Origin of the sequence: Vogesella urethralis (genome assembly GCF_007644045.2) — a bacterium.
Taxonomy (GTDB): domain Bacteria; phylum Pseudomonadota; class Gammaproteobacteria; order Burkholderiales; family Chromobacteriaceae; genus Vogesella; species Vogesella urethralis.
Genome location: NZ_VMDW02000089.1, coordinates 1 through 57,268 on the forward strand (window position 1 = coordinate 1; position 57,268 = coordinate 57,268).

Below are 57,268 nucleotides of genomic sequence, written 5' to 3' on the forward strand. Positions count from 1 at the left end.
GCGTCGCGAAGGTGGCTTCCAGCGCGAAGAGCGCAGCTTCGACAAGCCGCGCTTCGGCGGCGACAAACCGCGCGAGGGTAACTTTGCCCCGCGCGGCGAGCGTCGCGAAGGTGGCTTCCAGCGCGAAGAGCGCAGCTTCGACAAGCCGCGCTTCGGCGGCGACAAACCGCGCGACGGCAACTTCGCCCCGCGTGGCGAACGTCGTGAAGGTGGCTTCCAGCGCGAAGAACGCAGCTTCGACAAACCGCGCTTTGGCGGCGACAAACCGCGCGACGGCAATTTCGCCCCGCGTGGCGAGCGTCGTGAAGGCGGCTTCCAGCGCGAAGAGCGCAGCTTCGACAAGCCGCGCTTTGGCAGCGACAAGAGTCGTGATGGCAATTTCGCCCCGCGTGGTGAAAGCCAGGGCGACAACCACATGCAGCGTAGCGAGGGCCACGCCCCGCGCGGCGATCATGGCCTGGATAAACCGCGTACCCTGTTTGGCGGTAAATCGTTTGCCCCGGCAGCGGATACCGCGGCCCCTGCTCCGGCCGAACGTCCGCAAAAAACCTACACCCGAGACCGCGTTGCCGGTCGTGGTGGCAAAGCGCACCCGGACTACGTGGCCCCGCCAAGCCAGGAAACGCCGGATACCCCTGCCCAACCCGCTTCTAGCCAGGCACCGCGTACCGGCTTTCTGAAGCGCGTTGGTGATACCCCCACTGCACCGCAAGCCGAGCGCCAAGAAGGCGGCTTCCAGCGCGAAGAGCGCAGCTTCGACAAACCGCGCTTCGGCGGCGAACGTCGCGAAGGCGGCTTCCAGCGCGAAGAACGCAGTTTCGACAAACCGCGCTTCGGCGGCGAGCGTCGCGAAGGCGGCTTCCAGCGTGAAGAACGCAGCTTCGACAAACCGCGCTTCGGCGGCGAACGTCGCGAAGGCGGCTTCCAGCGCGAAGAACGCAGCTTCGACAAACCGCGCTTCGGCGGCGAGCGTCGCGAGGGCGGCTTCCAGCGCGAAGAACGCAGCTTCGACAAACCACGCTTCGGCGGTGAACAGCGCGAAGCGCGCGGCGAGCATCCGCGTCAACACGGCGGGGACAAGGTTGGCCGCACGCCATTCGTGAAAGCGCAACCGCGCAGCCTGAAAGCTGGCGAGTTTGCGCTGTTTGCCAGCTGCCCGCGTGGCCTGGAAAAGATTCTGGCCGACGAGATTACCCAGCAAGGCGGCACCGAGCTGCAGCTCACCGATGGTGGCGTGGCCTTCACCGGCAACCGCGAAGTGATGATGCGCGTGAACCTGCACTCGCGCACCGCTAGCCGCTTGCTGATGCAGCTGGCGATGGGTAGCTACCGCGACGAACGCGACATCTACAACCTGGCCCGTGGCATCGACTGGCCGGCGCTGTTCGACGTTGGCTGCACCATCAAGGTAAAAACCGACGGCCATGCCCGCCTGAAGAGCATCGATTACGTGTCGCTGGTGGTAAAAGACGCCATCTGCGACCGCTTCCGCGAGCTGGGCGGCGAGCGCCCTAGCGTCGATACCCGCACCCCGGACATGCGCATCCGCGTGTTCCTGTCCGGCTTTGATATCCAGATTTATCTGGATACCAGCGGCGAAGCGCTGTTCAAGCGCGGCTGGCGCGAAGAAACCGGCGAGGCCCCGCTGCGTGAAAACCTGGCGGCCGGCATCCTGCTGCTGGCCGGCTACAACGGCACCCAGCCGCTGCTGGACCCGATGTGCGGTAGCGGCACCTTCCTGGTGGAAGCTGCCGACATCGCGCTAAACCGCGCCCCGGGCCGCGATCGCCGCTTTGCCTTCGAGCTGCTGAAAGACCACAACGACCTGCTGTGGCACAGCATCAAGAACGATGCCGAGCTGGCGAGCCGCCAACTCGACACCCTGCCGCTGTTCGGTAACGACCGCTCGGCGCAGATGGTAGACATCGCCCGCCGCAACCTGGAACGCGTTGGTATCGACCATCTGGTTACCCTCAGCGCCGGCGACGCCACCGCGCTCACCGCCCCGGCGGCCAGCGGCCTGATCGTGTGTAACCCGCCTTACGGTGTCCGCCTGGACGAACAGGAAAGCCTGGCCGAACTGTACCCCCTGCTGGCCACTTGGCTGAAGCGCAAGTTTGCAGGCTGGACCGCGCACCTGATGACCGCCGATAGCCGCCTGCCGGGCCTGATGCGCCTGGCAGCAGATACCCGCCCGATGCTGTACAACGGCGCACTGGAATGCCGCGTTTATGGCTTTACCCTGGTAGAAGGTTCCAACCGTAAGGATAAAAACGACACAAGCGGTCAGTAATCCGACACCTGGTCTTGGCAAACGGCGGCGGCGTGACATAATCACGCCCTACCGCCAACTGCCCTCTGTACCGGGCACCCGCATAGACAAAAGGCCTTACGCTCCGCGCAAGGCCTTTATTGCTGCCTGCGGCCAACCTTGGCCAGCCTGACCGTCCGGACTAAGGTTGGCCGCAACAGCAGTTGTTTTTTATCGAACATCGCGTAGTGTAAAACTTATGGATACCTCTTTCCTGTCCGCCACCATCCTGCTGATCCTGATTACCGATCCGCTGGGCAACATCCCCCTGTTCATCTCGGCACTGAAACAGGTGAAGCCGGAACGCCGCCGCAAGGTCGTATTCCGCGAGTGCTTCATCGCGTTCTCGGTACTGCTAACCTTCATGTTCTTTGGCAAAGGCTTTCTGGAGCTGATGCACCTGACCGACGAAAGCCTGCGCGTAGCCGGCGGTGTCATCCTGTTCCTGATTGCCATCAAAATGATTTTCCCCGGTGAAGGCAGCATGTTTGGCGGCGACAAAATGCACGGCGAGCCCTTCATCGTACCCATTGCCGTCCCGCTGATCGCTGGCCCCTCCGCGATGGCTACCGTGCTGCTGATGTCCACCCGTGAACCTGACCGCATGCTGGAATGGATTGGCGCCCTGACGCTGACCATGCTGGTAACGCTGCTGGTCTTCCTGTTCTCCGGCAAGATCCACCGCGCGCTGGGCGAACAAGCCATCACCGCGCTGGAACGCCTGATGGGCCTGGTACTGACCGCCATTTCCATCGAAATGCTGCTTGGCGGCGTGGCTGCCTACATCAAAAAACTGGCGTAAAAAAATCGCCCAGAGGGGTAATGCCAGTCAGAAAAAACTGACTGGCATTCGCAATGCTGGCGGTTTTTCTCAAAAATGCGAAATATATTAATCAGCGAGAATACGGTTAATTCGCTCTACCATAGGCATCAGGCGCTGATGCCATGAATGGTACTCTTCTACATATTTCAAACCTGCCTGCGCCAGTGAACCTCGCAGAGTATCATCTTGCCACAACCGCAAAAGGGCCGCCGCATACTCCTCAGGCCGGTCAGCTACTAAGAGATCACGCTCCGGCATAGCCTGCAATCCTTCCAGAGCAACGGTAGAGGTAACTACAGGCAAACCGAGTGCCATATACTCAAGAACCTTGTTCTGGACGCCAGCCCCCAATCTTACCGGTGCAACCCCCACCCGCGCATCAGCCAATGCGTCAGCAATACTGTGCACATTGCTCGCAACTTCTACAGAATCGAACATTTCTAGCCGCTTTGCGTCGCCAGGTTTAATTCGTCCCACTACCCGGAACCGGCAATCCAAGCGCTGACGTATCACAGGCAAAACCTCTTCTGCAAAATAAAAACATGCATCAAGATTTTGCACAGAAGTCATGTTGCCAATAAAAGCAGCAACGGGAGCACTTACTTCTCGCGACTTAAAGGGTAGTGCGCTCAAATCAACCCCATTTGAACATACAAGCAAGTTATCCAACACTCTACCATTCAATAGAAAATCACGATCAAAATCAGACACTAACGTTACAAGCGGAAATTCATCAACAATTTTCTGCTCATAACTTAACAAACGATTTGCTTCAAAATGGAAAACCCATGATTTGAAATTCCTTTTAGAGGAAAGTTTACTGATCCGTTGATAATTCATCGAAATGGCATCAGTCATTTCCAGAACTGAAGGAATGTCACGCCCCCTAAGGTACTCTCCGGCTCGAATGAGGTGTGCAAAAAACATATCATGCTCAGGCACTAACGCATCCAGTTTTCTTGCAAATTCATTTGAGCGATAATACGCAATCTGTAGCGGTGTAGAAGTCGGTATGGCTAATGCAACATTCAACAACGATTGCCACTTTGGCAAATAAACGCGCTCAATACGCTTGAAAACACCATCATCAGGCAATGCCGAATGCAATTCATCTTGAGTCTCGCACAAGCTCAAGAGCGACAAGTCGTGATACTTGGCAAGCTCCTTGCAAATTTCATAAATGCGCAGCCTGTCACCACCTATTACCGGATAAGGATATCTCGGTGTCAGAATCAGAATCTGTTTGCGTTGCATCATTTTTCCCAAAAATTCTCAATCGCAGCATTGACCACCTTTCGATGATACTTCTGTGCTTGCTTCAGCCCTCTCTCAGCACACTGAGCCCTTGCACAACTGTCGCGCCAAGCATCCAATAGCACACCCGCCATATGTTCAATACTATACGGATCAAAAAGCCATCCGGCATCACCCACCACCTCTGGTAGTGACGTGGTATTGCTACACACAACTGCAGTACCACTTGCCATGGCTTCCAAAACCGGAATGCCAAAACCTTCGAACAACGATGGCATTACAAATAGCTCGGCGTTACGATACAGACTTCGCAAGGTAATCTCGTCGACAAAGCGTTCAAATACAACTGAAGAGCCAATGCCTAACTGCTCTGCGCGTTTTATGAAATGTGCCTGGTGTGCTTGCTTGATACCAACAATACGCAACTGAAGCTCTACAACATCCCGACCGCCACGCTTCTTTAACAAAGAAAATGCATGTAGCAAAGCAGACAAGTTCTTACTGGGTGCCTCACCCGAAACAGCAAGAACATAGGGCGCATGGCTTTCCACTGCCTCTTCGTTTTGCTCATACCAAGAAGCATCCAAGCTATTTGGTATGACCAAAACCGACTCATCCTTCAGATTGAAACGCTTCAGTATCTCGCCTTTTGTATACTCTGAGACAGTAACAATCTTGTCTGCACGGGCAATAACACCAGGGACCACATAGCGTCTGTAAACCCTACCTAACGTCTGATATGGAGAAACAGATGGTGGTAAAGAACGCCATGACTCAAGAAAAATCAGATCATGAACAACAAGAATAAGCTCAGTGGCACTTCGCAAGCGCAGAGGACCAGTGTTGTATGGACATAAAAGGCGTTCAACCTTGTATTTACCACACATTGCAGGTAAAACCTGCTGCTCCCACCATGGAAAAAAACCATTACCCTCACAATATGCACGCAAATCACCAGCAGGGCTTGATTCTGGCAAGAAAGCGCTTACCGAATCTTGCACTGGTTCAATGAAACTACGTGCATATCGCCCCATGCCACGATATTCACCCACCATCCAGCGAGCATCCACTGCCAACATCATCGATTCCTGTGCTCAAAAGTAGAAACTGCACGGTTATAAATCTCAACGGTCTCATCTACCATGCGGTCAAGGCGCCAATTCTTCTCGTAATCCTCGCGAGCATTTTGTCTAAGTTTACCAAGTAAAGAACGGTTTTGTGCCAAAGTACGCAACTTGTCTGCAATCGACTCGGCCGAAATAGCCGCAATCAATCCATTTACGCCATCATTAATCACATCTCGCACACCTGGGATATCATGCCCCAACAATGCACAGTGGGCTGACAGGGCTTCCAGCAGGCTTAAAGGTAAACCTTCATGCAGGGAAGGTAATGCACAGACGTGAGCGCGTTGAAACACATCGGCGGGAGACTCAACGTAGCCCAAGAATTCAACCGCCTCAAGAAGGTGGTTAGACGCCACAAACTCACGTGCAGTCTGCTCCAGCGGCCCGCCGCCCGCCAGCAATACTTTCACGGAAACCTGCTGCTGACGAAGCAAGGCCACTGCTGCCAACAGTCTCATCATGCCTTTGTGCTCGACAAACCGGCCGACAAAACAAACTGTCAACTCAGCCTCATTAGGCAACACAGCAAGCGCCCCCCCCATATCGGAAACCCCATTCAGCACCACCGAAGAGCGGCGCTGAACATCAAGAGGCAACTCGACTAACGTTTTTTCCGAGATACTGATGAGCCTGTCCAGATTGTGGAAAACTACGTGACTACCCAGCCTGGCTAGCCATGATCTAACGGTCACCTGTTCCAAAGACGAGTATGGTAAATGTTTTGTGCCGACAAACGGCTTGCTATGTTTCAGGATGGCAGCCAAGTAAATTGCCCTGATACCATTGAAATGCACAACATCATAACTTGGCAACATGTCTTCAATCAGACGTTTATTACCGACAAAGTCTTTATAACCAATCGAAACTGGCAAAAAACGCACACCATCAACTGCATGACGTTCATGCATGGAAACACTGGTAACACACCAGCCACGTTCAACCAAGACCTGTGCAATACTGCGGCTGTAGATTTCCTGGCCACCCCAAACAGCACCAAAGTCAATTAGCAATAGTTTTTTCATTTGAGCCTTGAAAGTTACACACTCCTGCTACTGCAGCAAAGTATAAATATGCAATTGGGAAATAATGAGCAACCAAGAAAAAATTTGAGGCCAACAACCCAAAAAAACTTACTAAGACATAAAACTGCTTTCTTCTTAGCAAGCCAAAGAAAATGGTGACCAAAAAGGTAAGATAAGTAGCAAAACCTATAATGCCACTCTCCGCTGCCACAGTCACATATGTATTGTGTGCATAAACTTCCCTCGGAAAAAAAGTCATGTAATCAGCAATTCTTAGCTGGAAATTACCAAAACCAACACCAAGCAGAATGTTATCCAAAAACATGGAAACTCCGGATATTAACAAATCCAAGCGCTCGGCTGATGAGTTATCCAGTTCCTCACCATTATCAAAAAAAACAGGCACAAGAGTAACAAGACGCTCTTGCACATCAAATAGATTGAACACCACAAGAAAAAAAACAAGCGCAGACAAAGAGAAAAACAACCGAAAGAAAACCTTAAAGAAATTATCAGAACGTAAAAAATTTAAAAAAATAACCTGCAGGAAAAATATAAGTAAAGTCGCTCGTGAAAATGTAGCAACTATAGCCAAAAACAAAACACCAACAATAAAGTTCCTTAAAAATTTATTTTCCTTAAAAACATAAAACACCAGTGGCCAGGCCATTGTAAGCAAGTAACCAAAATAGTTCGGATCGTCAAACAAGCCGTTTGCACGAAAACTATCACCAGTTGTCATTGAGCGAGATTCTGTCCCTGGAACAAAAAAGCGTCCCAATCCGAACTGTAAAAATCCAAAAAAAGAAGAAACCAAAGCAGAGAAAATAAGTGATAAAAAGAAAAAATTTACCCTTCTGGGAGAGTAGACCATCACACTTCTTGCCAAGAAATACAATACAAGGCAACTTATCATTGAAGTGTAATGGGAGAATGCAATAACAATATTGCCAGCCCACAATACACTCAAGCCCGAGTAAAAAAAGAAGCCCAAAAGAGAAGCATCAACCCAACATAGCGGTATTTTTTCATTAACCCTAGCAAATCTAAAAACCAAAAAACCAACAAAAAAAATTGCAAAACCTATTTTTGTTAAAGTAAATGGCCCAGCAATATAGAAACTAGATGCCACAAAGGTAGTAACAACAAGCCACCAAAAGAGGCCCAAGTAAAAATTAACGCCATAAAAATTAGTGGCAAAATTACTGGATTGGCTCAATTCATCCTCCCTGTAACTCTTCTTAAAAATCTCCAAAAAATCACACTCGATTTGCCACCAATAAGATAAACAACCTCTTTCGCAGAAATAATTCTAAAAAATCTGACCAAACCATAAAATCTCGCAAGAAAACCAACTCGATCAATAGAGGCCATCATCAGATAGAAACTGGACTTAATTGAAAGTGAATAAATAGAATCAGCATGCTTTACAGGATCAATACATTCCAAAACGGAGACCCAACACTTCATATGGTTATGACGAACCAGCATGTCCTTTTTGAAACGTGCAAAATATTCGTCAATACTGGTATTCCTGTGTAACCAAGCACTGGCTGAATTATCATGAACACGATACTTAAACGTCTTGATTGAGGACCTGACAATGCCACCCGAGGCCAAGCCTCTGAAGGTTGTCTGATCATCTTCATTAGGTAAATCAGGTGGTAATGCACCAAAGTCCAAAAAAATGCTACGACGCATAGCATGGCCGATAGGCATGATTAGCGGATTACCACGCTTGATCGCCAAGGCCACATTATCCAGCAAATCATCAGGATAATTGATTTCTTTACGAATAATGCCATGCTCGTTAATTACGTAGCCACTGGTAGAAATCATCAGCTTGCCAGGGTTGCTGGCAAAGAGCAATTCAGTCACAGCTGCGCGATTGGGTAGTGACACATCATCACCAGCAACGGCAATGATAATATCAGCACTGCTGGCTTCGATGCCACACTGCAGGTTGGTATTGATCCCTCTATTGATCGGCGAGAGCAGCAACTTCCACTGTTCACTCAGTGAATGTCTGGCAACATAATCGAGGATGATATCCTGAGTACCATCGGTGGAGCCATCATCTGCAATCACCACCTCATCTGGTGTTCTCTCTTGAGTTCGTATACCTTCCAACGCTTCTTCGATAAACTGGCGCTGGTTATAGGATATAAGAACAAAAGCAATAGTAGCGCAGCTTTCACTTTGCATTCACTTGGCCTTATCAATTGCACTGAACAATGTCTTGGTCATTACCAGTAGGGTTAACAAATAAATAACATTGGTTACCGCATAAGCAACCGACGCGCCAATCATTCCAAGCTCTGCAATGAAAGTGATAGACAATAAAACCAGAAGGAAGGTAGCGGTTACTTCAGCGATCAGGAACTTGGCACTGGCTGCCTTACTGAGTAGAAGGTATGAAAACAGCCAAGCCACCATACGTATGACATCACCTGCCAACTGCCATGCAAATAATTCAAGCATGGGAGCAAAGTCTTTAGTGAAAAGTAGCGAAACAATCAAATCCCTGAAGACAAAAATACCAGCAGCAGTAACAAGGGTCACCGGCAAAAGGAACATAAAAACCTTTATTAGTTCATCTTTCAGCTCTTGCACTTTGGAAAGCATGGCCATTCTGGGGAGATAGTAAACAGAAAGTGGCATAGTAATCACCATAAGGTAGAGATTGCTAATCCGCGTCATGGCCTCCCAGTAGCCAGTGGCCAACATGCCTGCGTCGACCGCCAGTACGTTCCTTATAAAAATCTGAGCAATGGGCCCCAAAACCGATGTAGCCGCAGCCATTAATACAAAATGCGAAAGGCGCTGAATACTCTCTTTATCTGGCACACCAAAGAAATGGACAAGTCTGAACCAAGGCCTTCTCCAGACAAAAAGCAAAGTAACAAAAAAGACGATCGACTGGTTAATGGTGAGTGCAATGAGAGCACCTTCTAGCCCCCACAGCCAAGCCAAAAATCCAGTAATAAAAAGTGCGAGCAAGCTATTGGCAATATTGGCAACTACAAAAAGTCTTATCTCCCCCAAACCATTTAGAATAGCCAATAGTATGGTATTGAGGACATAAAAAATCAGTGCTGCGGATAGAAAAACAATAACAAACTGGTACTGTGCGCCACCAAAAAAATATACAGACCAAAAGTTACTCCCTGACAGCAAGGCAATTGCAAGTAACACTGTAATAGCAATGCCGGAAAAGGTGGCGGTACGCCAGATCCGGCGTTGATCATCAGACTTGCCGGTATACTCAGCAGTATATTTTGTTATCCCAGTACTGGTCCCAGCACTGGCAACGGTTGTTACAGTGGTGATGACGTTCTGCAGCTGCCCTACTAAACCATAAGCAGTTGGCCCGATATGGATAGCAAGAATCTTGTTTAAGATCAGCATGCTAACCAATCGGATACCAACTGCTATGGCATTCAGGGCGCTAGTTTTGAATAAAGTCATAGTTACGGCACAAAACTATTAATAACTTCAGCTACTTTGTGAGCATCATCAATTGCGAGCTGCGGCCCGATAGGAAGACTAAGGACCTGCTGTGCCAAGGCCTCGGCAATAGGTAAATCTAGCTCCAGACCGTATGCCTCTTGTTTATGAGGTGGTATTGGATAGTGAATCAGTGTTGCTATGCCGTGAGCCGCCAAATGGGCCTGAAGTGCAGTACGATATGCAGTTTTAACAACAAAAAGATGCCAAACCGGCTCTGCAAAATCCGGTACCTTGGGTAAGGTGACGTACGGATTATCAATACCATCCAGGTATACTTGGGCGATATTTTTTCTGCGACCATTCCATTCATCTAGATGCATCAACTTTACATTCAAGATAGCAGCCTGAATGGTATCCAGCCGGCTGTTATAGCCACGAGAGGTATGCACGTACTTTTCTTTTGAACCATAATTTCTAAGTTCGCGCAGCTTTTCTGCAAGCTCGTCATTATTCGTTGTAACCGCCCCACCATCACCCATGGCTCCAAGATTCTTGCCTGGGTAGAAACTCCAAGCTACTGCATCACCATGCCCACCGATACGCTGCCCTTTATAACGTGCACCATGTGCTTGTGCAGCATCTTCAAGTATCCACAGGTCATGTTTATCAGCAAGCTGTAAAATGGGATCGAGGTCTGCAGGCTGACCATAAAGGTGCACAGGAATGATGGCTTTGGTACGTGGCGTAATAGCCTGTTCCACTTTGTATGGGTCAAGGTTATGTGTTGCCGGGTCAGGCTCTACTGCAACAGGAATCGCACCACACTCACTTACAGCAAGCCATGTAGCAATAAATGTATTAGAAGGCACAATGACCTCATCACCAGCGCCAATGCCCATTGCTCTTAGTGCAAGATGAAGACCATCCAGACCATCAGCAACACCAATGGCATGCTTAGCACTTGAGTAGGTGGCAAAGTTTTGTTCGAACTCTTCAACGACAGGACCCAACACATACCAGCCGCTATTTAGTACTGCTGATACTGCACTATCAATCTCATCCTTCAGTTCACTGTAGGCAGCATGTAGACTCAAAAAGGGAATAGCATTTTTCATTTAACGTCACCAATAAATTCTTGATAATCCCGATAATAATCAGACTCTGTATAAAAATCGGATGCCAATACCATGCAAACGGAGCCGGATGAAAAATTATCTAACTCTCGCCACATCATAGGCTTAACCAACAAACCTTGGTATGGCCGATTGAGATGAAAGCGTCTTTTATCAAAACCATCATCTAGAATAACATCAAAACTTCCAGAAGTTGCGATAATCAGCTGAGTTAATTCCTTGTGGGCATGCCCGCCACGCTCCGCTCCACCAGGCACATCATAGAGATAATAAATACGCTTAATATCAAATGGTATGTGATTGCCATTTTCTACAAAGGTAAGATTACCTCGTGGGTCAGCTATTTTAGGCAGCTCAATGAGCTTGCAGTCTGATAACGGCATGAAAACCTCTCAATACAAGTATCGGCCTGAAGCAGCATGCACTGCCTCAAAGTGATTGACAATTTGGATTAATCTTCCATCGGTTGGCACAATACCTTCGAGCACATAGCGCTCGATTTGATCTTGCACTTCTTCAAAACCGTACTTCTTGATTGCGTATGTATTAACGGAAATCGGCTTTCCCGGTACTAGCTTGGCAAAAGGACGTAAATTTTTTGTAAGAGCTGCTCCCATTCCTACAATGGAGTATTGGCCGATAACGGAATACTGGTGCACAGAGCATCCTACAGCCAAGTTAGCACCTTCCAGTACGTGAACGATCCCGCCCATCACAACCATGGGGGTCACAACTACTCCGTCTTCCAGCACCGCATCATGGGGAACATGCACACTCTGCATCAAAAAAACGTTATTGCCTATACTTGTTACATCCCGATAGCAAGGCTTCTGAATGGCTGTGTACTCTCGGATAATGTTATTATTGCCAATTTCGATACGTGATTGTGAAGAATCATAGCGAGGATTTCTAGTATCCTGCCCGGGTGTGCCAATAGTCACATGGGGGCCGATATAATTATTATCACCAATTTTCAATGGTCCATACAATACACTATATGGACCGACTTCATTTCCAATCCCGAACTCAACGTCACCTTCAATAATTGCCGTTGGGTGAATCTTATTCATATACAGCACCCCAGATTAACGCATACAGACATGCAATAAAATACTAACCAACCCTACCATAGGTATCTGAGTAACGAACTATGTCATCCTCACCCAAATAACTGCCAGATTGTACTTCAATGATTTCCAAAGGAATCGATCCGGGGTTACTTAGGCGATGCACCTCACCCAACGGAATATAAGTCGATTGGTTTTCAGTCAGAGTAATTACTCTGTCGCCATTAGTGATTTCGGCTGTTCCCTTTACAACTATCCAATGCTCTGCGCGATGGTAGTGCTTCTGCAGACTCAGGCTGGCTTTGGGTTTAACCTGGATACGTTTTACTTTAAAGCGCCCGCCTTCATCAATACTGTCATACCAGCCCCAAGGACGATGAACTTTCCGATGAAGCGCGTGCTCTTCACGTTTTTGGCTGCCAAGAGCGAGAACAATGTTCTTGACGTCTTGGCAGCAGGATTTGCTAGCAACCAGTACTGCATCGGGTGTCTCAACAACAACAATGTCATCTACGCCCACCAAGCTCACCAAACGGCTTGTGGCGTGCACCAACGTATTCCGACTATCAGCCATCAGCACATCGCCAATATGAGCATTGCCAGACTCATCTTTAGGTAATACTTTCCATACGGCATCCCATGCACCAAGATCACTCCATCCTGCATCCAGTGGCACCATACTGATAGCAAAGTTACTAGTTGGGCAATGCTCCATCACTGCATAGTCAATTGATTCGGAAGGAATTTTGGCAAACGCTTGCTTATCAGGCCGAATAAACAGTGAGTCTATCGCCTTTTGTTGCCAAGCCTCACATGTAGCATCAAGGATATCCGGTCTGAACTGACCTAGTGCTTTCAGCCAAACCGACGCTTTAAGCACAAACATGCCGGCGTTCCAGTAATAGCTGCCTTCCGACAGATAGCTTTGCGCAGTAACATGATCTGGCTTTTCAACAAAGCTTTTTACTACATGGGCACCACTTTCATCGACTGTCTTATCAGTCTGGATGTATCCATACCCGGTTTCTGGTGAGTCGGGGGCAACCCCAAGAATGACAATATTGCCTGTGTCCGCTTTGGTAATAGCGACCTGAATTGCCTTGGTATATGCGTCTGTATCCGCCACAGTTTGGTCTGCAGGCATCACAACAAGCACGGGATCCTCACCGTTGGCGCTTGCAGCCAAGGCCGCCAGCGTCAATGCCGGTGCGGTGTTACGCCCTACGGGCTCCAGAAGTGCTGAACCTAGATCAATGCCAATTTCCCTGAGTTGCTCAGCGGCGAGGAAACGATGCTCTTCGCCAGTAACCACAAGCGGGGCAGCAATATGCACATCAGATGCCCCTAGGGCAGACAAACGCATTGCGGCCTGTTGAAACAGGCTGGTGGCGCCCGTCAGACACAGGAATTGCTTGGGAAAACCGGTTCTAGACAATGGCCACAAGCGGGTACCAGAGCCCCCACACAAGATGACGGGTGTGACATTAATCATATTTAGCGAATCCTTTTTCATCAGACATATCATGCTCGACCCGGAGTGTCATCAATAACAATCCAAATGCACAATTAGTTGAGGCTTTGCACTACTAAAGACCTTGGCTGATTTCTGCTTTTCAGCCCATAGTGAATGACGATCACAAAACATCATCGGATTTGTTTTCGTGCTGGCTAAATTCTTCATGCTTACCAAACTTTGCCGCTTTAACATTCTCAATGCAACGATGACCGAACGTCCCTGACAACCCGGTTCTCAGTAGGCTCGAGCTGCCAAGACCGACTTTGTTGCAAGATGTTCGTCACGCAAACGTTTGTGCCATCCTGCCTCTTGACTTGGCGGCTGGTTACTTGCGATGCGTCATTGACAGACACATGCCTGGCAACACTCTGCGGATAGATTTGGCATTATACCGTAGCCTCTAGGGAAGGTCTGAACAAGTCTGCATTTTGCTGAGCAGTGACCTCCTCCCAACTAACCGAGGGGTCTGACTTAGAGATCCCGGGCTTCAAGGCGGGCTAGCCGGAACTCGCTGGGAGTCCGGTCGCCTAGCGAGCTATGCGGCCTAAACTCATTGCAATCCTGTCGCCAACGTTCGATCTTGTCACGGGCGTTATCCAGTGACAGAAACCAATGTACGTTCAGGCACTCATCCCGCAAGCTACCATTAAACGACTCGATAAAGGGATTATCCCTGGGTTTTCTTGGTCGCGAGAAGTCCAGCATCACACTTTGTTCATAGGCCCATTGATCCAGCGCCAGAGAAATAAATTCACTGCCGTTGTCCACCTGAATCCGCTGAGGCGTACCGCGTAAAGCTTGCACATGCCGCATCGTCGTCACGACATCCTCGGCCTTCAGGGCGAAATCTACCGTGATCGCCAAGCTTTCCCGACTAAAATTATCTACCACAGTCAAGGCTCGGATTCGCTGGCCATTAAACAGCTGATCGGCGACGAAATCCATGCTCCAGCACGCGTTCAAACTAGAGACAGTCGGCCGAGCCACGCGATGGGCTGCGGCCACGTGCCGCCTTGGGCGCTTGCGTCACAAGTTCAGCCCTTCCTCGCAATAGATCCGGTAGGTCTTCTTGTGGGTGATCAGCCAGACTTCACTGTAATGACCCACTAAAAACCTGCACAGGTCATAGTTCACACAGGAGCATGTGATGAGTATGACCATGGAAGACGACATCAAACGCTGGACCGCCAAGCGCAAAGCCGCGCTGGTGATGGAGATCATTCAAGGCAAGAGCACGGTGGCCGAAGCCTCCCGCGCCTTCGACCTGGCCCCCTCCGAGATCGAAACCTGGGTCGATGAGGCCAAGCGCGGCATGGAAACGCCCTGCGTGCCAAGCCGATGGATATCCGCGAGCAGTACGAAAAACAGCTCAAAGAATTGCAGGAAGCCTATGGCGAAGCCATGCTGGAGCTGCGCGCCCGAAAAAAGCTGCAGTCTCTGCTGGGCGAGGACGACAAGTAGTCCACCTCGTCAGGCAGGGACTGGCAGACGACGGCATCCAAGTGCCCATCAGCAAGCTGTGCCGCTGGTTCGGCGTGCCACGTCGCACGCTGTACTACCGCCCGCAAAAGGCCTCGCCCAAGCTGCAGCCGCAGCTGGTCGAGCCCATTAAAGAGATGATTGAGGAGAACCCTTCATTCAGCTACCGCACCGTAGCAGGCCTGCTGGGTATGAACAAAAACACCGTGCAGCGCATCTTCCAGCTCAAAGGCTGGCAGGTGAAGAAGCGGCCAGTCGGCTTCCGCCCGCATGTGCAAGCCCTGCCATCGGTGGCAGCCGAGCCCAACCAACGCTGGGCCACCGACCTGTGCCGCATCTGGGCGGGGAAGGATGGCTGGTGCCATTTGGCCTTGGTGATTGACTGCTGCACCCGCGAGCTACTGGGCTGGCATCTGTCGCGCAGTGGCAAGTCCAAAACGGCGGAATCGGCGCTGGAACACGCGCTGATCAACCGCTTTGGCTGCCTGGGCCGGGTGCCACAACGCTTCCTGCTGCGCAGCGACAACGGCTTGGTGTTCACCAGCCGCAGCTACACCGCGCTGGTGAAAAGCTACGGTTTGCGGCAGGAGTTCATCACGCCGTACACGCCGGAGCAGAACGGCATGGTGGAACGGGTGATCCGCACCTTGAAAGAGCAGTGTGCGCACCGACACCGCTTTGAAAGCCTGGCGCACGCCAGCCGGGTAATTGCAGACTGGATCGGGTTCTACAACCACCGGCGCCCGCACCAGGCTTTGGGGATGAAAACGCCGGCGATGGCGTATCAATTAGCAGCCTGACTTGTGCAGAAAGGGCTGGGTCATTACATATCGTCTTTAACGATCAACCATTTGCAGGTGCTTGGCACTGTAAGGCCCCAAGGGGAATTGATGACACGCTCCAGGGCGGAATGAAAAAGCCCCAGCCAATAATAGCTGGGGCCCTATATTTGGTGGCCAATCGCGGAATCGAACCACGGACACACGGATTTTCAATCCGTTGCTCTACCAACTGAGCTAATTGGCCTTCTTGCTCAACGCTGTCGCGCTGCATCAGAGACACGCATTAAAGCAGATGCAGCCAAAGGCGTCAAGGCATTTATGGAAAAATGCGTAAAAATCTGCATTTTCCGTAGCTGCAAGCCTGCTAACGGCGGCGTGCCCGACCATGTTGGCACACACCAGCGTGGGGTAGCACTGTGGCGCTTACGCACAACCGCACCTGGTTCATGTGGAGCGGGTTGGCCACAGAGACGGATTCGGTGTGCATGCAGCTTGCCGCCATCGCCCTAACAACCCTGGCCGGAACGTCTGTTGCGCGCGGTGTCTGCCGATGCTGGCAGCTACGCCAGTACGGCGGCCTGATGCACAGTGACAGACGCCCCTGCCCTGCTTTGTGCATGATCGCTTGGTCATCTGCACTACTCCACAGTACTTGCAGCAACGCCACCCATAGAACCAGCCACAGCAGGCAAGCACAAACCGGCTTGCAGTCGCAATGCAGCTGCCTTGGCGATGCCGTGCAAGAGACATTGAATGATGCCCCAGATATGCCCAAGTGACGCTAGCCGTCACAGCGTCAACCACTTGGCGTCCGCGACGCGCCGTGTCTGGCAGCCGGCACATGTTACCGGAGTAGCCATGCCCCGCCCTGACTCGTGCCGTGGCGGTGTCGTCGCAGGACGGTACAAGTAGAAGGCTGATCGTGCAGATTGTCGATATGGCTGCAAGCCTGCAATGGCAAGTTCAGCACCCCATGCGGCTGCAATGGCAACCCACCTGCAATAGATCATGCCCGTCTCACAAGTAAAAGCCCTGCCATCTTGCGAAGGCAGGGCGGTGGCGTTGTAGGTCGCAGGCGGCTCAGAACGCGTCCGGCTGTCGGGACGGGTGGGCATCGGCAAACGCCGGCACCTCGGCCAGCGCGTCGGCAATGGCGGCCAACCTCGGGTACGGCGCCATGTCTACGTTGAAGCGCTGGGCATTGAACACCTGCGGCAGCAAGCACACATCGGCCAGCGTGATGTTGTCGCCAAAACAAAACGGGCCCGACTGGGCGGCCAACAGGCTTTCCAGCGCGGCAAAGCCTTCGCTTACCCAGTGGCGGTACCAGCTGTTCCGCCCAGCTTCGTCCTGCCCCAATTCGTCTTTCAGGTAATTGAGAATGCGCAGGTTGTTCACCGGGTGGATGTCGCAAGCAATGGCCTGCGCCACGGCACGTACGCGGGCGCGCAGCACTGGCTCGGCAGGCAGCAGCGGGGCAGTGTGCGGGTAGGCGTCGTCCAGGTACTCGCAAATGGCCAGTGACTGGGTCAGCAGCACATCGCCATCTTGCAGTGCCGGCACCAGGCCCTGCGGGTTCAGCGCCAGAAACTCGGCGCTGCGCTGCTCGGCCTTCACCAGGCTCACCGGCGCCTGCCGGTACGCCAAGCCCTTCAGGTTCAGGGCAATACGCACGCGGTAGGCGGCCGAAGAGCGAAAGTAGCCGTACAGCACGCGGCCAACGTTGGCCGCCTCAGCCATGCTGCACCACGGTTTGCTCGATGGCACCGAAGATGCTGGCGCCGCTGGCATCCTGCATGTCGATACGCACGCTGTCGCCCACTTTCATGAACGGGGTGATGGCGGCGCCGCTATCGATGATCTCGATCATGCGCTGTTCGGCCAGGCAGCAGCTGCCTACACTGCGGTCGCGGTTGGAGATGGTGCCGGAGCCGACGATGGAGCCGGCCACCAGCTCGCGGGTTTTCGAAACGTGCGCCACCAGCTGCGGGAAGTTGAACTGCATCTCCACCCCGGCGTTCGGCTTGCCATAGAAGGCGCCGTTGTAGTCCACCAGCAGCGGCAGGTGCACTTTGCCGTCTTGCCAGGCGTCGCCCAGTTCGTCGGGGGTGACCGCTACCGGCGAGAAGGCGGTAGCCGGCTTGCTCTGGAAGAAGCCGAAGCCCTTGGCCAGCTCGTTGGGGATCAGGTTGCGCAGCGTCACATCGTTGACCAGCATCAGCAGGCGGATGTGCTTGGCGCACTCGGCAGCATCGGCGCCCAGCGGTACATCGCCGGTAATGACGGCCACTTCGCCTTCAAAGTCCAGCCCCCAGCTGGCGTCGCGCAGCGGAATGCCGGCTCGCGGCGGCAGGAAGGCGTCGGAGCCGCCCTGGTACATCAGCGGGTCGGTGTAAAAGCTTTCCGGCACCTCGGCACCACGCGCCTTGCGCACCAGCTCTACGTGGTTCAGGTAGGCAGAGCCATCGGCCCACTGGTAGGCACGCGGCAGCGGGCTGTGGCAGCGCGCCTGGTCGAAGGCGAATTCGCCAGCCTCCTCGCCCTGGTTGAGCGCGGCGTACACTTCCTGCAGCTTGGGCTCGGCCTGCGCCCAGTTATCCAGCGCAGCTTGCAGGTTGGCCGCAATGTGCGGCACGGCCACGGCACGGCTAAGGTCGCGGCTGACTACCAGCAGCTGGCCGTCACGGGTCTGGTTCTGATAGGTAGCGAGTTTCATGTGTGTGTCTCGTCTTGCAGTGTCGATATGCGTTGGCCGCAGCATGGGCTGCGGCCAACCTTATATATAGCCGTTTACCGTACCGCGGCGCCCAGCGTCCAACCCTTTGCAGCAGTACGGTAGCGCAGGCTTAGTCGGCCTTCAGCACGCCGCGGCGGATCTGGTCTTCTTCGATGGATTCGAACAGCGCGCGGAAGTTGCCTTCGCCAAAGCCTTCGTTGCCTTTGCGCTGGATTATCTCGAAGAAGATCGGGCCAATAACGGTTTCGGTAAAGATCTGCAGCAGGATGCCTTCTACCGGTGCGCCGTCGATCAGGATGCTGTTTTTCTGCAGACGGGCCAGGTCTTCGCCATGGTTAGGCACGCGCTGGTCCACCTTGGCGTAGTAGGTGTCCGGCGTATCCAGGAAGCGGGTGCCACGCGCCTTCAGCGTTTCCACGGTTTCGTAGATGTTATCGGTGGTCAGCGCAATGTGCTGGATGCCTTCGCCGTTGTACTGTTTCAGGAATTCCTCGATCTGGCTCTTGTCGTCGGACGATTCGTTGATCGGGATGCGGATTTTGCCACACGGGCTGGTCATGGCCTTGGACACCAGACCGGTAAGCTTGCCTTCGATATCGAAGTAGCGGATTTCCTTGAAGTTGGCGATGTTCTCGTAGAAGCCGCCCCACTTTTCCATATTGCCGCGCACCACGTTGTGGGTGAGGTGGTCGATCACTTTCAGGCCCACGCCAGCCGGGTATTGCTCTACGCCTTCCAGCGGCACGAAGTCGATGTCGTAGATGTTTTTGTCCTGGCCGTAACGGTCCACAAAGTACAGCGCGGAACCGCCAATACCTTCCACGGCCGGGATGTTCAGCTCCATGGCACCAACCGGGCGGTTGTACGGGGTGGCGCCGTGTGCCAGCGCATACTCGTACGCCTTGGCGGCGTCTTTCACACGCCAGGCCATGGCGCAGGCAGACGGGCCATGGGCGGAGGCGAATTCGGCTGCCGGCTGGCTGCGCTCGGCGTTCAGGATGAAGTTGATGTCACCCTGACGGAACAGGCTGACGTTCTTGCTGCGATGGCGGGCAACTTCAACAAAGCCCAGCGACAGGAACAGCTGTTTGAGCTTCTCGACGCCCTCGGCGTCGGGTGCGGTGTACTCGACAAATTCAAAACCGTCGGTCGCCAGCGGGTTCATCAGCTGATGTTCCATTTTCATCTCTCTCTCCTCTTGCGGCTTGTGGCCTGCTTCTCTGTAGGTATTGCGGGTTATGCCAGCCAGGCAGCAAAACGGACCGCTCGGGAGATGAAAATACAACACCAACAGCAATAGATTGCCGCCCTGCCAGGGCGGCGCCAACGCTGTGATGGCATGCATACAGCCACATGGCATGGCAGTATGCGTCTCCTCTTATCAAGTCAGTCTGCGGTGATCTGCTGCCACCGTGTAAAATGTCTGGCTTAGGCGCTTTATTCTAAGTAAACTTAGTGGCAATTTTCTTGCCAAATCGTGCCGAGAAAATAAAAAACATAAAACAAAATTCCAGAGCAAACCCAAAATCAGGAGATAACATGCTTACGGCAAACCTGGACAAGACCGACATCAAAATGTTGGCGGCCCTGCAAGCCAATGGACGTCTGACCAACGTCGAACTGGCAGAAAAAGTTGCCCTCTCCCCGTCCCCGTGCCTGCGCCGGCTGAAACAGCTGGAAGAATCCGGCGTGATCCGCCAATACGTTGCCCTGCTCGACCCGGCCAAACTCGGCCTGGGCCTCCAGGCGTTCGTGCGCGTATCGCTGGAAAAGCGCGGCGGCAGTACCCACCTGAACGGCTTCATGGAAGCGGTGCAGCGTTGGCCCGAGGTGGTGAACTGCTACGCCATGACAGGCGAGATGGACTACCTGCTGCAGGTGTACTTTGAAGACCTGCAGCACTTCTCGCGCTTCGTGATGGACGAACTGCTGCAACAGCCGGGGGTGGAAGACGTCAAATCCAGCTTCGTGCTGAAAGAGTTCAAACAGACAACCGCATTACCCATCTACCACCTGGGGCAGTAAGCCTCAACGGCAGACACAGGCAGCCTAGGCTGCCTTTTTCATTGCAGCTGACTGTGCAAGCGCTAGCGTTCTACCTAATATTGCAAGATATCCTTCCGGAATAAGCACCGTGAAACTGGCCAAACCGCTGGCCCTGCAATGGCTGCTGCGCATGCTGGCGTGCATGGCCGGCTATATTGCCGTCTTGCTCGGGCTACACCTCTACCTAGGTAACGTGCAGCAGCAGCAACAGCTGGCTGCCATTCCCTTGCGCATCGAGCAGCAATTCATGCCTTTGCTGGCCCAAAGCGTATGGGATGTTGATACCGCCACCACCCGACAATTGCTGCAGGGCCTGCTAACCATCGACGGCGTGGCAGAAGTCACGCTGCTCAACCCCAAGGGCACAGTTCTGCTGCAACTGGGCAACCCTAGCCCGGTTAGCCACCAGATCGAACTACCGGTGCTGAGCGGGCAGCACGAACAAGGTCATGCGCTGGCTGCCTTGCGTCTGGGCTTGTCCTGGCAGCGTCTGGAAGAGCAACAGTGGCAGCGGCTACTGATCGCATTCGGAGAGCTGGTCCTGGGGCTGGTACTCATCAGCATGGCTGGCTATCGCTTTCTGCAACGACAAATCAGTACGCCATTACTGACACAAGCCGCACACTGGCACGACAGTACGTCCAGCCTGCCGTCCGCACAGGACGAAATTGCCCTGTTACAACAAAGCTTCGCGCATCATCGGCAACTGCAAGCCCATCAGGCCCAGCAATGGCTGCGTGAAAGAACCGAGCTCGGGCAACAGCGCGACCACCTCTCCAGCCTGCTCGCCATGCGCACCGCAGAGCTGGAACAACTATCGCGCTTTCATCAGCTGATTGCCGAACTCTCCGGGCGACTGGTTCAACAGAACCCACAGAGTCTGGCCGGAGAAATCGCCATTGCACTGGCGCGCATCGGTTCGCTGCTGGATGTCGACCGCTGCTATCTGTTCCGTGTCAGCCCTGCCATGCGCATCCACCATACGCAGGAATGGTGCCGCAGCGGCATCCCCAGCACCGCCCACCTGTATGAAAGCTACCCGCTGCACGACTCGGCCTGGTTTGTACCGCAATTGCTTAAGCAACATCTGGTGGCCCTGAGCCAGCTGGATGACATGCCACCAGAAGGGCTTAGCGAACGCGAGCGTTTCAGCAAGCACGGCATCCAGAGCATCGCCGTCGTCACACTGGCGTACCAGGGGCAGATACTGGGTTTCTTCGGCTGCGATACCGTGCTGCAAAAGCGCGACTGGCAAGACAAGGAGCTGACGCTGATGCGCCTGTTCAGCGACATGCTCAGCACAGCCTTGTTGCAACAGCAGTCGCTGGCACAGCTGGCACACACCCGACAGCAGCTGTCAGACGCACAAGCCAGATTGGACGGCATGGCCAATATCGACGGCCTGACCGGGCTGGGCAACAACAAACACCTGCAACAGCAGTTGCAACAGGCATTCCGCCAGGCTCAGGCCACAGGCAAGGCCCTGTCCTTGCTACAGATAGACGTGGACTTGTTGCGGGATTACAACCACCGCTTTGGTCATGCAGAAGGCGACCAGTGCCTGATCCGGCTCGCCGCCTTGCTGCAACAGCACTTCCCCGCCAAGAACGGTTTGGTGGCGCGCGCAGGCGGCGACCGCTTTACCGTGCTGCTGCCAGGCGTCGACCAGCAGACCAGCCTGGCCCTGGCCGACAATCTGCGGCTGGCAGTGTGGCAGCTGGCCATTCCCCACCCCGCATCGCCGGTGTCCACCTGCATCACGGTCAGTATCGGCGCCTGCAGCTACGACGCCGCGCAACACCCGGTACTGGAAGACCTGCTGCAAGACAGCGAACAGTGCCTGCAACGTGCCAAGCAGCAGGGGCGTAACCGCGTTGCCGGCCATGCGGCCAACCCTGGTGCATCGGCGTGACGCCGCCAGCCAGGCGGGTTGCCCGCGGCGGACCACACGGCACACAAGGCCAAGCCACGCCTCACCACCCAGGCTGTACCATTCACACCGCCCGCTGAAAGCAAAAACCCTGTTTGCACTGCAAACAGGGTTTGTCGTTCGTCACATGCTGCGCGAAGGCAGGGCGGGCTTACAGGCCCAGGCGCTGCCAGATGGTGGACACGGTACCGGCCTGGTTCAGTGTGTAGAAGTGCAGGCCCGGCGCGCCCCCGGCCAGCAGGCGGTCACACAGCTCGGTCACGACGTCCAGGCCCAGCGCGCGGATGGATGCGCTGTCATCCATATAAGCTTGCATGCGCAGGCGCAGCCAGCGCGGCACTTCGGCACCACACATGTCCGAAAAACGGCACAGCTGGCCGAAGTTGGCGATCGGCATGATGCCCGGCACGATGGGGATATCCACGCCACGCGCCTGCGCCTCGTCCACAAAACGGAAGTAGGCGTCGGCGTTGAAGAAGTACTGCGTCATGGCCGAGTTGGCGCCGGCTTTCACCTTGCGCACAAAATTGTTGATGTCGTCTTCCGCCGACTTGGCCTGCGGGTGGAACTCCGGGTAGGCCGCCACTTCGATATGGAAGTGATCGCCGTGTTCTTCACGGATGAAAGCCACCAGCTCGTTGGCGTAGCGGAATTCGCCCGCCTCCACCATGCCGGACGGCATGTCGCCGCGCAGGGCCACGATGTGACGGATGCCGTGGTTGCGGTATTCGTTAAGAATGGCGCGGATGTTGTCGCGGGTAGAGCCGATACAAGACAGGTGCGGTGCGGCCGCGTAGCCTTCGTTGCGGATCTCCAGCACGGTGGACAGCGTGCCATCACGCGTGGTGCCGCCGGCGCCAAAGGTAACGGAGAAAAATTCGGGATTGAACTGCGCCAGTTGCTGGCGCGTGGTACGCAGCTTGGCCACGCCTTCCGGGGTGCGCGGCGGGAAAAACTCGAAACTGAAGGTACGGTTACGTTCTGTCATGGCGAACTCTAGCGATTAGTCTGTGATGATCCCTGGCTACCCGTGCCGGTCTTCGCCGCTGACGGGGTGCGGCCAACGTTGGCCGCAAAAACGGGCAGGTCATTCTACTGCCCTGCCCGTTTCACGCTGACATCAAATATCAATAACGATAGTGTGCCGGCTTATATGGGCCTTCTTTGGCCACGCTGATGTAGGCCGCTTGCTGGTCGGTCAGCTCGGTCAGGCGCGCGCCGATGCGCTCCAGGTGCAGGCGGGCCACCATCTCGTCCAGGTGTTTCGGCAGCACGTACACTTTGCTCTCATACTTGCCCGGGTTGGCGAAGATCTCGATCTGGGCCAGCACCTGGTTGGTGAAGGAGTTGGACATCACGAAGCTCGGGTGGCCGGTGGCGCAACCCAGGTTCACCAGACGGCCTTCGGCCAGCAGGATGATGCGCTTGCCGTCCGGGAAGATGATGTGGTCGACTTGCGGCTTGATGTTGTCCCACTGGTACTGGCGCAGGCTGGCGACTTCGATTTCGCTGTCGAAGTGGCCGATGTTGCACACGATGGCGTTATTGCGCATGCGGGCCATGTGGTCGTGGGTGATCACGCCGACGTTACCGGTGGTGGTCACGAAGATGTCGGCCTGGTCGGCCACTTCGTCCATGCGTACCACGCGGTAGCCTTCCATCGCCGCCTGCAGCGCGCAGATCGGGTCGATTTCGGTGACCCATACGGTGGCGCCCAGGCCACGCAGGCTCTGCGCACAACCCTTGCCCACGTCGCCGTAACCCAGCACCACGGCCACTTTACCGGCGATCATCACGTCGGTAGCGCGCTTGATGCCGTCTACCAGCGACTCGCGGCAGCCGTACAGGTTGTCGAACTTGGACTTGGTAACGGAATCGTTCACGTTGAAGGCCGGGAACGGCAGCGCGCCGTCTTTTTCCAGCTGGTACAGGCGGTGTACGCCGGTGGTGGTTTCTTCGGTCACGCCCTGGATGTGCTGCAGGCGTTTGGAGTACCACTGCGGGTCGATGGCCAGGTAGCGCTTGATGGCGGCGTACAGCGCGGTTTCTTCGTCGTTGGTGGGGTTGGCCACCACGCTGATGTCCTTCTCGGCCTTGCTGCCCAGCATCAGCAGCAGGGTGGCGTCACCGCCGTCGTCCAGGATCATGTTGGCGGGCTGGTTGTCCGGCCATTCGAAGATCTTGTGGCTGAACTCCCAGTACTCGTCCAGGCTTTCACCCTTGAAGGCGAATACCGGAATGTTGGCTGCAGCGATGGCAGCGGCAGCGTGATCTTGGGTAGAGAAGATGTTGCACGAGGCCCAGCGCACTTCGGCGCCCAGCGCGGTCAGGGTTTCGATCAGTACCGCCGTTTGTACGGTCATGTGCAGGCTGCCGGCAATGCGCGCGCCACGCAGCGGCTGGGCATCCTTGAACTTGTCGCGGATGGCCATCAGGCCCGGCATTTCGGTTTCGGCGATGTTCAGCTCTTTGCGGCCCCAAGCGGCCAGATTGATATCGGCAACAACGTAGTCGTTGAAGTCAGCCATCGTGCAAATCCTTTATCACGAAGGCCGGGAGGGATGGCTCACCCGCGCATCCCGTGCCCGGCACGGGTTATTCCGGCTACCCGGTAGGGTGGCCGATGAACAAGCAGGTGAGCGCCGTTTTGAACTGTTCCGGGCCTGGGGGCTAGCCTCGCAGCGCTCCCCGGAATCCTGACATTATGGCAGAAGATGGTTAAAAGGTTGGCCGCAATTCACGCAAAAATACAAAGCAGCTGGCCCGTTTGCGCGGAGCCCGAACGTGAAAACGCCCTGCGTGTGGCCAGGCAGGGCGGTGTGGGCAGGCCAGGCCGCAGAATGCGGCCAACCTTGCTGCTTACAGACCGGCAGCAGCGCGCAGCGCTTCTACCTTGTCGGTGCGTTCCCAGGTGAATTCCGGCTCTTCGCGGCCGAAGTGGCCGTAAGCCGCGGTTTTGGCGTAGATCGGACGCAGCAGGTCCAGCATCTGCACGATGCCTTTCGGACGCAGGTCGAAGTGCTGTTTTACCAGCTCGACGATTTTCTCGTTCGGGATCACGTTGGTGCCGAAGGTATCCACCGCGATGGAGGTCGGTTGCGCCACGCCGATGGCGTAGGAAACCTGTACCTGGCACTGGCGGGCCAGACCGGCAGCCACGATGTTCTTGGCCACGTAGCGGCAAGCGTAGGCGGCGGAACGGTCTACCTTGGACGGGTCCTTGCCGGAGAAAGCGCCACCACCGTGCGGTGCAGCACCGCCGTAGGTGTCGACGATGATCTTGCGACCGGTCAGGCCGCAATCGCCTTGCGGGCCGCCAATCACAAAGCGGCCGGTCGGGTTGATCAGGTATTTGGTGTCGGCGGTCAGCATGTCGGCCGGCAGTACCGGCTTGATGATCTGTTCGATCACGGCTTCGCGCAGGGTGTCGTAATCCACGTCCGGGTGATGCTGGGTGGACAGCACCACGGTGTCGATGCGCTTGGGCAGACCGGTGTCGGTGTCGTACACGCAGGTAATCTGGCTCTTGGCATCCGGGCGCAGCCACGGCAGGCGGCCGTCCTTGCGCAGTTCGGCCTGACGCTGTACCAGGCGGTGCGCGTAGTAAATCGGGAACGGCATCAGGGTCGGGGTTTCGTCGCACGCGTAACCGAACATCAGGCCCTGGTCGCCAGCACCTTGTTCCAGGTCCAGGCCCTGGCCTTCGTTCACGCCCTGGGCGATGTCCGGCGACTGCTTGTCGTAGCACACCATCACGGCGCAACCGTTGTAGTCGAAGCCCAGCTCGGAGCTGTCGTAACCGATGCGTTTGATGGTTTCGCGCGCCACCTTGATGTAGTCAACGTTGGCCGTGGTGGTGATTTCGCCAGCCAGTACGGCCAAGCCGGTATTGACCAGGGTTTCGGCCGCAACGCGGGCGTATTTGTCCTGGGTCAGGATGGCGTCCAGAATCGCATCGGAGATCTGGTCCGCTACTTTGTCCGGGTGACCTTCCGAGACCGATTCAGAGGTAAAGAGGTATTCGCTCATTGTCTTCGTTCCAGATAATGGCCAGTGAGTTATAAGGTAAAATAGCGCGTTTCGATAGCGTACAAGCCCAATGACTAGACTCGCACGTTTGATCCTGCAGGCAATCGCCGCGTTGCCGCTGCCGCTACTGCATGCCCTGGGCAGCCTGCTCGGGCGCGTGCTCTATTATGCGTCGCCTCGCGTCCGCGCGCGTCTGCGCGACAACATCGACACGAGTAAAATCGCAGGAAGTTATCAGCTTTCGCAAGCGCTCGTCAAACAGTCTGCCGCAGAAAGCGGCAAGGGCATGCTGGAGCTGGCGATTGCCTGGTGCCGCGAACCGGACTACATGGTGTCGCTGGTAAAGCATTGTTATGGCTGGGAACACGTCGAAGCCGCGCTGGCGGAAGGCAAGGGCCTGATCTTTGTCACCCCGCACCTGGGCAGTTACGATATCGCCGGCCGCTACCTCAGCGCGCGGTTGCCGTTTCCGTTGACGGCGATGTACAAGCCACCCAAGCTGGCCTGGCTGGGCCCGATCATGAACGAGGGCCGGGTGCGCGGTAACGGCAAAACCGCACCGGCCACGCCCGCTGGCGTGCGCATCCTGATGAAGGCGCTGAAGTCCGGCGAAGCCACCATCATCCTGCCCGACCAGGTACCCGGTGGCGGCGAAGGGGTGTGGGCGCCGTTCTTTGGCCGCCCGGCGTTCACCATGAGCCTGCTGCCGCGCCTGGCGCAGATGCAAGGCGTCACCGTGCTATGGTTTGCCGGCGAGCGCCTGCCCGATGGCCAGGGCTTTGCCGTCCACATCCAGCCCCAAACGCAACCGTTTAGCGGCGACAAGGCACAGGATGGCGCCATCCTTAACCAGCAGGTAGAGCAGCTGATTCGCCGCTGGCCGGCGCAGTACCTGTGGAGTTACAACCGTTACAAGCGCCCTGCCGGCGCGCCTGCCCCCGATTCCGAGTGAAAGCTGTCTGATGAAACTTGCCCTGGCCCTGTTGTGGCTGATTCATTTCCTGCCCGTCCGCCTGATCCACGCGCTGGCCTGGCTGCTAGGCCAGCTGGCCTATGTGCTGGCCAAATCGCGCCGCAAAGTCGGCCTGATCAACCTGCGCTTGTGCTTCCCCGACATGAGCCCGGCCAAGCGCCGCCAGCTGATCCGTGCCCATTTCGTTGAAATGATGAAGCTGGTACTGGAATACGGTGTGGTGTGGTGGTCGTCGCCAGAGCGGCTGCGCAGCCTGGTGGACATCCGCGGCCTGGAAAACCTCACCCGCCTGCGCGACGCCGGCGAGGATGTGATCCTGTTCTACCCGCATTTTGTGGCGTTCGAGATGTGCGCCTACCGGTTGAACCTGGAGGTACCGCTGGTCAGCGTGTACTCGCACCAGAAAAACAAGACGCTGGACGAGCAGTTCTACAAGGGCCGTAACCGCTTCGACAACGCCTACATCGTGTCGCGTCAGGAAAGCCTGCGCAGCATCATCAAGGCCATGCGCAAGGACCACACGCCCTTCCTGTACCTGCCGGACCAGGACTTTGGCGCCCGCGACTCGGTGTTCGTGAAATTCTTCGCCACCGATGCTGCCACCATTACCGGCCTGTCGCGCATTGCCGGCCTGGCCCGCGCCAAGGTCGTACCGGCCATCGCCCGCCGTGTGGGCAGCCGCTTTGTGCTGGACCTGTACCCGGCCTGGGACAACTACCCCAGCGAGGATGTGGTGGCCGACACCCGCCGCATGAATGCCTTTCTGGAAGAGCGGGTGCTGGAAATGCCCGAGCAGTACTACTGGCTACACAAACGCTTCAAGAGCCGGCCACAAGGCGAAGCGCGCTTTTACTAAGCGACCTCCGCCACCCCATGCAAAACCGCTGCCCTGGCAGCGGTTTATTTATGGCGTGACGGATGCGGCCAACACGCACGGACCAAACTGCCGCGTACTGCATGCCGCTGCGCCATTGCCATATCACGCTGTTATCTCCTGGCGCGATGGCGACCATCACATCGTATCGATTACTGCGCTGAAACCTGCATGCCACATCGCATTGCGGGGCACGCTGCGGCCAACATAGGGCGTCATCAGGCAGCCAACAAACAAAAAGCCCGGCAGATGCCGGGCTTTGCTTGGGGCGGTCAGGCTTACAGACCGCGCACCTTCCAGAAGTAACGGGCCACGAAACCCGGGAAGGCAAACACCAGAAACAACGAAAAGGTGGTGACGTAGAACTGCCAGTTCTGCGCGTGTACCGGGCTGTAACGCCCTTCCAGCACACGCGACAGCAAGCCCAGCAGCAGGTACAGCGTTACCAGTTCCAGCAAGTGCCAGCCGAAATGCTTGCTGGCCAGTTTCTTGATACCGGCCAAACGCGTGGTGACGAATGGCAGGTTGGCCGCAATAAAGGCCAGTACGAGCAGAGTGATAACGCTGGTTTCCACGAAACGGTTCCTTGGTTACAGGCTGTGAAGCGACAGTTGCAGCGCTTCGACACACAGGGCGACCAGACGTTCCGGCATCACACCCAGTACCAGCAAGGCCACGCCGTTTACCGACAGCACCAGCTTCATGTCTGCCGGCATGGTGATAGCGCTGTTGTCCTGCACATCATCGAAGTACATCAGCTTCACGGCGCGCAGGTAGTAGAAGGCACCGATCAGCGACATGATCACCGCCACCACAGCCAGCCATACCAGATTGATGTTGACGATCGCCTGGATCACCGCGAACTTGGCGTAGAAGCCAGCCAGCGGCGGAATACCAGCCATCGAGAACAGCGCCAGCAGCATCAGCAGTGCGTACCAGCTGTTGCGGCCGTTCAGGCCTTTCAGGTCGTCCAGGGTTTCGCATTCAAAACCGGCGCGCGACAGGCCCAGCAGGATACCGAAGCCCACCAGGGTGGTCAGCACGTAGATCACGGCGTAGAACAGCGACGACGCGTAACCTTCCGGGGTGCCGGCCAGGATACCCAGCAGCAGGAAGCCCATGTGCGAGATGGTGGAGTACGCCAGCATCCGCTTGATGTTGGTTTGCGCGATGGCGGTGATGTTACCGATGGCCATCGACAGCACGGCCAGAATGATCAGCATGCCCTGCCAATCAGCTACCAATGCGCCCATGCCCTGCACCAGGATGCGGATCACGAACACGAAGGCAGCCAGTTTCGGCGCAGCGCCGATCATCAGCGTCAGCGCAGTCGGCGAGCCTTGGTACACGTCCGGTACCCACATGTGGAACGGTACGGCACCCAGCTTGAACGCCAGACCAGCAACCAGGAACACCAGGCCGAATACCAGCAGCGTGCCGTTGGCGCTACCGCCAGTGATGGCTTTGGCCACGGTCGGCAGATCCAGCGAGCCGGTCGCACCGTACACCATGGACATGCCGTACAGCAGCAGACCGGAGGCCAGCGCGCTCAGTACGAAGTACTTCATTGCAGCTTCAGTGGCTTTGACCGAATCACGCTGCAGCGCGATCAGCGATACCAGCGACAGCGACAGCAGCTCCAGGCCCATGTACAGGCTGATAAAGTTGCCAGCCGACACCATCAGGTTCATGCCCAGCAGGGCAAACAATGCCAGCGTGTAGTACTCGCCCTTGAACAGGCCGCGGTCTTTCACATACTGACGGGTGTAGACCAGTACGGTGGCGGTGACGCCATACATGGCCACCTTGACGATGTCCGACATCGGGTCATCGACAAACAGGCCGCTGAGGGTAATGGTGCTAAAGGTTTCGAAGGTGGAAACCTGCAGGAACGCGGCCACGGCCAGCGTTACCAACGACAGCGCGTAGGTAACGCCGCGTTTGGCGTCCGACAGGAACAGGTCCAGCATCAGGATGACGAGCAAGGCTCCGAGCAGAAAAATCTCGGGCAATGCCGGCATCAGGTTGAGATCAGCCCAATTCATTAGCGTTGTCCTTGTAAGCTTAGAGCTTGCTTTGCGCAACGTGCGCGATCAGGTCGTTCACGGAAAGGTGCATCTTCTCCACGAACACGTTCGGCCACAGGCCCATACCCAGTACTGCGATAGCCAGAATGGCCAGCACCAGGAACTCGCGCTTGTTCACGTCCTGCATCTCGGCCACATGGTCGTTACCCACATCACCGAAGATCACGCGCTTGTACATCCACAGGGTGTACGCGGCGCCGAAGATCAGCGTGGTGGCGGCCAGGGCGGCTACCCAGAAGTTCACTTGTACCGCACCCATGATCACCATGAACTCACCGACGAAGCCGGAGGTTGCCGGCAGACCGGAGTTGGCCATCGCGAACAGCATCATGAAGGCAGCAAAGATCGGCATCTTGTTGGCCACACCGCCATAGTCGGCGATGTTGCGGCTGTGTACGCGGTCGTACATCACGCCAATGCAGAAGAACATGCCGGCAGACACGAAACCGTGCGACACCATCTGTACCAGTGCACCTTCCAGCGCCCAGGTGTTCAGTTGGCTACCGGTGAACAGGAACATGCCCAGCGTCACGAAGCCCATGTGGGAAATGGAGGAGTACGCCACCAGTTTCTTCATGTCGGTCTGTACCAGCGCCACCAGGCCGATGTACACCACGGCCACCAGCGACAGGCCTACCATCATCGGCGCCAGTTGCAGGGCTGCATCCGGCACGATCGGCAGGGCAAAACGCAGGAAGCCGTAAGCACCGATCTTCAGGGTGATGGCAGCCAGCACCATGGAACCACCGGTCGGCGCTTCCACGTGGGCATCCGGCAGCCAGGTATGCACCGGCCACATCGGCACTTTTACCGCAAACGACAGGAAGAAGGCCACGAACAGCAGGATCTGCACGTCACTCGGGATCTTGGCCAATGCCTGGAACGCCTGGATGTCGAAGGTCTTGCCAGCCTGGAAGTACAGGTAGATGAAGGCCACCAGCATCAGCAGCGAACCCAGCAGCGTGTACAGGAAGAACTTTACCGACGCGTACACGCGACGCGGACCGCCCCACACACCGATGATCAGGTACATCGGGATCAGCATGCCCTCGAAGAACACGTAGAACAGGATCGCATCCAGTGCGGCAAAGGCACCGTTGATCAGGCCCGACATGATCAGGAAGGCCGCCATGTACTGCGCAGCACGCTTCTGGATCACTTCCCAGCCCGCCAGCACCACCATCAGCGTGGTGAAGCTGTTGAGCACGATGAACAGCATGGAAATGCCGTCCACACCAAGGTGGTAACGAATGCCCAGCGATTCGATCCACGGCAGGTTTTCAACAAACTGCATGCCGCCATGCAGGTTGTTGAACTGGGTAAACAACGGCAGCGACACCAGGAACCCCGCCAGGGCGCCAGCCAGTGCCAGCCAGCGCGCCAGCGTGGCACGCTGGTCGCCGCCGGTGGCCAGCACCAGCAGGCCCGCCACGATCGGAGTCCAGATCACCAGACTCAAAGGATTAGAAAACATATAGATAACCTATTTGTTGAATCGATTCCGGTAACCAACCCTTAGCGCAGGATCAGCGGCTTGAACCAGTAAGTCATCAGCACCAGCACGCCAACAATCATGATGGCGGCGTAGCTGTAGATGAAACCGGTCTGCAGCTTGCGAACCACGCTGGAGAAGTAGCCCACCAGACGCGCCGAGCCGTTTACCAGCAGGCCGTCGATCAGCAGCATGTCGCCCACTTTCCAGAAGAAAGTACCCAGGGCACGCGAGCCCTTGGCGAAGATGCCGAAATAGATTTCGTCCAGGTAGTATTTGTTTTCCAGCAGCGTGTGCACGGCAGAGAACTTCTGTTTGATTGCGGCCGGGATATGCGGCGCCTTCATGTAGAAGAACCAGGCCACGGCAACGCCGGCAGCGGCCAACCAGAACGGCAGCGTCACGAAGGCATGCGTGCCCATGGCGACGGCATCATGTGCATGATGCATCGCGGCTTCCAGCCCCGGGTGTTTCTCCAGGTTGGTGTAGATCACGCCCTTGAAGAATTCGCCCCCTACCAGCGGGTGCAGCGCAAAGAAACCGATCAGTACCGACGGAATGGCCAGCAGCGTCAGCGGCAGGGTCACTACCCACGGCGATTCGTACGGTTTGTCGTTCGGGCCCAGGCCATGGTGATGGTCGTCACCGTGGTCATCGTCGTGATGGTGATGATCATCATGCTTCGCTTCCATCCAGCGTTCCTTGCCATGGAAGACCAGGAAGTACATGCGGAAGGAGTAGAAAGCGGTGACGAACACACCGGCAATCACGGCAAAGTAGGCAAAACCGGAAGCGGCCAGGTTGCTGTGCTCTACCGCCAGGATGATGGAATCCTTGGAGTAGAAGCCGGAGAAGAACGGGGTACCGATCAGCGCCAGCGAGCCGAGCAGCGAAGTCAGCCAGGTCACCGGCATGTACTTGTGCAGACCACCCATATTGCGCATGTCCTGATCGTGGTGCATGCCCATGATCACGGAACCGGCTGCCAGGAACAGCAGTGCCTTGAAGAAGGCGTGGGTCATCACGTGGAACATGGCCACGGAGTAGGCAGACGCGCCCAGTGCCACAGTCATGTAACCCAGCTGCGACAGGGTGGAGTAAGCCACCACACGCTTGATGTCGTTCTGCACGATGCCCAGGAAACCCATGAACAGCGCGGTAATCGAACCAGCCACCATCACGACGTTCAGCGCGGTGTCGGACAGTTCGAACAGCGGGCTCATGCGCGACACCATGAAGATACCGGCCGTCACCATGGTGGCGGCGTGGATCAGCGCGGAAATCGGGGTCGGGCCTTCCATCGAGTCCGGCAGCCACACGTGCAGCGGGAACTGTGCCGATTTACCCATCGCGCCGATGAACAGCAGGATGCAGGTAACGGTCATCAGCGACCACTCTACGCCCGGGATGATCTGCACGGTCTTGCTGGCCAGCGCCGGCGCTGCAGCGAACACGTCGCTGTAGTTCAGCGAGCCGCCGAAGTAAGCCAGCACCATACCGATACCCAGCAGGAAGCCGAAGTCACCCACACGGTTCACCAAAAACGCCTTCAGGTTGGCGAAGATGGCGGTCGGACGCTTGAACCAGAAGCCGATCAGCAGGTAGGACACCAGACCAACCGCTTCCCAGCCGAAGAACAGCTGGATGAAGTTGTTGGACATCACCAGCATCAGCATCGAGAAGGTGAACAGCGAGATGTAGCTGAAGAAACGCTGGTAACCCGGATCTTCGTGCATGTAGCCGATGGTATAGATGTGCACCATCAGCGACACGCTGGTTACCACCACCAGCATCATCGCGGTCAGGGAGTCCACCAGGAAACCGACGGAGAATTCAAAACCACCTACCGTCAGCCAGGTGTAGACAGGGCCGTTGAATACCTGGGCGCTTCCATCAAGGAAGCCCTTCAGTACGCCGATCGACAGAACCGCCGATACCGCTACGCCGAGAATCGTCACGACGTGAGCAGCACGGCGACCAATCGCCCATCCAAACAGGCCTGCAATGATCGATCCCACCAGCGGTGAGAGCGCGATCAGCAGGTATAAGCTCTTCATATCCATGTTTGTCGTGCTTTTTAGAATTGAAATCCGGTTTCTTTAGCCTTTGAGGCTGCCCAAGTCTTCTACGTTGATGGTGTCCAGGTTACGGAACAGAACCACCAGGATCGCCAGACCGATGGCGGACTCAGCGGCCGCCACGGTCAGGATGAAGAAGACGAAAATCTGCCCTGCCGAATCCGACAGGTAGTGCGAGAAAGCGATGAAGTTGTAGTTCACCGCGAGCAGCATCAGCTCGATGGCCATCAGCAGCACGATGAGGTTTTTCCGGTTCAGGAAAATACCCAGCACGCTGATGGCGAACAGGATGCCGGCCAGCACCAGGAAGTGTGTGAGTGTAAGCACGTGTCCTCCCAATCTACGGCCGTCAGGCCTGTTGCTCGTTAGAATCGGATACGGCGTCGTCCTGGCGCTTCACAGCGTCCATTTTCACGACACGTACGCGGTCTTTGCTCTGCACGCGTACTTGTACCCCCGGATCGACATACTTGCTGTCCTTGCGCTGACGGATGGTGATGCCGATGGCAGCCACCATGGCCACCAGCAGGATCACGGCCGCGGCTTCAAAAGCCAGCAGGTAGGTGGTGTACAGCTGACGACCCAGCACCTTCACGTTGCTGATCTCGCCGGCGGCAGCGGCCGCAGCGGCCGGCTTCACGTCGGCCAGGTGGGCTTCCGGGCTGGACAGAATCAGCACCATCTCGGCCACCATGATCAGGGCCACGAAGGCTGCCTGCGGGAAGTGGCGCCAGAAGCCTTCACGCAGCTTCTCGACGTTGATGTCCAGCATCATCACTACAAACAGGAACAGCACCATGACCGCGCCGACGTACACCAGTACCAGTGCAATCGCGAGGAATTCCGCTTGCAGCAGCAGCCAGTGGCCGGACGCCGTGAAGAATGCCAGCACCAGGTACAGCGCAGCGTGTACCGGGTTTTTTGCCGTCACCACGCGGAAACCCGCGAAGATCAGGATCGCCGACAGAATATAGAAAACGACAGCCTGAAAGCTCATGAATCCCCCTTAGCGATACTTGGCATCGGCAGCCTTGTTGGCCGCGATTTCGGCTTCGTACTTGTCACCTACCGCCAGCAGCATCGGTTTGGTGTAGTACAGATCGCCACGTTTCTCGCCGTGATATTCGAAGATATGCGTCTCGACGATGGCATCCACCGGGCAGGCTTCCTCGCAGAAGCCGCAGAAGATGCACTTGGTCAAGTCGATATCGTAGCGGCTGGTACGGCGGGTGCCGTCGTCGCGCTGTTCGGACTCGATGGTGATGGCCATGGCCGGGCACACCGCTTCGCACAGCTTACAGGCGATGCAGCGCTCCTCGCCGTTAGCGTAACGGCGCTGGGCGTGCAGGCCGCGGAAGCGCGGCGAAATCGGTGTCTTCTCTTCCGGGAACTGGACGGTGATCTTGCGGGCAAAGAAGTGACGACCGGTCACCATCAAGCCCTGCACCAGTTCCACCAGCAGGAAGGTTTTGAAAAAATTGCGGATCATTTCCATGCTTTATGCTCCATCACTTCCACAGCGACAGCGGACTCAGCATCCACACGCCCAGAACCAGAATCGAAACCAGCGTCACCGGAATGAACACCTTCCAGCCCAGACGCATGATCTGGTCATAGCGGTAGCGCGGGAACGTTGCACGGAACCACAGGAAGCAGAACAGCACCAGCGACATCTTCACCAGCAGCCACAGCATGCTGGCAGTACCCAGCGCGCCCCAGCTGGCCGGGAACGGCGACAGCCAGCCACCCAGGAACATGATGGAGGTCAGTGCCGCCACCAGGATCATGTTGGCGTATTCGGCCAGGAAGAAGATGGCAAAGGCCATGCCGGAGTATTCCACGTGGAAACCGGCCACGATCTCGGATTCACCTTCGGCCACGTCGAACGGCGCACGGTTGGTCTCGGCGACGCCGGAGATCAGGTACACCAGGAACAACGGGAACAGCGGCAGCCAGTTCCAGGAGAAGATGGAACCACCGGCAATGCCCTGCCCTTGCTGATTGACGATGTCGATCAGGTTCAGGCTGCTGGTAACCATCATCACGCCGACCAGGGCAAAGCCCATGGCCAGTTCGTAGGACACGATCTGTGCCGACGAACGCAGCGCGCCCAGGAAGGAGTACTTGGAGTTACCCGCCCAGCCGGCAACGATCACGCCGTACACGCCCATCGAGGTGATGGCCATGATGTACAGCAGCGACGCGTTGATGTTGGCCAGCACCATGGTGTCGTTGAACGGAATCACCGCCCAGGCTGCCAGCGCCGGCATGATGGCCAGCACCGGAGCAACCAGGAACAGACCCTTGCTCGACTGGGTCGGCAGGATGATTTCCTTCATCAACAGCTTGACGCCGTCAGCCAGTGGCTGCAGCAGCCCTTTCGGGCCGACGCGGTTGGGGCCGATACGGATCTGCATGTAGCCGATCACCTTACGCTCGGCGAGCGTCAGGTAGGCTACACCAATCATCAGCGGAGCAACGATGGCAACGATCTTCAGCAGTGTCCACACTGCCAGACCGGCATCGTTACCCAGCAAACTTTGCAGAAGTTCCATGGATTAACCTCGCTTGATCTGAATCGGGTCGAACATGCCGCCCAGCTGCTGAGTTGCCGGATGGGCCGCAGCAACGCGTACCACACCTTCAGCCAGCGCCTTGTCGGCACGTACTTGCAGGGTTACCGAGGCTTCACCTTGCGATACCACGGCGTTGTCGCCGTCGTTCAGGCCCAGACGGGCGGCATCGGCCGGGTTCAGGCTCACGACCGGGGTCGCGGCGGCGGCGGTTTGCTGCAGGGAGTCGGCACGGCGGCAGATGGCATCGGCGTGGTACAGCGGTACCTCGCCAGCGCGAACCAGGCCGGCAGCAGCGGCAGCCACGTTGGCCGCAACGCCCTGTACCGCATTGCCCAGTTTGGCCGCGATATCACCTTTAGCCAGCAGTTCGGCGCGCACTTCTTCAGCGGCGTTGAACTCGAAGCCTTCCAGACCCAGCATATTGCCCAGCACACGCAGTACTTTCCACGCCGGACGGGCTTCGCCTTGCGGGCGCACCACGCCGTTGAAGCTCTGCAGCTTGCCTTCCATGTTCACGAAGGAACCGGCGGTTTCGGCAAACGGGGCGATCGGCAGCAGCACGTCGGCGTAATCCAGCAGACCGGCACCCTTGTAGGCGGTCAGCGCAATCACGGTAGCCGCCTGTTTCATGGCGGCAACGGCTTGCTGGCCGTTGTAGGTGTCGGCTTCCACTTCGGTGTTCAGCAGGAAGTAAGCCTTGCGCGGTGCGGCCAGCATGGCAGCAGCGGACAGACCGGCAGTCACGGCAGCGCCCATCGGGCCACGGGCCGGGTTGGCACCGGCGATGTCGGCACCCACGCTGTTGGCGGCTTCGGCGGTAATGCCGAAACGGGCGCCAGTCACGCGGGACAGCTCTTGCGCCAGCGCCAGCAGCTCGGCAAAGGCCGGGTGGTGCTGCGCAACGTTACCCAGGATGATGGCGGCGTTGTCGGTAGCGCACAGGCTGTCGGCGATGGCTTGCGCCTCGGCCGAAACGTTGGCCGCAGCCAGATCCAGTGCGGTATCCGCGCCTTTAACGGCAACAGCCGCTTTCAGCACTTGGGCCAGACCATTCACCAGCGCAGCCGGGGACACGATCAGCTTGGCGTTCAGCGCGGTAAACAGCTCGTCGTCGGCGATGTGCAGTACGTTGAGCTGGGTACCTTTCTTCACCGCCTGGCGGATACGCGAGGCCAGCAGCGGCTGTTCCTGACGCTGCGAGGAGCCCACCATCAGGATGGACTTGGCCGCGGCCAGCTCCACGATGGAAGAACCCAGCCACAGCGCACCTTGCTGAGCGGCAGCCACACGGCTGTCACTACGGCGCAGGGCGGCGTCAATGTTGTTCACGCCGAAGCTGCGGGCCAGTTTCTGGGCCAGGTACAGTTCTTCGGTGGTGCTGTGTGCACTGGTCAGGAAGCCGATGGCGTCCTTGCCGTGATCGGCAGATACACCGTTCAGGCCTTTCACCACGTATTCCAGCGCGGTCTGCCAGTCGGTTTCGTGCCACTTGCCGTCGAACTTGATCATCGGCTTGTGCAGGCGCTCGGCGCTGTTCAGGCCTTCGTACGAGAAACGGTCGCGGTCAGCCAGCCAGCATTCGTTGATGGCTTCGTTTTCCAGCGGCAGCACGCGCATTACCTGGTTTTGCTTCACCTGAACGATCAGGTTGGCACCCAGGCCGTCGTGCGGGCTAACCGACTTGCGACGCGACAGCTCCCAGGCACGGGTGCTGTAGCGGAACGGTTTGGAAGTGAGCGCACCCACCGGGCACAGATCGATGACGTTACCGGAGATTTCCGAGTTAACGGTCTTGCCCAGGTAAGGCATGATTTCCGAGAACTCGCTGCGGTTGGCCATACCGATTTCCTGGAAGCCACCGATTTCGTCGGTGAAGCGTACGCAGCGGGTACAGTGAATGCAGCGGCTCATTTCCTCGGCGGAAACCAGCGGGCCCATGTCTTTACCCACCACAACGCGCTTTTCTTCTTGGTAGCGCGAACCGGAGTTACCGTAGCCCACGGCCAGGTCTTGCAGCTGGCATTCGCCGCCCTGGTCGCAGATCGGGCAATCCAGCGGGTGGTTGATCAGCAGGAATTCCATCACGCCCTGCTGAGCCTTTTTGGCCAGCGGGGACGCAGTGTGCACTTTCATGCCATCTGTTACCGGCGTGGCGCAGGCAGGCAGCGGCTTCGGTGCTTTTTCCACTTCTACCAGGCACATGCGGCAGTTGGCCGCAATGGACAGCTTCTTGTGGTAGCAGAAGTGGGGGATGTAGGTACCGGCAGTATGGGCGGCATCGATGATGGTGCTGCCCTGGTTGACTGTCAGTTTTTTACCGTCGATTTCGATTTCAAGCATCGCTCAACACCATTTGTGATCCACCAGCGACTTCTTGTGTTCGATCAGGTACTCGAACTCATGACGGAAGTGCTTGGTGAAGCTACGAACCGGGAACACAGCGGCATCGGCCAGGGCGCAGATGGTGCGGCCTGCCATGTTGTTGCCAACCGAATCCAGCAACTCCAGATCGCCAGGACGGCCTTCGCCGTTGGCGATGCGATGGATGACCTTGTACAGCCAGCCGGTGCCTTCGCGGCACGGCGTACACTGGCCGCAAGACTCTTCATGGTAGAAGTACGCCAGACGTTCCAGCGCTTTTACCATGCAGACGTCTTCGTTCATCACGATCACGGCACCCGAACCCAGCATGGAGCCGGCTTTGGAGATGCTGTCGTAATCCATGGTCAGGCCCATCATCACGTCGCCCGGCAGCACCGGCGCCGACGAACCACCCGGAATCACGGCTTTCAGTTTCTTGCCGTCTTTCATGCCGCCCGCCATTTCCAGCAGGGTGGCAAACGGGGTGCCCAGCGGAATCTCGTAGTTGCCCGGACGATTAACGTGGCCGGAGATCGAGAACAGCTTGGTACCACCGTTGTTCGGCTTGCCGGCCTCCAGGAATTTCTGGCCGCCGTCGCGAATGATGAACGGCACCGACGCGAACGATTCGGTGTTGTTGATGGTGGTCGGCTTGCCGTACAGGCCGAAGCTGGCCGGGAACGGCGGCTTGAAGCGCGGTTGGCCTTTTTTGCCTTCCAGCGATTCCAGCAGCGCGGTTTCCTCGCCACAGATGTAGGCGCCGTAGCCGTGGTGGGCGAACAGATCGAAGCTGAAGTCGGTACCCAGGATGTTCTGACCCAGGAAGCCGGCCTTGCGTGCTTCGTCCAGCGCCTCTTCGAACAGCTCGTAGGCTTCGAAGATTTCACCGTGAATGTAGTTGTAACCGGCTTTGCAACCCATGGCGTAGCCGGCGATGATCATGCCTTCGATCAGCGCGTGCGGGTTGTACAGCAGGATGTCGCGGTCCTTGAAAGTGCCCGGTTCGCCCTCATCTGTATTGCAGACGACGTACTTGTCACCCGGGAACGAACGCGGCATGAAGCTCCACTTCAGACCGGTAGGGAAGCCGGCACCGCCACGACCACGCAGGCCGGAGTTTTTCACTTCGGCGATCACGTCTTCCTGCGGCATCTTGGCGTCCAGGATCTTCTTCAGGGCCTGGTAGCCACCGCGTGCCATATAGGCGTCGATGCGCCAGCAATCCTGGGCGGCGGTGTCCACGCCCTCAAAAATCACACCATTGACGAAGACTGCCATTATTCCAACTCCGCCAGTTTCTTATCGATTGCTTCGGGGGTCATGAAGCTGCACATCTTGTGATTGTTCAGCAGCAGGACCGGCGCGTCGCCGCAAGCACCCATGCACTCGCCTTCCAGCAGGGTGTACTTGCCATCAGCCGAGGTTTCGCCCAGGGCGATACCCAGCTTCTGCGAAATGTACTGGGCAGCATTGACGCCACCTTGCAGTGCACACGGCAGGTTGGTACAGACGGTGATCTTGTACTTGCCGACCGGTTTCATGTCGTACATGTTGTAGAACGTGGCCACTTCGTAGGCCGCTACCGGCGGAATGCCGATGTAGTTGGCCACGAACTCGATGACCTCGGCGTTCAGGCAACGCTCTTCGGGTGTGTTGCCGGTCTCGCGGCGTTCGGTCAGCGCAATGCGCAGGGCCGACATGGCTGCGGAACGGAATTGATCGGCTGGGTACTTGGCCAGCTCGCGATCAATCTTGGCTAGCGATTCTGCGGATAACATCAGCGGTCAATCTCCCCAAACACGATATCCTGCGTACCAATGATGGCCACCACGTCGGCAATCATGTGGCCACGCGACATTTCATCCAGGCTGGCCAGATGCGCGTAACCCGGCGCACGGATCTTCAGGCGGTACGGCTTGTTGGCGCCGTCGGATACCAGATAGATGCCGAATTCGCCTTTCGGGTGTTCTACCGCAGCGTAGGCTTCGCCTTCCGGCACGTGCATGCCTTCGGTGAACAGCTTGAAGTGATGGATCAGTTCTTCCATGTTCGACTTCATGCTTTCGCGGCTAGGCGGGGCTACCTTGTGGTTGTCAGTAATAACCGGACCCGGGTTGGCCTTCAGCCACTGCACACACTGGGCAATGATGCGGTTGGACTGACGCATTTCTTCCACGCGTACCAGGTAGCGGTCGTAGCAGTCACCTGTCACACCTACCGGCACGTCGAAGTCCATGCGGTCGTATACGTCGTACGGCTGGGTCTTGCGCAAGTCCCAGGCAATGCCGGAGCCACGCAGCATCGGGCCGGTCATGCCGAGGTTCTTGGCACGCTCCGGGCTAACGATACCGATGTTTACGGTACGCTGTTTCCAGATACGGTTATCTGTCAGCAGGGTTTCGTAATCATCGACACAGGCCGGGAAGCGCTTAGTGAAGTCTTCGATGAAATCGAGCATGGTGCCGGCACGGGTTTCGTTCAGGCGCGCGATTTCTTTGGCGTTGCGGATCTTGGACGCCTTGTACTGCGGCATGCTGTCCGGCAGGTCGCGGTAAACACCACCCGGGCGGAAGTAGGCTGCGTGCAGACGGGCGCCGGACACGGCTTCGTAGCAGTCCATCAGATCCTCACGCTCGCGGAAAGCGTACAGGAACATGGTCATGGCTCCGATGTCGATCGAGTGCGCACCGATCCACAGCAAGTGGTTCAGGATACGAGTGATCTCGGCGAACATCACACGGATGTACTGGGCACGCTCGGGCACTTCGATGCCCATCAGCTTTTCGATGGCCAGACAGTAGGCGTGCTCGTTACACATCATGGACACGTAGTCCAGACGGTCCATGTACGGCAGGGACTGGATGAAGGTCTTGCTTTCGGCCAGCTTTTCGGTACCGCGGTGCAGCAGGCCGATGTGCGGGTCGGCACGTTGCACGACTTCACCGTCCAGCTCCAGCACCAAACGCAGCACACCGTGCGCTGCCGGGTGCTGCGGGCCAAAGTTCAGCGTGTAGTTACGGATATCAGCCACCGTAGTTCTCCTCGCGGACGATGCGCGGCGTGATTTCGCGCGGCTCGATGGTTACAGGCTGGTAGATCACACGTTGTTGTGCGGCGTCGTAACGCATTTCCACGTGACCGGATACGGGGAAATCCTTGCGGAACGGGTGGCCGACAAAACCGTAGTCGGTCAGGATGCGGCGCAGGTCCGGGTGGCCTTCAAAGATGATGCCGAACAGGTCGAACGCTTCGCGCTCGAACCAGTTGGCCGCAGACCAGATGGCGTTCACGCTGGGCACAACCGGGAAAGCGTCGTCTTCGGCAAAAATGCGCACGCGGATGCGGGCATTGTGCTGCAGCGACAGCAGGTGGTAGACAACGGCAAAGCGCGGGCCGTCTTGCGGCTCGTCTTTATAGGTGCTGTAGTCCATGCCGCAGATGTCGATGCACTGTTCGAAACGCAGGGTTTCGTGATCGCGCAGGGCGGTCATGACGGCCACGGTATCGGCAGACTTGCAGACGATGGTCAGCTCGCCCAGGGCGATCTTGGTGCTGACCAGCTTGTCACCGAGCACCTGTTCAACCGCCGACTTGAGCTCTTCCACTTTCAAAGACATGGGGGATACCTCAGCGGGCGATGGTGTTGGTACGCTTGATCTTGTTCTGCAGCTGGATGATGCCGTACAGCAGCGCTTCTGCGGTCGGCGGACAGCCCGGAACATAGACATCTACCGGCACGATGCGGTCGCAACCGCGCACGACAGAGTAGGAATAGTGGTAGTAGCCACCACCGTTGGCACAGGAACCCATGGAGATTACCCAGCGCGGTTCGGCCATCTGGTCGTAAACCTTGCGCAGGGCGGGCGCCATCTTGTTACAGAGGGTACCTGCCACGATCATCAGATCGGACTGACGCGGACTGGGACGGAACACGATACCGAAACGGTCCAGGTCATAACGGGCCGCACCGGCGTGCATCATCTCTACGGCACAACAGGCCAGACCGAACGTCATCGGCCACAGCGAGCCGGTACGCGTCCAGTTGATCAGCTTGTCAGCAGTGGTGGTGACAAAGCCCTTTTCGAGAATGCCTTCTACTCCCATTCCAGCGCTCCTTTTTTCCACATGTAAATAAAGCCAAGTGTCAGGACGGTGAGGAATTCAAGCATGACGCCGAAGCCATACACGCCCAACTCCTTGAACACCACGGCCCAGGGAACCAGGAATGCGACTTCCAGATCGAAAAGGATGAAAAGAATGGCAATCAGGTAGTACCTGACATCAAACTTCATTCGTGCGTCTTCGAAGGCTTCAAAACCGCACTCGTAGGGAGACAGTTTTTCCGGATCAGGACGGTTAGGTGCCAGCAACCAGCCCAGCACCAGCGGCGCTACCCCGACCAGAAGGCCGACGACGACAAACAACAGAATGGGAAAGTAATTTTGCAGCATTTCCCGCACACCCCTAAAAGAAAGGAGGATCAACCTCCTTGACTCCAAACAAAACAGGCCACCGGAATCCCGGCGGCCTGTTTTTTGAATGTGGTGCCGACAGTGAGACTCGAACTCACACAGCCTACGGCCACTACCCCCTCAAGATAGCGTGTCTACCAATTTCACCATGTCGGCACAATTTTAACTTTTATTCCGGAATCACTCCGGAGGCATTACCCTTAGCGGCACCGCCCGGGATTTGCGGTACAGCTTTTTCGACTGCCGACTCCATCACGCCCAGCTTGCTGTCGTTTGCAACGTGCAAGTAGCTAATCAGCATCAGCATCGAAAAGAACACAACAGCCGACAATGCGGTAGCCCTGCTCAGGAAATTTGCGGAACCGCTTGCACCAAACAGACTTCCCGAGGAACCGCCACCAAAGGCAGCACCCATATCAGCCCCCTTGCCATGCTGCATCAGGACAAGGACGATAATTGCCAGCGCGGAAACAATCAGCGCGACAAGTGCAAACGTATTCAAGAGTTCCATACTATATCAACTTTTTAGCAGCCTGGCAAATCTTGCCAAATCCGTTAACCTCGAGGGACGCACCACCAACCAAGGCGCCACCGACACTTGCCAGCGACAGGATTGCGTCGGCATTGTCTGCCTTGACGCTTCCGCCGTAGAGGACGCGAATACTATCAGACGCACCATAGCATTGCAACACGAGCGCCCGGATCTGCTGGTGCACTGCATCAATCTGCTCGATGGTGGCCACCTTGCCGGTACCGATGGCCCATACCGGTTCGTAAGCTACCACGTATTCCTGACCCTTGATCGCAGCCAAAGCCTCCAGTTGCTGGCTGATGACGGCCAGCTCCTGCCCCGCTTCACGCTCGGCTAGCGTTTCGCCCACGCACAACACCGGAACCATGCCAGCGGCGGCCACAGCCTGCAGCTTGGCCGACAAGGCGTCGTTCTGCTCGCCGAAGTACTGGCGACGCTCGGAATGCCCGATCAGAACGTAACGGCAGCCGACGTCCGCCAGCATCTGGGCGCTATTTTCACCAGTAAATGCACCGTCGGTGGCAAAGCGACTGACATCCTGTGCCGCGACCGCCATGGCACTGCCTTGCAGCACGCTGGCCAGCTGAGCCAGGTATACCGCAGGGGCGGCCAGGCCCACGCCATCACGGTTGATGTCGGCGTTTTCCAGCATCTGCCCCAGCAACGCCAGGTTGGCCGCATGGCGCCCGTTCATCTTCCAGTTACCGATTACCAGCTTGCTGCTCATCACGCTTTCCTTGCCGACACATTGAATATTCGGCCGATTATACCAGTGTCAGCCCCCCTGTCCGTAATGTGACGAACTGTAATATTTCTGAAACTACCGACCATTACGATGCACTCCATCGCAACACGCCGTTAACCTTTGGAGCATGCAATGAAGCACACTACTCGCCTGGTCGCCACTCTGGCTTTTTCCGGTTTTGTCGCAGGCCACGCGTTTGCGGCTGATATTACTGGCGCGGGCGCTACTTTCCCGTACCCGCTGTACGCCAAATGGGCCGAGGCTTACAAAGCCAAGACCAACAACAACATGAACTACCAGTCCATCGGTTCCGGTGGTGGTATCAAACAGATTCAATCGAAGACTGTCGATTTCGGCGCCTCCGACATGCCGCTGAAACCGGAAGAGCTGGAAAAGTCCGGACTGACCCAGTTCCCGACCGTGATCGGTGGTGTGGTTCCGGTGGTTAACGTTCCGGGCATTGCCGCTGGCCAGCTGAAACTTACCGGCCCGCTGCTGGCAGACATCTATCTGGGCAAGGTAGCCAACTGGAACGACGCTGCCATCGCCAAACTGAACCCGGGCGTAAAACTGCCGGACCAGAAAATTACTGTGGTACGTCGCTCTGACGGCTCCGGCACTACCTTCATCTTCACCAACTACCTGTCCAAAGTTTCGCCGGAATGGAACAGCACCATCGGTGCCAACTCTGCGGTGAAGTGGACCGTTGGTGTGGGCGGTAAAGGCAACGAAGGCGTGGCCAACTACGTTACCCGCATCAAGGGTGCCATTGGCTACGTGGAATACGCCTACGCCAAGCAAAACAAGATTGCCCACACCCAGATGCAGAACGCCGCCGGTTCTTTCGTGAACCCGGATGACAGCACCTTCAAGGCCGCTGCGGCCAACGCTGACTGGGCCAAGGCCCCTGGCTTCTACCTGATCCTGACCAACCAGCCGGGTAAAGACACCTGGCCGCTGTCCGGCGCCACCTTCATCCTGATGCACAAGAAGCAGGACAAGCCGGCGCAAGGTCTGGAAGCCCTGAAGTTCTTTGACTGGGCTTACACCAATGGCGACGCCGTTGCCTCGCAGCTGGATTACGTTCCGATGCCGGCCAACGTAAAAACTACCATCCGCAACAGCTGGAAGCAGATCACCGACGCTGCCGGCGCCCCGGTGTGGAAATAAGCTGACGTAGTTACCGCAACGCAGGCCGGGGCACCGCCCCCGGCTTTTTGTCTGCAAGCGCTCTAGAGAATGTCCATGGAAAACAACCAGTACGCCGCCCACCTCAAACGGCAGATGATGCTCGATTCGGCATTCCGGCTGGCGACCCGCTTCTTTGCCTTCCTGGTGCTGGCGATGCTGATCGGCATCCTGATTTCGCTGCTGATCGGCGCCATGCCCAGCATCAAGCACTTTGGCTGGGGCTTCCTCACCAGCACCGACTGGGACCCGGTAGCCGAGCAGTTCGGCGCCGTAGTACCCATTTTCGGCACGCTGGTCACTTCCTTCATTGCCCTGCTGATCGCGGTACCGATCAGCTTTGGCATTGCCATCTTCCTGACCGAGCTCTGCCCGCCGCTGCTAAAACGCCCACTGGGCATCGCAGTCGAACTGCTGGCAGGCATTCCGTCCATCATCTACGGTATGTGGGGCTTGTTCGTGTTTGCCCCGCTGTTCGGCGAATACGTGCAACCGTGGATCCTGGAAAACCTGGGCGAGCTGCCGCTGATCGGTTTCCTGTTCCAGGGCGCCCCGATGGGCATCGGCATTTTCACCGCCGGCCTGATCCTGGCGATCATGATCATCCCGTTCATTGCCTCGGTAATGCGCGACGTATTCGAAGTGGTACCGCCGATGCTGAAAGAATCGGCCTACGGCCTGGGTGGCACTACCTGGGAAGTCGTGCGTCACGTGGTACTGCCGTACACCAAAACCGGCGTGGTAGGCGGCATCATGCTCGGCCTGGGTCGTGCACTGGGCGAAACGATGGCCGTCACCTTCGTGATTGGTAACTCCACCGTGTTTACGACCGGCCTGTTTGAAGCTGGCAACTCCATCGCCTCCACGCTGGCCAACGAGTTTGCCGAAGCCAACGGCGAGCTGTACCTGTCCTCGCTGATCCAGCTCGGCCTGATCCTCTTCTTTATTACCTTTGTCGTGCTGTCCTGCTCCAAGCTGCTGCTGCTGCGCTTGAAGAAGCAGGAAGGCCGCGCGTCCTGATCCGGAGCCCGCACATGAACAGTCACGTCATCGGCTCCGAGAAAGTGAACAAGGCTATGTCGAACGCTACGCAACGCAATAACGCCATCTACGCCCGTCGCCGCTTCGTTAACGGCTTCAACATGCTGGCAGCTACCCTGGCCATGGGCTTTGGCCTGTTCTGGCTGTTCTGGATTCTGTGGACCCTGATCCAGCATGGCCTGTCCGGCCTGTCGGCTGACGTGTTCACCCAGGTTACCCCGCCGCCGGGCTCGGCAGGCGGCCTCGCTAACGCCATTGCCGGCTCGCTGCAGATGACCTTCTTCGGCATCGTGTTCGGCACCCCGATCGGCATTCTGGCCGGCGTTTACCTGGCCGAGTACGGCGAGCGTGGCTGGCTGGCGCCGGCAACCCGCTTCATCAACGACATTCTGCTGTCGGCCCCGTCCATCGTGATCGGTCTGTTCATTTACGAGGTGTACGTGATCAGCGTGGGGCATTTCTCTGGCTGGGCAGGCTCGTTCGCGCTGGCCCTGCTGGTGATTCCGGTTGTGGTACGCACCACCGAGAACATGCTGCGCCTGGTACCCAACAGCCTGCGCGAAGCCGCCATCGCCCTGGGCGCCCCGCAGTGGAAAGTGATCATGCTGGTGACGCTGCGCGCAGCCAAGGCTGGCGTGGTAACCGGCATCCTGCTGGCCGTAGCGCGCATTTCCGGCGAGACCGCCCCGCTGCTGTTCACCGCCCTGAACAACCAGTTCTGGAGCAATATGAACCAGCCGATGGCCAACCTGCCGATCGTCATCTTCCAGTTCGCGATGAGCCCGTACGAAGACTGGCACGCCCTGGCTTGGGCCGGCGCCCTGCTGATTACCTTCAGCGTACTGACCCTGAACATCGTTGCCCGCTGGCTTGCCAGCAAGAACAACCAATCTCACTAAGGCTTGAGACCCATGAACACCAACGCCATCAAGCTCCAGGTCAAGAACCTGAACTTCTTCTACGGCAAATTCCACGCCCTGAAGAACATCAATCTCGATATTCCGGCCGGCCAGGTCACCGCCTTCATCGGCCCGTCCGGTTGCGGCAAATCCACGCTGCTGCGCACCTTCAACCGCATGTTCGAACTGTACCCGGGCATGCGTGCCGAAGGCGAGATCCTGCTGGACAACCAGAACCTGCTATCCAAGAGCGTGGACGTGAACATGCTGCGCGCCAAGGTGGGCATGGTGTTCCAGAAGCCAACCCCGTTCCCGATGTCGATCTACGACAACATCACCTTTGGCGTGAAGCTGTACGAGAACCTGTCCAAGACCGAAATGGACGACCGCGTAGAGTGGGCGCTGCGCAAGGCTGCGCTGTGGAATGAAGTGAAAGACAAGCTGAAGCAGAGCGGCAACTCGCTGTCCGGCGGCCAGCAACAGCGTCTGTGCATTGCCCGTGCCGTGGCCACCCGCCCGGAAGTGCTGCTGCTGGATGAGCCGACTTCGGCATTGGACCCGATCTCCACCGGCCACATCGAAGAGCTGATTCACGAGCTGAAAGAGGATTACACCATCGCCATCGTGACCCACAACATGCAGCAGGCTGCCCGTGTGTCGGACTACACCGCCTACATGTACCTGGGCGAGCTGATGGAGTTCGGCGAAACCGACGGCATCTTCACGGCCCCCAAACGCAAAGAGACCGAAGACTACATCACCGGCAAGTTTGGTTGATTATTACAGCAATGTTACAACGCCCTTACGGTTTACGCCGCAGGGCGTTTTTTCTTTCCAGATCAGCCACTTGAACCGCTATCAAATACGCCTTTGTCAAGCCGGAAAGGCCAGTTTTGACGAGATTTCTACAGCCCCAAAAAAGATTATTACAAACTCTTGACGAGTCATCTTCAAAGCCCAAGAATCGCGCCTTTCCGATAACGCACTGCAAATAATCATGCTGGAACTCCTCTCGGGGCTCGACACTACCCTGGCCGTCACCCTGGTACTATCCGTGGGCTTCGTGCTGGCTTTTGAATTCATCAACGGTTTCCACGATACCGCCAACGCGGTGGCAACCGTCATCTACACCCAGTCCATGAAACCGCAAACCGCGGTGATGCTGTCCGGCATCTTCAACTTCATGGGCGTGTTCTTTGGTGGCTTGGCCGTGGCCTACGCCATCGTCAACCTGATCCCCACCGACCTGCTGCTCAACATCAATTCGGCACAAGGCATGGTGATGGTATTCGCACTGCTGAGCTCCGCCATCCTGTGGAACCTGGGTACCTGGTACTTCGGCATCCCGGCGTCCAGCTCGCACACCCTGATCGGCGCTATCCTGGGCGTGGGCGTGGGCAATGCGCTGATTACCGGCGACTCGCTGTCAAACGGCATCAACTGGGGCAAGGCCATCGACGTGTTCCTGTCGCTGTTCCTGTCGCCGCTGTTCGGCGCCGGTCTGGCTGGCCTGCTGCTGTTTGCACTGCTGAAGCTGCGCCCGCTGTCCAACATCCACAAATCGCCGTTCCAGCGCCAGCAGATCGAAGGCCGCAAGCACCCGCCGTTCTGGGCCCGCTTCATGCTGATCGTGTCGTCGATGGGCATGAGCTTCTCGCACGGTTCCAACGACGGCCAGAAGGGCGTGGGCCTGGTGATGCTGGTGCTGATCGCACTGGCACCGGCCCAGTTCGTGGTGAACCTGGACGCTGAGCCGATCCAGATCGAGCACACCAAAATCGCCGCCGTGCAGCTGAAAGAGCTGTACCAGCGCAACCAGGCCATCATCGATGCCAAATACCCGGCCAGCAACGCGCATAAGTGCGATGTGTCCAAAGTGATTGATGAAACCGGTGACCTGCTGTCCGCCATCGGTGATGCCAAATCCTTCCAGCAACTGCCGGAAGACAAGCGCTGGACCGTACGCACCCAGCTGATCTGCCTGAGCGACGCCGCCAAGAAAATCAGCAAGGTAGCCGGCATCAGCGACGTGGACCAAAAGCAGCTGAAAGGCATGCAGAAAGACCTGTCTGCCACCACCGAATACGCACCGACCTGGGTGATCGTCGCCGTGGCGCTGGCCATCGGCATGGGTACCATGGTGGGCTGGAAGCGCGTGGTGAATACCGTCGGCGAGAAGATCGGCAAGCAAGACATGACCTACGCCCAGGGCATGTCGGCGCAGATCATGTCGGCCGCCTCCATTGGCTTGGCCAGTGCCATCGGCGCACCGGTATCGACCACCCAGATCCTGTCCAGTGCCGTGGCTGGCACCATGGTGGTCAACCGCTCCGGCATCCAGATGAGCACTGTGCGCACCATCCTCACCACCTGGGTACTGACCCTGCCGGTGAGCATGGGCCTGGCGATTGCGCTGTACTACTTCGGCATGAAGCTGTTTGCCTGATCGCAGCACCTGCCATGCAAAAAGGCCGCCTTCGAGCGGCCTTTTTTGTTGCCTTGCGGCCAACCTTGCCTGTAAGCCGCAAGGTTGGCCGCAGGCGTAGCTCAAGCCTTCAGGAAGTGCGCCCTGCCCGCCAGCCAGCGGTTAAGGTGCGCCTGCGCGTACTGCGGCCAACGTTGCAGCAGCTGCGGCGCCAGCTCGCGGGCGGCTTCCAGCAACTCGATATCGGCTTCCAGATCGGCAAAACGCAGCATCGGCAGGCCGCTCTGGCGTGCGCCCAGAAACTCGCCGGGGCCACGGATGTTCAAGTCCTGGCGGGCAATCTCGAAACCGTCGGTGTGTTCGTAGATCACCTTCAGCCGCGCCTTGGCCAGCTCCGACAGCGGCGTCTCGAACAGCAGTACGCAGGTGGACTTGGCGGCACCGCGCCCTACGCGGCCGCGTAGCTGGTGCAGCTGGGCCAAGCCCATGCGCTCGGCGTGCTCGATCACCATCAGGCTGGCATTGGGTACGTCCACGCCCACTTCGATGACGGTGGTCGCCACCAGCAGCTGCAGTTCGTTGCGGATGAACTTGCCCATCACCTCGGCCTTCTCCGCCGGCTTCATGCGGCCGTGCACCAGGCCGACACCCCATTGCGGCAAGTCCTGTTGCAGTACCACATGGGTATCCACCGCGGTCTGCAGCTGCAGGGTTTCCGACTCTTCGATCAGCGGGCATACCCAGTACACCTGGTTGCCCTCACGGCAGGCTTTATCCACAAAGCGCACCACCTCGTCGCGACGCTCGGCGCTGATCAGCTTGGTGACGATGGGGGTACGGCCCGGTGGCAGCTCGTCGATCACCGATACGTCCAGGTCGGCGTAGAAGCTCATCGCCAGCGTGCGCGGAATCGGCGTGGCCGACATCATCAGCTGGTGCGGCTCGACGCCTTTTTTCTGTAGCGCCAGCCGCTGACCGACGCCGAAGCGGTGCTGCTCATCGACAATCACCAGCCCCAGCCGCTCGAACGCCACGTCATCCTGAAACAGCGCATGCGTGCCCACCGCCAGCCGCGCTTCACCGCTGGCGATCTTGGCCGCCATCTCGCCGCGCGCCTTCTTGCGCAGGCTGCCGGATAGCCAGGCCACCTCGATGCCCAGCGGCGCCAGCCAGGCGGCCAACTTCACGTAATGCTGCTCGGCCAGGATCTCGGTAGGCGCCATCAGTGCCACCTGGAAACCGGCTTCGATGGCGGCCAGCGCGGCCATGGCGGCGACGATGGTTTTGCCGCTGCCCACGTCCCCCTGCAACAGGCGGTTCATCGGGTGCGGCTGCGCCAGGTCGGCCACGATCTCGGCCAGTACCTTTTGCTGCGCGCCGGTCAGCGCAAACGGCAAGTTGGCCGCCAGCCGCGTGCGCAGGCTGCCATCCCCTTCGATAACGGGCGCACTGCCCTCGCGACGGGCGCGGTAGGCCAGCCGCATCGACAGCTGCTGCGCCAGCAGTTCGTCAAATTTCAGCCGCTGCCAGGCCGGCAAGTTGCCGTCGGTAAGCTGTGTAGCGGAATACTCCGGCCCAGGGCGGTGCAGCAGGTGCACGGCATCGGCCAGCGGCATCAGCCCCAGGCGGCGGCGTACCTCGTCGGGCAGGGTTTCCGGGATCGGCTGCGCCTTCAGCTCGGCATGGATCAGCCGGCGCAGTACCGGCTGCGACAGGCCATTAACCGTGGGGTAGACCGGGGTCAGGCTATCGGCCAGCGGGTCGCCCTCGTGCACTTCGCGCAGCTTGGGGTGCACCATCTCGTCGCCAAAAAAGCCACGCCGCACTTCGCCCAGCGCGCGCACGCGACGGCCTTTGGCCAAAGCCTGCTGCGTATTGGGGTAAAAATGGATGAAGCGCAGCACCAGCTTGCCGCTTTTGTCTTCGATCTGCGCCACCAGTTGGCGGCGCGGCCGGAACTGCACCTCGCAGTTGGTGACTTCGCCTTCCACCAGCACCGCCTGGCCGTACGGCGCCTGCTGGATGGGGTAAAGATGGGTTTCGTCCTCGTAACGCAAAGGCAGGTGCAGCACAAGGTCGAAGCGGCGGGTCAGGCCCAGCTTCTCCAGTTTTTTGGCGGTGGCAGCCGCAGCCACGATGGGCTGGCTGGCGATGTCGACGGTATCGTTCATGCCGCGATTGTACCGAATGCAAAACGGGATGGCACAAGCCATCCCGCTTCGATAAACACGCCAGCCTTGTCAGCCCGTCACACGGTACGGGCTGGGCAGGCAAGGCTTACTGGCGTTCCCAGGTCTGGGTACGCCCCAGCAGCGCAACACCGAGGAAGCCGCGTACTTCCAGTTTCTTGCCGCCGTCGGTCAGCTTGGCCTTGGCGCTGTAGACCTTGCCCGATTTCGGGTCCAGGATCTTACCGCCTTCCCATTCCTCGCCGTCCTTCTTCAGGCCGGTGAGGATGGTCATACCCACTACCGGCTTGCCCTTCAGCGCGCCTTCGCACTTCTCGCACACGGCTTCCGGGTTAGCGAACAGCTTGACGATCTTGCCGGTCAGCTCGCCGTTGGCGGCTTCGGTGATTTCCACCAGCGCTTTGGCTTGCTTGGTTTCGTCGTCGATGGTTTTCCAGGTACCACCAGCGCCGGCAGCCAACGCCAGGCTGCTGCACAGGGTCAAGGCGGTTACCGCGGCCAGTTTTGCGAATGTCTTCATCAGTACTCCCTCGTATTGTGTTTTGGGCGTCCGGCACCCCTCATGCCATCAAACGCCTGTTTCGAGCTACGGCTCTAGCCGTAGCGCAGAAAACTATCAGCGTGCTGCGATAGCGTCAATGGCCGGGCGGTCAGCCCGGCTGGCAGCGGGCGTATCCGCAACGCCACCGCGACAAACCGGCATGAAAAAAGGCAGCTCGCGCTGCCTTCATTCTGGGAAAGGGCTGGCACTAGGGCAAGGTAAATACCCCCTCGGCGACCGCTTGTACCTTGCCGCCTACCTGCACACTGCCGTTTGCGGCCACATCCAGATACAGCACGTTGGGGCGCTGGATGGCTTCGCCCTGCTCGATGCGCCACGACAGCGGTGCCACACCGTTCAGCGCGCACCAGCCACCCAGATTGGCACAGGCGCTGCCGGTACCCGGGTCTTCGATGACGCTGCCCTGCTGCTCGAAGAACAGCCGCACCGTGGCCACGCCGTCGGCCTGGTACCACAGGTAGGCCACACTGCGGCCCGGGCGCAAGGTGGCGTGGCGTGTGAACAGGGCATGCACCGGCCGTGCGCGCAGCACCGCTTCACGGCTGGACAGGCGGATCAGCAGCTGTTCGCTGCCGGCATTCACCCACACCGGCGCCAGCGCAATGTCGGCCTCGTCCAGCCCCAGCATGGCCGCCGCGTCGGCGCGGCCAACGTTGGCCTCACGCTGCGTCGCGGCCACGGCGGTCAGGCGGAATACGCCATCGTTCAGCGTGATCGGAATCAAGCCGGCCTGCGTACGCAGCGTAAAGCCAGCGCCCGGCTGCCGCAGCGCGTGCAGCACCGCCGCGCTACCGATGGTCGGGTGGCCGGCAAACGGCAGCTCGAAGCTGGGGGTGAAAATGCGCAAGCTGGCCAGCGCGGCGTCGTCACCCGGGTGGATGAACACCGTCTCCGACAGGTTGAACTGGCGCGCGATCAGTTGCATGTCGCCGTCGGACAGGCCAGCGGCGTCGGTAAACACCGCCAGCGGGTTACCGCCGAAGCGGCTTTCGGCAAACACGTTGACGATACGGTAGGGGTAGGTCTGACTCATGCCGGCTCCTTGTGACGGGCATTGGCCTGCAGCTGCTGCAGCAAGCCGTGGTGTTCCTGTTGCATCCAGTACGCCACGATGCGGCCATCGGCCACCTCGTACACGGCGCTACCGGCACATACCAGCGGCAGGCCGGTGGGCGCGTAGCCTTCGATCGCTGCCAGGTGGTGGCCGAACTGGCGCCAGCGGACGTAAACCTTGTTGCCTTGCGCCAGCACCTCGTCCAGCTGCAGGGTGAAATCGCCAAACATCTGGCGGAAGTCGTCGATGTGCGCGCGGTAATTGTCCGGCGTGCGCACAATGCACTCGGCCTGCGGTGCCGAACACACCTGCCAAGCCTGCACCTGGGGGGCCAGATACAAGGCCGCTTCTTCGGGGGCCACACCAGAACGCACCCGCTCGAAAAAGCGGCGCACAATGGTTTCCGCGCTCATCAGGCTGTCTTTCTGCTGCCAGCGGCAGCAAGGCTATGGAAGGACCATTAGGCCATGCGGCTTGGATAGGTATAAAGCCGCCCGAGGTAAACAGATTGTTTTTACCAGGCTGACAATGGTGACAGTTGACAGCTTTTGGATACAGGATTCTGTCACCAATAAAAATTTGCTACACTGCGCCCCGCTGTTGCTTGTACGGCGGTACCCGTTTGATTGTTCTGCAGTTTTGAATCGTCTTGGAGGTTGGCCGCAAGCCAGCCGGCGCGCCCGCAGGCATGCCAGATACCTATAACGACAGAACCGTGGAACCCCTATGCAGCAGAACCCTACCCTGATCCACCGCATCATGAATGGCAGCATCGTGCTGCAGATCGTGATCGGTTTGCTGGCCGGTATTGCCGTGGCCAGCGTCGCCCCCGATACCGCCAAATCGCTGACCTTCCTGGGCAGCCTGTTCGTCAAAGGCCTGAAAGCCGTGGCCCCGGTGCTGGTTTTCGTACTGGTCGCCAGCGCCATTGCCAATAAAAAGCAGGGTGTGCAGACCAATATGCGCCCGGTACTCACCCTGTATCTGCTGGGTACCTTCCTGGCAGCCGTTACCGGCGTGCTGGCCAGCTTTGCCTTCCCCACCACACTGCAGCTAGTGGCAGCCGCGACCGGCACCACGCCGCCAGGCGGTATCGGCCAGGTACTGAACAACCTGGTGTTCCAGATTGTGGATAACCCGATCAACGCCATTGCTACCGGTAACTACATCGGCATCCTTACCTGGGCGGTGGCACTGGGCATGGCCCTGCACCACGCCAGCGACAGCACCAAAACTCTGCTGAACGAGCTGGCAGAAGGCGTGTCGCGCATCGTGGGCGTCATCATCCGCTTTGCCCCGATCGGCGTATTCGGCCTGGTGGCCGAAGCGGTGGCCACCACCGGCCTGTCGGCACTGCTGGGCTACAGCAAGCTGCTGCTGGTACTGGTGGGCGCCATGCTGTTCATCGCGCTGGTGGTGAACCCGCTGATCGTCGGCCTGACCATCCGTCGCAACCCGTTCCCGCTGGTCTTCACCTGCCTGCGCGAAAGCGGTGTCACCGCCTTCTTTACCCGTAGCTCGGCGGCCAACATCCCGGTAAACATGAACCTGTGCAAGAAACTGGGCCTGAATGAAGACACCTACGCGGTGTCCATCCCGCTGGGCGCCACCATCAACATGGCCGGTGCCGCCATTACCATCTCGGTACTGAGCCTGGCCGCCGTGCACACACTGGGTATCCATGTCGATGTGCCTACCGCGCTGCTGCTGTCGGTACTGTCCACCGTCGCCGCTTGCGGCGCGTCCGGCGTAGCCGGCGGCTCGCTGCTGCTGATCCCGATGGCGTGCAGCCTGTTCGGCATCAGCAACGACGTGGCCATGCAAGTGGTTGCCGTCGGCTTCATCATCGGCGTGGTACAGGATTCGGCCGAAACCGCGCTGAACAGCTCCACCGACGTGCTGTTCACCGCCGCCGCCTGCATCGCCGCCGGCGACGTGCACGAAGACGCACCGCAGCTGGCGCGCCAGAACGGCTGATCGTTGCCATCGGCCAGACAGCCAACAAGGCAAAGCCCGCTCGTTTGAGCGGGCTTTTTTATGGCGAGCGGGGTAAGCGGCGCAAGGTTGGCCGCAATAACGTAAATGTTTGCGGCCAACCGCACAGGGCGCGGTAAACGTTGGGCTGCATTTCATTCAGCCCAAGCTACGGGCTGGCTTGCCAGCGATACGCTAATCACATTGCAAGCGAAAACCCTCGCGCAAGCGGGCAGCTTTCTCGGGAGGCTCGTGGCTGATCATCGCACAAAGCGTGTAGTTACCCATCATGCGCCGCTGCTGCCGGTCAACGTACATCCAGTCAACAATCTGGGTACGCGCAAAAGCATACTGCTGTCCTAAGGCGACACCCTTGACCATACCCGGCTTATTACTGATAAGACCACGAAAGCCCGAAGCGTCGACCTGGACCTGCGTCAGCCAGAAAAACTCCTCTTTATCGTTTTCACGGATACCGACTTTGACCGCAAAGTCGCTAAGTCCTTCGGGTGCTTTTTGCATCAGTGCTAGAAACGTATCCAAGCCTGCCCTGGCTTTGGTGAACGCCTGCGCCATCGCAGGATCCTGCTCTTCGACCATCACCAACGGGTCATTCCCTGTGCTTCCCGCTGCCAAAACAGGCAATGGCAAAACTGCCGTCAACAAACACACCATACCCGCGAACATCCGGTAACCCACGCGACGCATACACTATTCCCTGAATGATTGACATCGCTGCATCGAGGCCGGCTGCCAGCCAGATAGCGATAGACGAAGCAGCTTACTCACCACCCAGCATTGATGTCAAAAGCATTGACTCTTCCATACCGAAAGCAGGGGCAGGCAGTTCCACTAGCAGGCTACCAAGCTACTGCATAAGCCCCGTCGATGCGCCGCCGGCTTAGCCGGGCAACGTTGCAGCCAAACAAAAAGCGGCCCGCAGGCCGCTTTGCTTGTTGCTACCAGGTAGCAGCTTACTCGCCCAGCACCATCACGGCGTCGGCTTCTACCTGTACGCCTTTGGGCAGGCTGGCCACGCC

53 protein-coding genes, 2 tRNA genes, 2 pseudogenes and 1 riboswitch (1 of these 58 cut by a window edge) are annotated in these 57,268 nt (G+C 57.5%); of the genes and pseudogenes, 15 read left to right on the forward strand and 42 right to left on the reverse strand.

Annotation, left to right across the window (positions count from 1 at the left end):
- Together FLQ03_RS19640 and FLQ03_RS10040 are read left to right on the forward strand one after the other, a co-directional pair.
- Window positions 1–2,293 (forward strand): THUMP domain-containing protein (locus FLQ03_RS19640; protein WP_338116367.1); only part of this gene is annotated, 2,293 nt, incomplete at its 5' end.
- Window positions 2,294–2,510: 217 nt separating this feature from the next.
- Window positions 2,511–3,113 (forward strand): MarC family protein, encoded by a 603-nt coding sequence (locus FLQ03_RS10040; protein WP_144373402.1) that lies wholly within the window; start codon window positions 2,511–2,513, stop codon window positions 3,111–3,113.
- Between the two features lie 87 nt (window positions 3,114–3,200).
- Here FLQ03_RS10040 and FLQ03_RS10045 read toward each other — a convergent pair whose 3' ends face one another.
- The 11 genes and pseudogenes from FLQ03_RS10045 to FLQ03_RS10095 all read right to left on the reverse strand — a co-directional run.
- Window positions 3,201–4,388, reverse strand: a complete 1,188-nt coding sequence (locus tag FLQ03_RS10045) for a glycosyltransferase family 4 protein (RefSeq protein WP_206210939.1) — start codon at window positions 4,386–4,388, stop codon at window positions 3,201–3,203.
- Window positions 4,388–5,470: a glycosyltransferase family 4 protein gene (locus FLQ03_RS10050; RefSeq protein ID WP_144373404.1), complete on the reverse strand. Its 1,083-nt coding sequence runs from the start codon at window positions 5,468–5,470 to the stop codon at window positions 4,388–4,390. Before FLQ03_RS10050 ends, FLQ03_RS10045 begins: the two co-directional genes overlap by 1 nt.
- Window positions 5,467–6,537 (reverse strand): glycosyltransferase family 4 protein, encoded by a 1,071-nt coding sequence (locus tag FLQ03_RS10055; protein WP_144373405.1) that lies wholly within the window; start codon window positions 6,535–6,537, stop codon window positions 5,467–5,469. Before FLQ03_RS10055 ends, FLQ03_RS10050 begins: the two co-directional genes overlap by 4 nt.
- Window positions 6,515–7,756, reverse strand: a complete 1,242-nt coding sequence (locus tag FLQ03_RS10060) for an O-antigen ligase family protein (RefSeq protein WP_144373406.1) — start codon at window positions 7,754–7,756, stop codon at window positions 6,515–6,517. Before FLQ03_RS10060 ends, FLQ03_RS10055 begins: the two co-directional genes overlap by 23 nt.
- Window positions 7,753–8,742 (reverse strand): glycosyltransferase, encoded by a 990-nt coding sequence (locus tag FLQ03_RS10065; RefSeq protein WP_144373407.1) that lies wholly within the window; start codon window positions 8,740–8,742, stop codon window positions 7,753–7,755. The genes FLQ03_RS10060 and FLQ03_RS10065 overlap by 4 nt, the downstream gene beginning before the upstream one ends.
- A complete protein-coding gene (locus FLQ03_RS10070) occupies window positions 8,743–9,945 on the reverse strand; it encodes an O-antigen translocase (protein ID WP_170252371.1) in 1,203 nt (400 codons plus the stop codon).
- 62 nt (window positions 9,946–10,007) lie between these two features.
- Complete coding sequence (locus FLQ03_RS10075) at window positions 10,008–11,102, reverse strand: DegT/DnrJ/EryC1/StrS family aminotransferase (RefSeq protein WP_144373409.1); 1,095 nt, start codon at window positions 11,100–11,102, stop codon at window positions 10,008–10,010.
- Window positions 11,099–11,503, reverse strand: a complete 405-nt coding sequence (locus FLQ03_RS10080) for a sugar 3,4-ketoisomerase (RefSeq protein WP_144373410.1) — start codon at window positions 11,501–11,503, stop codon at window positions 11,099–11,101. Before FLQ03_RS10080 ends, FLQ03_RS10075 begins: the two co-directional genes overlap by 4 nt.
- 9 nt (window positions 11,504–11,512) lie before the next feature.
- Window positions 11,513–12,190, reverse strand: a complete 678-nt coding sequence (locus tag FLQ03_RS10085; RefSeq protein WP_144373411.1) for an acyl-ACP--UDP-N-acetylglucosamine O-acyltransferase family protein — start codon at window positions 12,188–12,190, stop codon at window positions 11,513–11,515.
- Window positions 12,191–12,233: 43 nt separating this feature from the next.
- On the reverse strand, window positions 12,234–13,700 hold the full coding sequence (locus FLQ03_RS10090) for a mannose-1-phosphate guanylyltransferase/mannose-6-phosphate isomerase (RefSeq protein WP_240802251.1): 1,467 nt from the start codon (window positions 13,698–13,700) through the stop codon (window positions 12,234–12,236).
- A 474-nt stretch (window positions 13,701–14,174) separates the two neighbouring features.
- Window positions 14,175–14,795 (reverse strand): annotated as a pseudogene (locus FLQ03_RS10095) (IS3 family transposase); the annotation flags it as partial.
- 67 nt (window positions 14,796–14,862) lie between these two features.
- On the opposite strand from FLQ03_RS10095, the pseudogene FLQ03_RS19740 reads away from it, so the two are divergent.
- The 3 genes and pseudogenes from FLQ03_RS19740 to FLQ03_RS10105 form a co-directional block, all read left to right on the forward strand.
- Window positions 14,863–15,015: pseudogene (locus tag FLQ03_RS19740) on the forward strand (DUF1153 domain-containing protein); the annotation flags it as partial.
- Window positions 15,016–15,041: 26 nt separating this feature from the next.
- Window positions 15,042–15,164, forward strand: coding sequence for a hypothetical protein (locus FLQ03_RS19590; RefSeq protein ID WP_276607770.1), 123 nt, complete (start codon window positions 15,042–15,044; stop codon window positions 15,162–15,164).
- A gap of 35 nt (window positions 15,165–15,199) precedes the next feature.
- On the forward strand, window positions 15,200–15,982 hold the full coding sequence (locus FLQ03_RS10105) for an IS3 family transposase (protein ID WP_276607769.1): 783 nt from the start codon (window positions 15,200–15,202) through the stop codon (window positions 15,980–15,982).
- Between the two features lie 150 nt (window positions 15,983–16,132).
- Here FLQ03_RS10105 and FLQ03_RS10110 read toward each other — a convergent pair.
- From FLQ03_RS10110 to hppD, 4 genes are all read right to left on the reverse strand, one after another.
- Window positions 16,133–16,208 (reverse strand) — tRNA-Phe (locus tag FLQ03_RS10110).
- 836 nt (window positions 16,209–17,044) lie between these two features.
- The gene (maiA, locus tag FLQ03_RS10115) at window positions 17,045–17,704 is read right to left on the reverse strand and encodes a maleylacetoacetate isomerase (RefSeq protein ID WP_144373414.1); all 660 of its coding nucleotides are present in this window, start codon (window positions 17,702–17,704) and stop codon (window positions 17,045–17,047) included.
- A complete protein-coding gene (locus FLQ03_RS10120; protein WP_144373415.1) occupies window positions 17,697–18,680 on the reverse strand; it encodes a fumarylacetoacetate hydrolase family protein in 984 nt (327 codons plus the stop codon). The genes maiA and FLQ03_RS10120 overlap by 8 nt, the downstream gene beginning before the upstream one ends.
- A gap of 130 nt (window positions 18,681–18,810) precedes the next feature.
- Window positions 18,811–19,887, reverse strand: a complete 1,077-nt coding sequence (gene hppD, locus FLQ03_RS10125; protein ID WP_144373416.1) for a 4-hydroxyphenylpyruvate dioxygenase — start codon at window positions 19,885–19,887, stop codon at window positions 18,811–18,813.
- A gap of 353 nt (window positions 19,888–20,240) precedes the next feature.
- Between hppD and FLQ03_RS10130 the strand changes: the two genes are divergently transcribed.
- Window positions 20,241–20,726, forward strand: a complete 486-nt coding sequence (locus FLQ03_RS10130) for an Lrp/AsnC family transcriptional regulator (RefSeq protein ID WP_144373417.1) — start codon at window positions 20,241–20,243, stop codon at window positions 20,724–20,726.
- Between the two features lie 109 nt (window positions 20,727–20,835).
- On the forward strand, window positions 20,836–22,659 hold the full coding sequence (locus FLQ03_RS10135) for a sensor domain-containing diguanylate cyclase (RefSeq protein ID WP_144373418.1): 1,824 nt from the start codon (window positions 20,836–20,838) through the stop codon (window positions 22,657–22,659).
- 169 nt (window positions 22,660–22,828) lie between these two features.
- Here FLQ03_RS10135 and metF read toward each other — a convergent pair whose 3' ends face one another.
- From metF to metK, 3 genes are all read right to left on the reverse strand, one after another.
- On the reverse strand, window positions 22,829–23,665 hold the full coding sequence (gene metF / locus FLQ03_RS10140; protein ID WP_144373419.1) for a methylenetetrahydrofolate reductase [NAD(P)H]: 837 nt from the start codon (window positions 23,663–23,665) through the stop codon (window positions 22,829–22,831).
- 139 nt (window positions 23,666–23,804) lie between these two features.
- A complete protein-coding gene (gene ahcY / locus FLQ03_RS10145; RefSeq protein ID WP_144373420.1) occupies window positions 23,805–25,205 on the reverse strand; it encodes an adenosylhomocysteinase in 1,401 nt (466 codons plus the stop codon).
- A gap of 102 nt (window positions 25,206–25,307) precedes the next feature.
- Window positions 25,308–25,373: riboswitch (S-adenosyl-L-homocysteine riboswitch) on the reverse strand.
- A 163-nt stretch (window positions 25,374–25,536) separates the two neighbouring features.
- On the reverse strand, window positions 25,537–26,706 hold the full coding sequence (gene metK, locus FLQ03_RS10150) for a methionine adenosyltransferase (RefSeq protein WP_144373421.1): 1,170 nt from the start codon (window positions 26,704–26,706) through the stop codon (window positions 25,537–25,539).
- A 70-nt stretch (window positions 26,707–26,776) separates the two neighbouring features.
- On the opposite strand from metK, the gene FLQ03_RS10155 reads away from it, so the two are divergent.
- Both FLQ03_RS10155 and FLQ03_RS10160 read left to right on the forward strand, forming a co-directional pair.
- A complete protein-coding gene (locus FLQ03_RS10155; protein ID WP_144373422.1) occupies window positions 26,777–27,658 on the forward strand; it encodes a lysophospholipid acyltransferase family protein in 882 nt (293 codons plus the stop codon).
- 10 nt (window positions 27,659–27,668) lie between these two features.
- Entirely contained in the window at window positions 27,669–28,535 is an 867-nt protein-coding gene (locus tag FLQ03_RS10160) for a lipid A biosynthesis lauroyl acyltransferase (protein WP_144373423.1), read from the forward strand.
- Window positions 28,536–28,831: 296 nt separating this feature from the next.
- Here FLQ03_RS10160 and FLQ03_RS10165 read toward each other — a convergent pair whose 3' ends face one another.
- The 18 genes from FLQ03_RS10165 to tpiA form a co-directional block, all read right to left on the reverse strand.
- Window positions 28,832–29,128, reverse strand: a complete 297-nt coding sequence (locus tag FLQ03_RS10165; RefSeq protein WP_144373424.1) for a DUF2818 family protein — start codon at window positions 29,126–29,128, stop codon at window positions 28,832–28,834.
- A 15-nt stretch (window positions 29,129–29,143) separates the two neighbouring features.
- Complete coding sequence (nuoN, locus tag FLQ03_RS10170; RefSeq protein ID WP_144373425.1) at window positions 29,144–30,598, reverse strand: NADH-quinone oxidoreductase subunit NuoN; 1,455 nt, start codon at window positions 30,596–30,598, stop codon at window positions 29,144–29,146.
- Between the two features lie 19 nt (window positions 30,599–30,617).
- Window positions 30,618–32,114, reverse strand: coding sequence for an NADH-quinone oxidoreductase subunit M (locus tag FLQ03_RS10175; protein WP_144373426.1), 1,497 nt, complete (start codon window positions 32,112–32,114; stop codon window positions 30,618–30,620).
- A 41-nt stretch (window positions 32,115–32,155) separates the two neighbouring features.
- Window positions 32,156–34,195 carry an NADH-quinone oxidoreductase subunit L gene (gene nuoL / locus FLQ03_RS10180; protein ID WP_144373427.1) on the reverse strand — a complete coding sequence of 680 codons (2,040 nt, stop codon included), beginning with the start codon at window positions 34,193–34,195 and terminating at the stop codon, window positions 32,156–32,158.
- Between the two features lie 36 nt (window positions 34,196–34,231).
- The gene (gene nuoK, locus FLQ03_RS10185; protein ID WP_144373428.1) at window positions 34,232–34,537 is read right to left on the reverse strand and encodes an NADH-quinone oxidoreductase subunit NuoK; all 306 of its coding nucleotides are present in this window, start codon (window positions 34,535–34,537) and stop codon (window positions 34,232–34,234) included.
- A gap of 22 nt (window positions 34,538–34,559) precedes the next feature.
- Complete coding sequence (locus tag FLQ03_RS10190) at window positions 34,560–35,207, reverse strand: NADH-quinone oxidoreductase subunit J (protein WP_144373429.1); 648 nt, start codon at window positions 35,205–35,207, stop codon at window positions 34,560–34,562.
- 9 nt (window positions 35,208–35,216) lie between these two features.
- Entirely contained in the window at window positions 35,217–35,696 is a 480-nt protein-coding gene (gene nuoI, locus FLQ03_RS10195; protein ID WP_197693963.1) for an NADH-quinone oxidoreductase subunit NuoI, read from the reverse strand.
- A 22-nt stretch (window positions 35,697–35,718) separates the two neighbouring features.
- Window positions 35,719–36,765, reverse strand: coding sequence for an NADH-quinone oxidoreductase subunit NuoH (nuoH, locus tag FLQ03_RS10200; protein ID WP_144373430.1), 1,047 nt, complete (start codon window positions 36,763–36,765; stop codon window positions 35,719–35,721).
- A 3-nt stretch (window positions 36,766–36,768) separates the two neighbouring features.
- The gene (nuoG, locus tag FLQ03_RS10205; protein ID WP_144373431.1) at window positions 36,769–39,126 is read right to left on the reverse strand and encodes an NADH-quinone oxidoreductase subunit NuoG; all 2,358 of its coding nucleotides are present in this window, start codon (window positions 39,124–39,126) and stop codon (window positions 36,769–36,771) included.
- 3 nt (window positions 39,127–39,129) lie between these two features.
- Entirely contained in the window at window positions 39,130–40,425 is a 1,296-nt protein-coding gene (nuoF, locus tag FLQ03_RS10210; protein ID WP_144373432.1) for an NADH-quinone oxidoreductase subunit NuoF, read from the reverse strand.
- Window positions 40,425–40,925: an NADH-quinone oxidoreductase subunit NuoE gene (gene nuoE, locus FLQ03_RS10215; RefSeq protein WP_144373433.1), complete on the reverse strand. Its 501-nt coding sequence runs from the start codon at window positions 40,923–40,925 to the stop codon at window positions 40,425–40,427. Before nuoE ends, nuoF begins: the two co-directional genes overlap by 1 nt.
- Entirely contained in the window at window positions 40,925–42,178 is a 1,254-nt protein-coding gene (locus FLQ03_RS10220) for an NADH-quinone oxidoreductase subunit D (protein WP_144373434.1), read from the reverse strand. Before FLQ03_RS10220 ends, nuoE begins: the two co-directional genes overlap by 1 nt.
- Complete coding sequence (locus FLQ03_RS10225) at window positions 42,171–42,764, reverse strand: NADH-quinone oxidoreductase subunit C (protein WP_144373435.1); 594 nt, start codon at window positions 42,762–42,764, stop codon at window positions 42,171–42,173. The genes FLQ03_RS10220 and FLQ03_RS10225 overlap by 8 nt, the downstream gene beginning before the upstream one ends.
- A 10-nt stretch (window positions 42,765–42,774) precedes the next feature.
- Window positions 42,775–43,251 carry a NuoB/complex I 20 kDa subunit family protein gene (locus tag FLQ03_RS10230; RefSeq protein WP_017509630.1) on the reverse strand — a complete coding sequence of 159 codons (477 nt, stop codon included), beginning with the start codon at window positions 43,249–43,251 and terminating at the stop codon, window positions 42,775–42,777.
- A complete protein-coding gene (locus FLQ03_RS10235) occupies window positions 43,242–43,598 on the reverse strand; it encodes an NADH-quinone oxidoreductase subunit A (RefSeq protein WP_144373436.1) in 357 nt (118 codons plus the stop codon). The genes FLQ03_RS10230 and FLQ03_RS10235 overlap by 10 nt, the downstream gene beginning before the upstream one ends.
- Before the next feature lie 91 nt (window positions 43,599–43,689).
- Window positions 43,690–43,775 (reverse strand) — tRNA-Leu (locus tag FLQ03_RS10240).
- A 13-nt stretch (window positions 43,776–43,788) separates the two neighbouring features.
- Window positions 43,789–44,130: a preprotein translocase subunit SecG gene (gene secG / locus FLQ03_RS10245; protein WP_144373437.1), complete on the reverse strand. Its 342-nt coding sequence runs from the start codon at window positions 44,128–44,130 to the stop codon at window positions 43,789–43,791.
- Window position 44,131: 1 nt separating this feature from the next.
- Window positions 44,132–44,878: a triose-phosphate isomerase gene (tpiA, locus tag FLQ03_RS10250; RefSeq protein ID WP_144373438.1), complete on the reverse strand. Its 747-nt coding sequence runs from the start codon at window positions 44,876–44,878 to the stop codon at window positions 44,132–44,134.
- A gap of 150 nt (window positions 44,879–45,028) precedes the next feature.
- Here tpiA and pstS point away from each other — a divergent pair, with 150 nt between their 5' ends.
- The 5 genes from pstS to FLQ03_RS10275 all read left to right on the forward strand — a co-directional run bounded on the left by pstS (window position 45,029) and on the right by FLQ03_RS10275 (window position 50,470).
- Entirely contained in the window at window positions 45,029–46,066 is a 1,038-nt protein-coding gene (gene pstS / locus FLQ03_RS10255) for a phosphate ABC transporter substrate-binding protein PstS (protein WP_144373439.1), read from the forward strand.
- Between the two features lie 75 nt (window positions 46,067–46,141).
- Entirely contained in the window at window positions 46,142–47,104 is a 963-nt protein-coding gene (gene pstC / locus FLQ03_RS10260) for a phosphate ABC transporter permease subunit PstC (RefSeq protein WP_144373440.1), read from the forward strand.
- A 56-nt stretch (window positions 47,105–47,160) separates the two neighbouring features.
- Complete coding sequence (gene pstA / locus FLQ03_RS10265; protein WP_144373465.1) at window positions 47,161–48,024, forward strand: phosphate ABC transporter permease PstA; 864 nt, start codon at window positions 47,161–47,163, stop codon at window positions 48,022–48,024.
- 12 nt (window positions 48,025–48,036) lie between these two features.
- Window positions 48,037–48,801 (forward strand): phosphate ABC transporter ATP-binding protein PstB, encoded by a 765-nt coding sequence (gene pstB / locus FLQ03_RS10270; protein WP_144373441.1) that lies wholly within the window; start codon window positions 48,037–48,039, stop codon window positions 48,799–48,801.
- A gap of 220 nt (window positions 48,802–49,021) precedes the next feature.
- Window positions 49,022–50,470: an inorganic phosphate transporter gene (locus tag FLQ03_RS10275; protein ID WP_144373442.1), complete on the forward strand. Its 1,449-nt coding sequence runs from the start codon at window positions 49,022–49,024 to the stop codon at window positions 50,468–50,470.
- Window positions 50,471–50,571: 101 nt separating this feature from the next.
- Here FLQ03_RS10275 and recG read toward each other — a convergent pair whose 3' ends face one another.
- The 4 genes from recG to FLQ03_RS10295 form a co-directional block, all read right to left on the reverse strand.
- Complete coding sequence (recG, locus tag FLQ03_RS10280; protein WP_144373443.1) at window positions 50,572–52,620, reverse strand: ATP-dependent DNA helicase RecG; 2,049 nt, start codon at window positions 52,618–52,620, stop codon at window positions 50,572–50,574.
- A 106-nt stretch (window positions 52,621–52,726) separates the two neighbouring features.
- Window positions 52,727–53,158, reverse strand: a complete 432-nt coding sequence (locus FLQ03_RS10285) for a DUF2147 domain-containing protein (RefSeq protein ID WP_144373444.1) — start codon at window positions 53,156–53,158, stop codon at window positions 52,727–52,729.
- Window positions 53,159–53,387: 229 nt separating this feature from the next.
- Complete coding sequence (locus FLQ03_RS10290; RefSeq protein ID WP_144373445.1) at window positions 53,388–54,233, reverse strand: PhzF family phenazine biosynthesis protein; 846 nt, start codon at window positions 54,231–54,233, stop codon at window positions 53,388–53,390.
- Window positions 54,230–54,667: an ester cyclase gene (locus FLQ03_RS10295; RefSeq protein ID WP_144373446.1), complete on the reverse strand. Its 438-nt coding sequence runs from the start codon at window positions 54,665–54,667 to the stop codon at window positions 54,230–54,232. The genes FLQ03_RS10290 and FLQ03_RS10295 overlap by 4 nt, the downstream gene beginning before the upstream one ends.
- 313 nt (window positions 54,668–54,980) lie before the next feature.
- Between FLQ03_RS10295 and sstT the strand changes: the two genes are divergently transcribed.
- Window positions 54,981–56,231 carry a serine/threonine transporter SstT gene (gene sstT / locus FLQ03_RS10300; RefSeq protein ID WP_144373447.1) on the forward strand — a complete coding sequence of 417 codons (1,251 nt, stop codon included), beginning with the start codon at window positions 54,981–54,983 and terminating at the stop codon, window positions 56,229–56,231.
- A 192-nt stretch (window positions 56,232–56,423) separates the two neighbouring features.
- On the opposite strand, the gene FLQ03_RS10305 is transcribed toward sstT, so the two are convergent.
- Both FLQ03_RS10305 and FLQ03_RS10310 read right to left on the reverse strand, forming a co-directional pair.
- The gene (locus FLQ03_RS10305) at window positions 56,424–56,936 is read right to left on the reverse strand and encodes a YegJ family protein (RefSeq protein WP_144373448.1); all 513 of its coding nucleotides are present in this window, start codon (window positions 56,934–56,936) and stop codon (window positions 56,424–56,426) included.
- A gap of 266 nt (window positions 56,937–57,202) precedes the next feature.
- A protein-coding gene (locus FLQ03_RS10310; protein ID WP_017509644.1) for a RidA family protein crosses the window boundary here: on the reverse strand, window positions 57,203–57,268 show its end. 321 nt of this gene lie beyond the right edge of the window; only the last 66 of its 387 coding nucleotides appear in the window; its start codon lies off the right edge, out of view; the stop codon is at window positions 57,203–57,205.

What these genes read in the sequence shown, in the direction of transcription:
- FLQ03_RS10040 (WP_144373402.1), top strand. Translation starts at nt 2,511, where the DNA reads ATGGATACCTCTTTCCTGTCCGCCACCATCCTGCTGATCCTGATTACC.
- FLQ03_RS10045 (WP_206210939.1), bottom strand. Translation starts at nt 4,388, where the DNA reads ATGCAACGCAAACAGATTCTGATTCTGACACCGAGATATCCTTATCCG.
- FLQ03_RS10050 (WP_144373404.1), bottom strand. Translation starts at nt 5,470, where the DNA reads ATGATGTTGGCAGTGGATGCTCGCTGGATGGTGGGTGAATATCGTGGC.
- FLQ03_RS10055 (WP_144373405.1), bottom strand. Translation starts at nt 6,537, where the DNA reads ATGAAAAAACTATTGCTAATTGACTTTGGTGCTGTTTGGGGTGGCCAG.
- FLQ03_RS10065 (WP_144373407.1), bottom strand. Translation starts at nt 8,742, where the DNA reads ATGCAAAGTGAAAGCTGCGCTACTATTGCTTTTGTTCTTATATCCTAT.
- FLQ03_RS10070 (WP_170252371.1), bottom strand. Translation starts at nt 9,945, where the DNA reads ATGCTGATCTTAAACAAGATTCTTGCTATCCATATCGGGCCAACTGCT.
- FLQ03_RS10075 (WP_144373409.1), bottom strand. Translation starts at nt 11,102, where the DNA reads ATGAAAAATGCTATTCCCTTTTTGAGTCTACATGCTGCCTACAGTGAA.
- FLQ03_RS10080 (WP_144373410.1), bottom strand. Translation starts at nt 11,503, where the DNA reads ATGCCGTTATCAGACTGCAAGCTCATTGAGCTGCCTAAAATAGCTGAC.
- FLQ03_RS10085 (WP_144373411.1), bottom strand. Translation starts at nt 12,190, where the DNA reads ATGAATAAGATTCACCCAACGGCAATTATTGAAGGTGACGTTGAGTTC.
- FLQ03_RS10090 (WP_240802251.1), bottom strand. Translation starts at nt 13,700, where the DNA reads ATGAAAAAGGATTCGCTAAATATGATTAATGTCACACCCGTCATCTTG.
- FLQ03_RS19590 (WP_276607770.1), top strand. Translation starts at nt 15,042, where the DNA reads ATGGATATCCGCGAGCAGTACGAAAAACAGCTCAAAGAATTGCAGGAA.
- maiA (WP_144373414.1), bottom strand. Translation starts at nt 17,704, where the DNA reads ATGGCTGAGGCGGCCAACGTTGGCCGCGTGCTGTACGGCTACTTTCGC.
- FLQ03_RS10120 (WP_144373415.1), bottom strand. Translation starts at nt 18,680, where the DNA reads ATGAAACTCGCTACCTATCAGAACCAGACCCGTGACGGCCAGCTGCTG.
- hppD (WP_144373416.1), bottom strand. Translation starts at nt 19,887, where the DNA reads ATGAAAATGGAACATCAGCTGATGAACCCGCTGGCGACCGACGGTTTT.
- FLQ03_RS10130 (WP_144373417.1), top strand. Translation starts at nt 20,241, where the DNA reads ATGCTTACGGCAAACCTGGACAAGACCGACATCAAAATGTTGGCGGCC.
- metF (WP_144373419.1), bottom strand. Translation starts at nt 23,665, where the DNA reads ATGACAGAACGTAACCGTACCTTCAGTTTCGAGTTTTTCCCGCCGCGC.
- ahcY (WP_144373420.1), bottom strand. Translation starts at nt 25,205, where the DNA reads ATGGCTGACTTCAACGACTACGTTGTTGCCGATATCAATCTGGCCGCT.
- metK (WP_144373421.1), bottom strand. Translation starts at nt 26,706, where the DNA reads ATGAGCGAATACCTCTTTACCTCTGAATCGGTCTCGGAAGGTCACCCG.
- FLQ03_RS10155 (WP_144373422.1), top strand. Translation starts at nt 26,777, where the DNA reads ATGACTAGACTCGCACGTTTGATCCTGCAGGCAATCGCCGCGTTGCCG.
- FLQ03_RS10160 (WP_144373423.1), top strand. Translation starts at nt 27,669, where the DNA reads ATGAAACTTGCCCTGGCCCTGTTGTGGCTGATTCATTTCCTGCCCGTC.
- nuoN (WP_144373425.1), bottom strand. Translation starts at nt 30,598, where the DNA reads ATGAATTGGGCTGATCTCAACCTGATGCCGGCATTGCCCGAGATTTTT.
- FLQ03_RS10175 (WP_144373426.1), bottom strand. Translation starts at nt 32,114, where the DNA reads ATGTTTTCTAATCCTTTGAGTCTGGTGATCTGGACTCCGATCGTGGCG.
- nuoL (WP_144373427.1), bottom strand. Translation starts at nt 34,195, where the DNA reads ATGGATATGAAGAGCTTATACCTGCTGATCGCGCTCTCACCGCTGGTG.
- FLQ03_RS10190 (WP_144373429.1), bottom strand. Translation starts at nt 35,207, where the DNA reads ATGAGCTTTCAGGCTGTCGTTTTCTATATTCTGTCGGCGATCCTGATC.
- nuoH (WP_144373430.1), bottom strand. Translation starts at nt 36,765, where the DNA reads ATGGAACTTCTGCAAAGTTTGCTGGGTAACGATGCCGGTCTGGCAGTG.
- nuoG (WP_144373431.1), bottom strand. Translation starts at nt 39,126, where the DNA reads ATGCTTGAAATCGAAATCGACGGTAAAAAACTGACAGTCAACCAGGGC.
- nuoF (WP_144373432.1), bottom strand. Translation starts at nt 40,425, where the DNA reads ATGGCAGTCTTCGTCAATGGTGTGATTTTTGAGGGCGTGGACACCGCC.
- nuoE (WP_144373433.1), bottom strand. Translation starts at nt 40,925, where the DNA reads ATGTTATCCGCAGAATCGCTAGCCAAGATTGATCGCGAGCTGGCCAAG.
- FLQ03_RS10225 (WP_144373435.1), bottom strand. Translation starts at nt 42,764, where the DNA reads ATGTCTTTGAAAGTGGAAGAGCTCAAGTCGGCGGTTGAACAGGTGCTC.
- FLQ03_RS10230 (WP_017509630.1), bottom strand. Translation starts at nt 43,251, where the DNA reads ATGGGAGTAGAAGGCATTCTCGAAAAGGGCTTTGTCACCACCACTGCT.
- FLQ03_RS10235 (WP_144373436.1), bottom strand. Translation starts at nt 43,598, where the DNA reads ATGCTGCAAAATTACTTTCCCATTCTGTTGTTTGTCGTCGTCGGCCTT.
- secG (WP_144373437.1), bottom strand. Translation starts at nt 44,130, where the DNA reads ATGGAACTCTTGAATACGTTTGCACTTGTCGCGCTGATTGTTTCCGCG.
- tpiA (WP_144373438.1), bottom strand. Translation starts at nt 44,878, where the DNA reads ATGAGCAGCAAGCTGGTAATCGGTAACTGGAAGATGAACGGGCGCCAT.
- pstS (WP_144373439.1), top strand. Translation starts at nt 45,029, where the DNA reads ATGAAGCACACTACTCGCCTGGTCGCCACTCTGGCTTTTTCCGGTTTT.
- pstC (WP_144373440.1), top strand. Translation starts at nt 46,142, where the DNA reads ATGGAAAACAACCAGTACGCCGCCCACCTCAAACGGCAGATGATGCTC.
- pstA (WP_144373465.1), top strand. Translation starts at nt 47,161, where the DNA reads ATGTCGAACGCTACGCAACGCAATAACGCCATCTACGCCCGTCGCCGC.
- pstB (WP_144373441.1), top strand. Translation starts at nt 48,037, where the DNA reads ATGAACACCAACGCCATCAAGCTCCAGGTCAAGAACCTGAACTTCTTC.
- FLQ03_RS10275 (WP_144373442.1), top strand. Translation starts at nt 49,022, where the DNA reads ATGCTGGAACTCCTCTCGGGGCTCGACACTACCCTGGCCGTCACCCTG.
- recG (WP_144373443.1), bottom strand. Translation starts at nt 52,620, where the DNA reads ATGAACGATACCGTCGACATCGCCAGCCAGCCCATCGTGGCTGCGGCT.
- FLQ03_RS10285 (WP_144373444.1), bottom strand. Translation starts at nt 53,158, where the DNA reads ATGAAGACATTCGCAAAACTGGCCGCGGTAACCGCCTTGACCCTGTGC.
- FLQ03_RS10290 (WP_144373445.1), bottom strand. Translation starts at nt 54,233, where the DNA reads ATGAGTCAGACCTACCCCTACCGTATCGTCAACGTGTTTGCCGAAAGC.
- FLQ03_RS10295 (WP_144373446.1), bottom strand. Translation starts at nt 54,667, where the DNA reads ATGAGCGCGGAAACCATTGTGCGCCGCTTTTTCGAGCGGGTGCGTTCT.
- sstT (WP_144373447.1), top strand. Translation starts at nt 54,981, where the DNA reads ATGCAGCAGAACCCTACCCTGATCCACCGCATCATGAATGGCAGCATC.
- FLQ03_RS10305 (WP_144373448.1), bottom strand. Translation starts at nt 56,936, where the DNA reads ATGCGTCGCGTGGGTTACCGGATGTTCGCGGGTATGGTGTGTTTGTTG.